44 protein-coding genes, 2 tRNA genes and 2 pseudogenes (1 of these 48 running past the window's edge) are annotated in these 57,671 nt (G+C 60.3%); 33 read left to right on the forward strand and 15 right to left on the reverse strand.

Translation table 11 applies throughout. The features are described from left to right. Positions 1-174: 174 nt before the first annotated feature. On the forward strand, positions 175-786 hold the full coding sequence (locus BZ163_RS32070; protein ID WP_128874287.1) for a trimeric intracellular cation channel family protein: 612 nt from the start codon (positions 175-177) through the stop codon (positions 784-786). A 105-nt stretch (positions 787-891) separates the two neighbouring features. On the opposite strand, the gene queG is transcribed toward BZ163_RS32070, so the two are convergent. Beyond that, a complete protein-coding gene (gene queG, locus BZ163_RS32080; RefSeq protein ID WP_128874289.1) occupies positions 892-1,956 on the reverse strand; it encodes a tRNA epoxyqueuosine(34) reductase QueG in 1,065 nt (354 codons plus the stop codon). Between the two features lie 63 nt (positions 1,957-2,019). Here queG and BZ163_RS32085 point away from each other — a divergent pair, with 63 nt between their 5' ends. The 12 genes from BZ163_RS32085 (at position 2,020) to BZ163_RS32140 (ending at position 17,023) form a co-directional block, all read left to right on the forward strand. Continuing rightward, positions 2,020-3,519 (forward strand): NAD(P)H-hydrate dehydratase, encoded by a 1,500-nt coding sequence (locus BZ163_RS32085; RefSeq protein ID WP_128874290.1) that lies wholly within the window; start codon positions 2,020-2,022, stop codon positions 3,517-3,519. Further along, on the forward strand, positions 3,507-3,977 hold the full coding sequence (gene tsaE / locus BZ163_RS32090; protein WP_128874291.1) for a tRNA (adenosine(37)-N6)-threonylcarbamoyltransferase complex ATPase subunit type 1 TsaE: 471 nt from the start codon (positions 3,507-3,509) through the stop codon (positions 3,975-3,977). The genes BZ163_RS32085 and tsaE overlap by 13 nt, the downstream gene beginning before the upstream one ends. Next, positions 3,978-5,405 (forward strand): N-acetylmuramoyl-L-alanine amidase, encoded by a 1,428-nt coding sequence (locus BZ163_RS32095; RefSeq protein WP_128874292.1) that lies wholly within the window; start codon positions 3,978-3,980, stop codon positions 5,403-5,405. Then, the gene (mutL, locus tag BZ163_RS32100; protein WP_128874293.1) at positions 5,402-7,306 is read left to right on the forward strand and encodes a DNA mismatch repair endonuclease MutL; all 1,905 of its coding nucleotides are present in this window, start codon (positions 5,402-5,404) and stop codon (positions 7,304-7,306) included. Before BZ163_RS32095 ends, mutL begins: the two co-directional genes overlap by 4 nt. Further along, complete coding sequence (gene miaA, locus BZ163_RS32105) at positions 7,306-8,277, forward strand: tRNA (adenosine(37)-N6)-dimethylallyltransferase MiaA (RefSeq protein WP_128874486.1); 972 nt, start codon at positions 7,306-7,308, stop codon at positions 8,275-8,277. Before mutL ends, miaA begins: the two co-directional genes overlap by 1 nt. A 95-nt stretch (positions 8,278-8,372) precedes the next feature. Beyond that, the gene (hfq, locus tag BZ163_RS32110) at positions 8,373-8,639 is read left to right on the forward strand and encodes an RNA chaperone Hfq (RefSeq protein ID WP_064675613.1); all 267 of its coding nucleotides are present in this window, start codon (positions 8,373-8,375) and stop codon (positions 8,637-8,639) included. A gap of 12 nt (positions 8,640-8,651) precedes the next feature. Then, the gene (gene hflX / locus BZ163_RS32115) at positions 8,652-9,953 is read left to right on the forward strand and encodes a ribosome rescue GTPase HflX (protein WP_128874294.1); all 1,302 of its coding nucleotides are present in this window, start codon (positions 8,652-8,654) and stop codon (positions 9,951-9,953) included. A 95-nt stretch (positions 9,954-10,048) separates the two neighbouring features. Next, positions 10,049-11,221, forward strand: a complete 1,173-nt coding sequence (gene hflK, locus BZ163_RS32120) for an FtsH protease activity modulator HflK (RefSeq protein ID WP_128874295.1) — start codon at positions 10,049-10,051, stop codon at positions 11,219-11,221. Next, complete coding sequence (gene hflC, locus BZ163_RS32125) at positions 11,221-12,090, forward strand: protease modulator HflC (RefSeq protein WP_128874296.1); 870 nt, start codon at positions 11,221-11,223, stop codon at positions 12,088-12,090. The genes hflK and hflC overlap by 1 nt, the downstream gene beginning before the upstream one ends. A 316-nt stretch (positions 12,091-12,406) precedes the next feature. Continuing rightward, entirely contained in the window at positions 12,407-13,594 is a 1,188-nt protein-coding gene (locus BZ163_RS32130) for an ATP phosphoribosyltransferase regulatory subunit (protein WP_128874297.1), read from the forward strand. 54 nt (positions 13,595-13,648) lie between these two features. Further along, entirely contained in the window at positions 13,649-14,938 is a 1,290-nt protein-coding gene (locus BZ163_RS32135) for an adenylosuccinate synthase (RefSeq protein WP_128874298.1), read from the forward strand. 150 nt (positions 14,939-15,088) lie between these two features. Further along, positions 15,089-17,023, forward strand: coding sequence for a methyl-accepting chemotaxis protein (locus tag BZ163_RS32140; RefSeq protein WP_128874299.1), 1,935 nt, complete (start codon positions 15,089-15,091; stop codon positions 17,021-17,023). Positions 17,024-17,118: 95 nt separating this feature from the next. On the opposite strand, the gene BZ163_RS32145 is transcribed toward BZ163_RS32140, so the two are convergent. From BZ163_RS32145 to BZ163_RS32160, 4 genes are all read right to left on the reverse strand, one after another. Then, positions 17,119-18,684, reverse strand: a complete 1,566-nt coding sequence (locus tag BZ163_RS32145) for an iron ABC transporter permease (protein ID WP_128874300.1) — start codon at positions 18,682-18,684, stop codon at positions 17,119-17,121. Next, positions 18,684-19,694 (reverse strand): extracellular solute-binding protein, encoded by a 1,011-nt coding sequence (locus tag BZ163_RS32150; RefSeq protein WP_128874301.1) that lies wholly within the window; start codon positions 19,692-19,694, stop codon positions 18,684-18,686. The genes BZ163_RS32145 and BZ163_RS32150 overlap by 1 nt, the downstream gene beginning before the upstream one ends. A gap of 283 nt (positions 19,695-19,977) precedes the next feature. Continuing rightward, positions 19,978-20,064: transfer RNA gene (locus BZ163_RS32155), tRNA-Leu, on the reverse strand. A gap of 167 nt (positions 20,065-20,231) precedes the next feature. Continuing rightward, positions 20,232-20,318: transfer RNA gene (locus BZ163_RS32160), tRNA-Leu, on the reverse strand. A gap of 226 nt (positions 20,319-20,544) precedes the next feature. Here BZ163_RS32160 and rnr point away from each other — a divergent pair. The 7 genes from rnr to dnaB all read left to right on the forward strand — a co-directional run bounded on the left by rnr (position 20,545) and on the right by dnaB (position 27,862). Beyond that, a complete protein-coding gene (gene rnr, locus BZ163_RS32165; protein ID WP_128874302.1) occupies positions 20,545-23,187 on the forward strand; it encodes a ribonuclease R in 2,643 nt (880 codons plus the stop codon). Beyond that, a complete protein-coding gene (gene rlmB / locus BZ163_RS32170) occupies positions 23,184-23,951 on the forward strand; it encodes a 23S rRNA (guanosine(2251)-2'-O)-methyltransferase RlmB (protein WP_128874303.1) in 768 nt (255 codons plus the stop codon). Before rnr ends, rlmB begins: the two co-directional genes overlap by 4 nt. A gap of 317 nt (positions 23,952-24,268) precedes the next feature. Then, positions 24,269-24,691: a 30S ribosomal protein S6 gene (rpsF, locus tag BZ163_RS32175; protein WP_003217491.1), complete on the forward strand. Its 423-nt coding sequence runs from the start codon at positions 24,269-24,271 to the stop codon at positions 24,689-24,691. Between the two features lie 28 nt (positions 24,692-24,719). Beyond that, positions 24,720-24,950 (forward strand): 30S ribosomal protein S18, encoded by a 231-nt coding sequence (gene rpsR, locus BZ163_RS32180; RefSeq protein WP_002551829.1) that lies wholly within the window; start codon positions 24,720-24,722, stop codon positions 24,948-24,950. A 36-nt stretch (positions 24,951-24,986) separates the two neighbouring features. Further along, positions 24,987-25,880 (forward strand): hypothetical protein, encoded by an 894-nt coding sequence (locus BZ163_RS32185; protein WP_128874304.1) that lies wholly within the window; start codon positions 24,987-24,989, stop codon positions 25,878-25,880. Between the two features lie 19 nt (positions 25,881-25,899). Beyond that, on the forward strand, positions 25,900-26,346 hold the full coding sequence (gene rplI / locus BZ163_RS32190; protein ID WP_003197251.1) for a 50S ribosomal protein L9: 447 nt from the start codon (positions 25,900-25,902) through the stop codon (positions 26,344-26,346). Positions 26,347-26,467: 121 nt separating this feature from the next. Then, complete coding sequence (dnaB, locus tag BZ163_RS32195; protein WP_128874305.1) at positions 26,468-27,862, forward strand: replicative DNA helicase; 1,395 nt, start codon at positions 26,468-26,470, stop codon at positions 27,860-27,862. A 105-nt stretch (positions 27,863-27,967) separates the two neighbouring features. On the opposite strand, the gene BZ163_RS32200 is transcribed toward dnaB, so the two are convergent. Further along, on the reverse strand, positions 27,968-30,562 hold the full coding sequence (locus BZ163_RS32200; RefSeq protein WP_128874306.1) for a hypothetical protein: 2,595 nt from the start codon (positions 30,560-30,562) through the stop codon (positions 27,968-27,970). Between the two features lie 232 nt (positions 30,563-30,794). On the opposite strand from BZ163_RS32200, the pseudogene BZ163_RS32205 reads away from it, so the two are divergent. The 4 genes and pseudogenes from BZ163_RS32205 to BZ163_RS32220 all read left to right on the forward strand — a co-directional run bounded on the left by BZ163_RS32205 (position 30,795) and on the right by BZ163_RS32220 (position 40,104). Continuing rightward, a pseudogene (locus BZ163_RS32205) lies at positions 30,795-33,097 on the forward strand (YgiQ family radical SAM protein). 266 nt (positions 33,098-33,363) lie between these two features. Further along, the gene (locus tag BZ163_RS32210) at positions 33,364-36,639 is read left to right on the forward strand and encodes a DUF2126 domain-containing protein (protein WP_128874307.1); all 3,276 of its coding nucleotides are present in this window, start codon (positions 33,364-33,366) and stop codon (positions 36,637-36,639) included. 88 nt (positions 36,640-36,727) lie between these two features. After that, a complete protein-coding gene (locus BZ163_RS32215; RefSeq protein ID WP_128874308.1) occupies positions 36,728-39,214 on the forward strand; it encodes a circularly permuted type 2 ATP-grasp protein in 2,487 nt (828 codons plus the stop codon). Beyond that, complete coding sequence (locus tag BZ163_RS32220; protein ID WP_128874309.1) at positions 39,214-40,104, forward strand: transglutaminase family protein; 891 nt, start codon at positions 39,214-39,216, stop codon at positions 40,102-40,104. Before BZ163_RS32215 ends, BZ163_RS32220 begins: the two co-directional genes overlap by 1 nt. Before the next feature lie 8 nt (positions 40,105-40,112). On the opposite strand, the pseudogene BZ163_RS36190 reads toward BZ163_RS32220, so the two are convergent. The 3 genes and pseudogenes from BZ163_RS36190 to BZ163_RS32230 all read right to left on the reverse strand — a co-directional run. Then, positions 40,113-40,193, reverse strand: a pseudogene (locus BZ163_RS36190) (outer membrane lipoprotein carrier protein LolA); the annotation flags it as partial. A gap of 128 nt (positions 40,194-40,321) precedes the next feature. Beyond that, positions 40,322-40,510 (reverse strand): hypothetical protein, encoded by a 189-nt coding sequence (locus BZ163_RS32225; RefSeq protein WP_128874310.1) that lies wholly within the window; start codon positions 40,508-40,510, stop codon positions 40,322-40,324. Positions 40,511-40,578: 68 nt separating this feature from the next. Beyond that, positions 40,579-41,166, reverse strand: a complete 588-nt coding sequence (locus BZ163_RS32230) for a TIGR00730 family Rossman fold protein (RefSeq protein ID WP_128874311.1) — start codon at positions 41,164-41,166, stop codon at positions 40,579-40,581. Between the two features lie 338 nt (positions 41,167-41,504). Between BZ163_RS32230 and azu the strand changes: the two genes are divergently transcribed. Further along, positions 41,505-41,951, forward strand: coding sequence for an azurin (azu, locus tag BZ163_RS32235; protein WP_128874312.1), 447 nt, complete (start codon positions 41,505-41,507; stop codon positions 41,949-41,951). A gap of 108 nt (positions 41,952-42,059) precedes the next feature. On the opposite strand, the gene nadE is transcribed toward azu, so the two are convergent. From nadE to BZ163_RS32250, 3 genes are all read right to left on the reverse strand, one after another. Further along, complete coding sequence (nadE, locus tag BZ163_RS32240; RefSeq protein WP_128874313.1) at positions 42,060-42,887, reverse strand: ammonia-dependent NAD(+) synthetase; 828 nt, start codon at positions 42,885-42,887, stop codon at positions 42,060-42,062. Positions 42,888-42,891: 4 nt separating this feature from the next. Next, on the reverse strand, positions 42,892-44,127 hold the full coding sequence (gene pncB, locus BZ163_RS32245; protein WP_128874314.1) for a nicotinate phosphoribosyltransferase: 1,236 nt from the start codon (positions 44,125-44,127) through the stop codon (positions 42,892-42,894). Positions 44,128-44,357: 230 nt separating this feature from the next. Continuing rightward, complete coding sequence (locus tag BZ163_RS32250) at positions 44,358-45,269, reverse strand: LysR family transcriptional regulator (RefSeq protein ID WP_128874315.1); 912 nt, start codon at positions 45,267-45,269, stop codon at positions 44,358-44,360. A gap of 174 nt (positions 45,270-45,443) precedes the next feature. Here BZ163_RS32250 and BZ163_RS32255 point away from each other — a divergent pair, with 174 nt between their 5' ends. The 8 genes from BZ163_RS32255 to BZ163_RS32295 all read left to right on the forward strand — a co-directional run bounded on the left by BZ163_RS32255 (position 45,444) and on the right by BZ163_RS32295 (position 55,353). Continuing rightward, positions 45,444-46,934 (forward strand): aldehyde dehydrogenase family protein, encoded by a 1,491-nt coding sequence (locus BZ163_RS32255; RefSeq protein ID WP_128874316.1) that lies wholly within the window; start codon positions 45,444-45,446, stop codon positions 46,932-46,934. A gap of 125 nt (positions 46,935-47,059) precedes the next feature. Further along, positions 47,060-48,343 carry an FAD-binding oxidoreductase gene (locus tag BZ163_RS32260; RefSeq protein ID WP_128874317.1) on the forward strand — a complete coding sequence of 428 codons (1,284 nt, stop codon included), beginning with the start codon at positions 47,060-47,062 and terminating at the stop codon, positions 48,341-48,343. 364 nt (positions 48,344-48,707) lie between these two features. After that, complete coding sequence (locus BZ163_RS32265) at positions 48,708-49,841, forward strand: branched-chain amino acid ABC transporter substrate-binding protein (RefSeq protein ID WP_128874318.1); 1,134 nt, start codon at positions 48,708-48,710, stop codon at positions 49,839-49,841. Positions 49,842-50,011: 170 nt separating this feature from the next. Continuing rightward, a complete protein-coding gene (locus BZ163_RS32270; protein WP_064675641.1) occupies positions 50,012-50,926 on the forward strand; it encodes a branched-chain amino acid ABC transporter permease LivH in 915 nt (304 codons plus the stop codon). Positions 50,927-50,929: 3 nt separating this feature from the next. Then, on the forward strand, positions 50,930-52,213 hold the full coding sequence (livM, locus tag BZ163_RS32275) for a high-affinity branched-chain amino acid ABC transporter permease LivM (RefSeq protein ID WP_064675642.1): 1,284 nt from the start codon (positions 50,930-50,932) through the stop codon (positions 52,211-52,213). Beyond that, positions 52,210-53,082: an ABC transporter ATP-binding protein gene (locus BZ163_RS32280; RefSeq protein WP_128874319.1), complete on the forward strand. Its 873-nt coding sequence runs from the start codon at positions 52,210-52,212 to the stop codon at positions 53,080-53,082. Before livM ends, BZ163_RS32280 begins: the two co-directional genes overlap by 4 nt. Then, complete coding sequence (locus BZ163_RS32285) at positions 53,079-53,795, forward strand: ABC transporter ATP-binding protein (protein ID WP_128874320.1); 717 nt, start codon at positions 53,079-53,081, stop codon at positions 53,793-53,795. The genes BZ163_RS32280 and BZ163_RS32285 overlap by 4 nt, the downstream gene beginning before the upstream one ends. A gap of 787 nt (positions 53,796-54,582) precedes the next feature. Then, positions 54,583-55,353: an SDR family oxidoreductase gene (locus tag BZ163_RS32295; RefSeq protein ID WP_128874321.1), complete on the forward strand. Its 771-nt coding sequence runs from the start codon at positions 54,583-54,585 to the stop codon at positions 55,351-55,353. 121 nt (positions 55,354-55,474) lie between these two features. On the opposite strand, the gene BZ163_RS32300 is transcribed toward BZ163_RS32295, so the two are convergent. The 3 genes from BZ163_RS32300 to ureG all read right to left on the reverse strand — a co-directional run. Beyond that, a complete protein-coding gene (locus BZ163_RS32300; protein ID WP_128874322.1) occupies positions 55,475-56,602 on the reverse strand; it encodes an AGE family epimerase/isomerase in 1,128 nt (375 codons plus the stop codon). 124 nt (positions 56,603-56,726) lie between these two features. Next, a complete protein-coding gene (locus tag BZ163_RS32305; RefSeq protein WP_128874323.1) occupies positions 56,727-57,299 on the reverse strand; it encodes a HupE/UreJ family protein in 573 nt (190 codons plus the stop codon). A 35-nt stretch (positions 57,300-57,334) separates the two neighbouring features. Further along, a protein-coding gene (gene ureG, locus BZ163_RS32310) for an urease accessory protein UreG (protein ID WP_128874324.1) crosses the window boundary here: on the reverse strand, positions 57,335-57,671 show its 3' portion. It continues 278 nt past the right edge of the window; 337 of the gene's 615 nt are visible here — the last part of the coding sequence; the start codon falls outside the window, past its right edge; its stop codon occupies positions 57,335-57,337.

The raw sequence follows: 57,671 nt of genomic DNA on the forward strand, positions 1-57,671 counted from the left end.
CTGGCAAGCCAGCTCCTACAAGGGATGCGACATACCTGTAGGAGCTGGCTTGCCAGCGAAGAGGCCCTTGAAGACACCATCGCCACCAAGCCGGCTCCTACATTTGCTAATTGCCCCCTTTTGGTGCCCGGACGATCTGGCTAGACTGCGCGCCTTTCTGCAAGGACCGCCCCCATGTTGCTGATGCTCTACCTGATCGCCATTACCGCCGAAGCCATGACCGGTGCCCTGTCTGCCGGTCGTCGCGGCATGGATTGGTTTGGTGTGGTGCTGATCGCGTGCGTGACTGCCCTGGGTGGTGGGTCGGTGCGCGACGTGCTGCTTGGCCATTACCCGCTGACCTGGGTCAAACACCCGGAATACCTGGTGTTAACCTCGATCGCAGCGATGTTCACCGTGTTCGCCGCACGCTGGATGCGCCACCTGCGTTCGCTGTTTCTGGTACTCGACGCCATAGGACTGGTGGCCTTTACCCTGATTGGCTGCATGATCGCGCTGGAAATGGGCCATGGCATGCTGGTGGCTTCGGTCAGCGGGGTGATCACCGGGGTATTCGGCGGCATCCTGCGGGACATCTTCTGTAACGACATCCCGCTGATTTTCCGCCGTGAACTCTACGCCAGCGTCTCGTTCGCGGCGGCGTGGTGCTACATGCTGTGCATCTATCTGGAACTGCCCGGCGAACAGGCGATCCTGATTACTCTGTTCGGCGGCTTCCTGCTGCGTCTGCTGGCGATCCGTTTCCATTGGGAAATGCCGAAGTTCGTCTATAACGACGAGGCCTGACACGGTCCTGTGTAGGAGCGAGCTTGCTCGCGATGAGCTCGAGAGCGCCGCGGGGTATCAGGCTTTCAGCGTTATCGTTGACGACCATCGCGAGCAAGCTCGCTCCTACAAAAGGCCGTGTTGTTTCAGGGCCCATTCCACATGTTCGCGCACCAGTTCCGAGGGGTATTCGCGTCGCGCCTTCAAGGCTTCCAGCACCGGAATGCTCGACGGCGCATTACCCAGGCCCACCGCCAGGTTGCGCAGCCAGCGTTCGTAGCCGGCACGGCGTAGCGGCGAACCTTCGGTGCTGCTGAGGAATTTGTCTTCGTCCCACATGAACAATTCGGCCAGTTCGGCATTGTCCAGATTGTGCCGCGGCTTGAAGTCGCTTTCGCCGGACGGGCGGGCAAAGCGGTTCCACGGGCAGACGATCTGGCAGTCATCGCAACCGAACACCCGATTGCCGATCAACGGCCGCAAATCTTCCGGAATTGCACTTTTCAGCTCGATGGTCAGATAGGAAATGCAGCGTCGAGCGTCCAGTACATAAGGACCGACGAAGGCATTGGTCGGGCAGATGTCCAGGCACGCGGTGCAACGTCCGCAGTGTTCGGTAGCGTGGGGCGGGTCCACGGGCAGCGGCAGGTCGACAAACAGTTCGCTGAGAAAGAAGTAACTGCCGGCCTTGCGATTCAACACCAGGGTATTTTTGCCGATCCAGCCCAGGCCGGCTTTTTCGGCGATCGCCTTTTCCAGCACCGGTGCGCTGTCGACGAACGCGCGGTAGCCGAACGGGCCGATGACCGCCTGGATTTTTTCTGCCAGTTGTTGCACGCGTTTACGGATCAATTTGTGATAATCGCGGCCCAAGGCATAGCGCGAAACGTAGGCTTTCTCCGGTTGGGCCAGGCGTTGGGCCATTTCCGTGTCGCCGGGAAGGTAGTCCATGCGCAGGGAGACGACCCTTAACGTGCCCGGCACCAGCTCTTCCGGGTGCGAGCGTTTGCTGCCGTGGGCGCCCATGTACTCCATTTCGCCATGGTAGCCGGCTTCGAGCCAGCGCTGCAGGTGCTGCTCATGCTCGGCCAGGTCCAGGCCGCTGATGCCGACTTGCTGAAAGCCCAGCTCGCGGCCCCAATCCTTGATGGATTGGGCGAGGGCGGGCAGGTCTGTGGTAATTGCGGGCATGAGACGAGAGAAACCGGAGCTGAGGTGCGTATAATTCTGCCAGACATCGGAGCCCGAAGACGCATGCCGCACACTAAAGATGATTTACCCGACGCGCTGTACAGCGCCGCGCAAGTGCGAGCGCTCGATGCGAGCCTGATCGCGGCCGGCACATCGGGCTTCGAATTGATGCAGCGGGCGGCGCGCGCAACCTGGCGGGCGCTGGTCCGTCATTGGCCGACGGCGAACGAGTTGAGCGTGGTGACCGGTCATGGCAACAACGCCGGTGATGGCTATTTAATAGCTGTTTTGGCCAGGCGCGCAGGCTGGCACGTGCGCGTCCTGGCAGTCGGTGATCCTCAGCGTTTGCAAGGCGATGCAGGCTTGGCCCACGCCGAGGCCGTGGCTGAAGGCATTGCCGTCCAAGCCTGGAGCGCGCAGTCCGAGTTGCGCGGTGTCGTGGTCGACGCCTTGCTCGGCACCGGGTTGACGGGAGAAGTGCGAGAACCCTATGCCAGCGTTATCGCTGCGATCAATGCCAGTGGTTTGCCAGTGGCGGCAGTGGATCTCCCGTCGGGTCTTGGCGCCGATACTGGACGCATGCTCGGCGCGAGTGTCCGGGCGGACCTGACCGTGACCTTCATCGGCTTGAAGCTGGGGCTGTTCACTGGCGACGCGGCGGATGTGGTCGGCGAGTTGGTGTTCAATGATCTGCAAGCCTCTCCTGAGTCATTTAATGGCGTCGACATCAGTGCGCGTCGCCTGACGGCTGGCAATTTGCCGCGTCTGGCCAGCCGCGCGCCCACTGCCCACAAAGGCAAGTTCGGTCACGTGCTGTTGATCGGCGGCGATCGAGGTTTTGGCGGCGCGATCCTGCTGAGTGCGCAAGCTGCGCTGCGCAGTGGCGCGGGCATGGTGTCGGTATCGACGCGCAGTGAACACGTGCCCGCCGCACTGGCGAGAATTCCCGAAGCCATGGTGTTGGGCACTTCGTCGGCCAATCAACTGATGGGATTGCTTGAAAAAGTCTCCGTTCTGGTGGTCGGTCCAGGCCTGGGACAGGCCTCCTGGGGGCGCAGTCTGTTGTCGGCGGCCGCCAACGCACCGCTTGCGCAAGTCTGGGACGCCGATGCCTTGAATCTATTGGCCGAAGAACAGGCGAGCTTGCCCAGGGATTGTGTGATCACGCCCCATCCGGGCGAAGCGGCGCGGTTACTGGGCCTGTCGACTGCCGAAGTCCAGGCCGATCGTCCTGCCGCCGCTCATGCATTGAGCAAAAAATATTCAGCGGTTGTGGTCCTCAAAGGCGCCGGCAGCCTGATCGCCAGTCCCGATGGGCGTCTGGCGGTATGCGCTCAGGGGCATCCGGCGATGGCTACCGCCGGATTGGGCGATGTGCTGGCTGGATTGTTGGGCGCCTTGCTGGCCCAAGGCATGAACGCCTTTGACGCCGCTTGCCTCGCGGTCTGGCTGCACGCCAATGCCGGTGCGCAACAAGGTAAATCGGGCCGTGGGCTGGCGGCCAGTGATCTGATTCCAGCCATTCGTCAGTTGTTGGAGGAGCAAGCACCGTGTCTGAAGTAACCCTGTACCTGGCCGATGAACAGGCCATGACCGACTTTGGCGCGCGTATCGCCCGCACCACCAAGGGCCATGGCCTGATCTTTCTTGAAGGCGACCTCGGTGCGGGGAAAACCACGCTGTCCCGAGGCATCATCCGGGGCTTGGGGCATGTGGGCGCGGTAAAAAGTCCGACCTTCACCCTGGTCGAACCTTACGAGATCGGCGACATCCGGGCCTTTCATTTCGACCTGTATCGGTTGGTCGATCCGGAAGAGCTGGAGTACCTCGGCATCCGTGATTACTTCGACGACGATGCGCTGTGCCTGATCGAATGGCCCCGCAAGGGTGCAGGCTTTTTGCCAAAGCCCGACCTGACCATTACCATTAGCCCGCAAGACAGCGGGCGTTCGCTGAAAATTTTGTCCCAGGGCTCGCGTGGCGAGTCGTGGTGTGCCGCTTTGGCATTGGAATCCAATTAAATGATGGGGTCAGGTATGCGCTTTCGCGCGATGGTAGCTGCCGTAGGGTTGTTGTTTTTGGCGGTGACCGTCGACGCTGTGGCCGAGACGAAGGTCAACAGCGTTCGCCTGTGGCGGGCTCCCGATAACACACGATTGGTGTTCGACCTGACGGGGCCTGTCCAGCACAGTGTCTTTACCCTGACCGCGCCGGACCGCCTGGTGATCGACATCAATGGTGCGAGTCTTGGGGCGCCATTGAACGTCAATAGCTCGAACACCCCGATCACCGCAATGCGCTCGGCCCAACGCACGCCGACCGACCTGCGGGTGGTCATCGACCTGAAAAAAGCCGTCACGCCGAAAAGCTTTACCCTGGCGCCAAACGCCCAGTACGGTAACCGACTGGTGGTCGATCTGTTCGATAACCCTGCCGACGCCGCGCCGATTCCGGCGCCAACCAACGTCGCGACAGTGGCTCCGGTGCCGGTCACCCCGATCGATCCGCCGGTCAAATTGCCGCCAGCCCCGGCCGGCAAGCGTGACATCGTCGTGGTCATCGATGCCGGTCACGGTGGCGAAGACCCGGGCGCTTCAGGGTCTCGCGGTCAGCGCGAGAAAGACGTGGTGTTGGCCATCGCTCGGGAACTGCAGCGCCAGGTCAACGGCATGAAAGGCTTCCGTGCCGAACTGACCCGCACCGGCGACTACTTCATTCCCTTGCGCGGCCGCACCGAGATCGCCCGCAAGAAGGGCGCCGACCTGTTCGTCTCGATCCACGCCGATGCCGCACCTTCGGCGGCGGCCTTCGGTGCATCGGTGTTCGCCCTGTCCGATCGCGGCGCCACCTCCGAGACAGCGCGCTGGCTGGCCGACAGTGAAAACCGTTCCGACCTGATCGGCGGTGCCGGCAACGTCAGCCTCGACGACAAGGACCGCATGTTGGCGGGCGTACTGCTCGACCTGTCGATGACCGCCTCCCTGACCTCCAGCCTGAACGTCGGCCAGAAGGTCCTGAGCAACATCGGCCGGGTCACCCCACTGCACAAACAACGGGTGGAACAGGCCGGGTTCATGGTGCTGAAGTCGCCGGACATCCCGTCGATCCTGGTGGAAACCGGGTTTATCTCCAACGCCAACGAAGCCTCCAAGCTTGCCGCCGCGAACCACCAGCAGGCGTTGGCGCGTTCGATCAGCAGCGGCGTGCGCCAGTTCTTCCAGCAGAATCCACCGCCAGGCACCTACATCGCCTGGCTGCGTGACTCCGGCAAGATCGCCCAGGGCCCGCGTGACCACCGGGTGAATCCGGGCGAGACACTGGCGATGATCGCCGTTCGTTATCAGGTGTCTCCCGCCACGCTGCGCAGCGCCAACAACCTGAAAAGCGATGAGCTGAAAATCGGTCAGACCCTGACCATCCCCGGCGCTGAACTGGCGGCCAAGGAATGAACCAGGTGCTGGCCAACACCGCTCGGATCGAGCTGCTCAGCCCCCGGCTGGCGAACCAGATTGCCGCCGGCGAGGTGGTCGAGCGCCCGGCTTCGGTGATCAAGGAGTTGCTGGAAAACAGTCTCGACTCCGGTGCCCGGCGCATCGATGTCGATGTCGAGCAAGGGGGTGTCAAATTACTCCGGGTGCGCGACGATGGCAGCGGCATTTCTGCCGATGACCTGCCGCTGGCCCTGGCCCGTCACGCCACCAGCAAGATCCGCAACCTGGAAGACCTCGAGCAGGTCATGAGTCTCGGGTTTCGTGGCGAGGCCCTGGCGTCGATCAGTTCCGTGGCACGGCTGACGCTGACGTCCCGTACCAAAGAGGCCGATCAGGCCTGGCAAGTCGAAACCGAAGGCCGGGACATGGCGCCGCGGGTACAGCCGGCCGCTCATCCGGTCGGTACCTCGGTCGAAGTGCGCGACCTGTTCTTCAATACCCCGGCACGCCGCAAGTTTCTCAAGACTGAAAAAACCGAGTTCGATCACCTGCAAGAAGTGATCAAGCGCCTGGCATTGGCGCGTTTCGACGTGGCCTTCCATCTGCGCCATAACGGCAAGACCATCCTCAGCCTGCATGAGGCCCACGATGATGCGGCCCGTGCCCGGCGTGTAGCGGCCATCTGTGGCTCGGGTTTCCTGGAGCAGGCGCTGCCGATAGAAATCGAGCGCAATGGCCTGCATCTGTGGGGCTGGGTCGGCTTGCCAACGTTCAATCGCAGCCAGGCGGACTTGCAGTATTTCTTTGTGAATGGCCGTGCGGTGCGCGACAAACTGGTGGCCCATGCGGTCCGTCAGGCGTATCGCGATGTGCTGTTCAATGGCCGTCACCCGACCTTCGTGCTGTTTTTCGAAGTCGATCCGGCGGGCGTCGACGTCAACGTGCACCCGACCAAGCACGAAGTGCGCTTCCGTGACGGGCGCATGGTCCACGACTTTCTCTACGGCACCTTGCACCGCGCCCTGGGCGATGTGCGTCCGGAAGATCAACTGGCGGCGCCTGTGGCGACAGCCATCGTTCGACCGACCGGGATCGATGCCGGCGAGTTCGGTCCCCAGGGTGAAATGCGTCTGGCGGCCAATGCGTTGCTGGAGCAGCCCCAGGCTCAGCCGGCCTTCAATGCAGCGGCAGGCTCGGGTGCCGGCGCCGGTTATCAATACACGCCACGGCCGCAGTCCGGCGTTCCCGCCGCTGAAGCCCAGGCGGCCTACCGCGAGTTCTTCGCGCCGTTGCCCGAGGCCAACGCGGTCGCGCTACCGGCCGGGCAGGACGATATTCCGCCACTGGGTTACGCGTTGGCGCAGCTCAAGGGCATCTATATTCTGTCAGAGAACGCCCAGGGGCTGGTGTTGGTGGACATGCATGCCGCCCATGAGCGGATCATGTATGAACGCCTGAAAATCGCCATGGCCAGCGAAGGCCTCAGTGGCCAGCCGCTGTTGGTGCCCGAGTCCCTGGCGGTCAGCCAGCGTGAAGCCGATTGCGCCGAAGAGCATGTCGCCTGGTTTCAGCGCCTGGGCTTCGAGTTGCAGCGTCTGGGCCCGGAATCCCTGGCCATCCGGCAGATTCCGGCCTTGCTCAAGCAGGCTGAAGCCAATCGACTGGTCAGCGACGTATTGGCGGACCTGATGGAGTACGGCACCAGCGACCGGATCCAGGCGCACCTGAACGAGCTGCTCGGGACCATGGCCTGCCACGGCGCGATTCGAGCGAATCGGCGTCTGGTCCTGCCGGAAATGAACGGTCTGCTGCGCGACATGGAAAACACCGAGCGCAGCGGTCAATGCAACCATGGCCGACCGACCTGGACCCAATTGGGACTGGACGATCTGGACAAACTGTTCTTGCGCGGTCGCTGATGAGCCAGCTCCCTCCTGCAATTTTCCTGATGGGGCCGACCGCCGCCGGCAAGACCGACCTGGCCATCGAACTCACCAAAGTCTTGCCCTGCGAGTTGATCAGCGTTGATTCGGCGCTGGTCTACCGTGGCATGGACATCGGCACCGCCAAGCCTTCCAAAGAGATTCTGGCCGAATTTCCCCATCGCCTGATCGATATTCTCGACCCGGCAGAGAGCTATTCGGCCGCGGATTTCCGACGTGATGCCCTCGACGCCATGGCCGACATAACTGCACGCGGAAAAATTCCACTGCTGGTAGGCGGCACAATGCTCTACTACAAAGCGTTGGTCGAAGGCCTGGCGGACATGCCAGCCGCCGATCCCGACGTCCGCGCACAGATTGAAGAAGAAGCTGCACGCCTTGGCTGGCAAGCCCTGCACGATCAATTGGCAGTGATTGATCCACAATCTGCTGCGCGCATTCATCCGAACGATCCCCAGCGACTCAGTCGAGCACTGGAGGTTTATCGTGTCAGCGGTCAAAGCATGACTGAACTGCGCTTGCGACAATCTGCGCAAAGTACTGAAGCAGCCGCTTCGGGACAGCAACAATTGCCCTATACTGTCGCGAACTTGGCGATTGCTCCGGCAAATCGCCAGGTACTGCATGAGCGAATTAAACAAAGATTTACTTTAATGTTGGAACAGGGATTCATTGACGAGGTCGTAGCCCTGCGTAAGCGAAGTGACCTGCATGCCGGGTTGCCGTCTATACGTGCAGTTGGCTACCGACAAGTCTGGGACTACCTGGATGGCAAGCTGACGCAAGCCGAGATGCAGGAGCGTGGAATCATTGCCACGCGCCAGCTGGCGAAGCGCCAGTTCACCTGGTTGCGCAGTTGGGCTGAATTACACTGGCTGGACAGCCTGGATTGCGACAATCTGCCGCGCGCCTTGAAATACCTGGGGACCATCTCCATATTGAGCTGAGTCCTTGCAATTGCCGTCTATCCTTGGGGGTGTGACGGCCACAAGCCATTTGTTTACCTATTTTTTTATATTGAATCCTTAAAGGAGTGCGGCACATGTCAAAAGGGCATTCGCTACAAGACCCTTACTTGAATACTTTACGTAAAGAGAAAGTGGGGGTCTCCATCTACCTGGTCAACGGGATCAAGCTGCAAGGCACGATCGAGTCTTTCGACCAGTTCGTTATCCTGCTGAAAAACACCGTCAGCCAGATGGTTTACAAACACGCTATCTCTACAGTGGTGCCGGTTCGTCCGATTCGTCTGCCTAGTGCCGCCGAAAGTGAACAGGGCGACGCTGAGCCTGCTCCGGGTAACGCCTGATAGGAGTCTCCTTTGTTCTTTGAGCGCCACGGTGGTGGTGAACGGGCTATTCTCGTTCACTTGGATGGTCAGGACCCTGAGGCGCGCGAAGATCCGCAGGAGTTTCAGGAATTGGCAATGTCGGCTGGCGCCGAGACCGTCGCGTTTTTCAACGTGCCGCGTCATCGGCCAACCGCCAAATACCTGATTGGCAGCGGCAAGGTCGAGGAATTGCGCGACCTGGTCAACGCCGAGCAGGTAGATCTGGTGATTTTCAATCACATCCTCACGCCCAGTCAGGAACGTAACCTCGAACGTGTTTTCGAGTGTCGCGTGATCGACCGCACGGGTCTGATTCTGGATATTTTCGCCCAGCGCGCCCGCACCCATGAAGGCAAGCTCCAGGTCGAACTGGCCCAGCTTGAGCACATGAGTACGCGGCTGGTTCGTGGCTGGACTCACCTTGAGCGGCAAAAGGGTGGTATCGGTCTGCGCGGCCCGGGTGAAACCCAGCTGGAAACCGACCGGCGCCTGTTGCGGGTACGCCTGCGTCAGATCAAGGGGCGGCTGGAAAAGGTTCGCAGCCAGCGCGAGCAATCCCGTCGCGGGCGCAAACGTGCTGACATTCCGACGGTTTCACTGGTGGGTTATACCAACGCCGGCAAATCGACGCTGTTCAACTCGGTGACCGATTCCGATGTCTTCGCCGCCGACCAGCTCTTCGCCACCCTCGACCCGACCCTGCGCCGACTCGAACTCGACGACCTCGGGCCGATCGTGCTGGCCGATACCGTGGGCTTCATTCGTCATCTGCCGCACAAACTGGTCGAGGCATTTCGGGCTACGCTCGAAGAGTCGAGCAACTCCGACCTGCTGCTGCACGTGATCGACGCCCATGAACCCGAGCGCATGGCCCAGATTGAGCAGGTCATGGTGGTGCTCGGGGAGATCGGTGCACAAGACTTGCCGATCCTCGAGGTATACAACAAACTCGATTTGCTCGAAGGTGTGGAGCCGCAGATCCAGCGCGATGCCGATGGCAAGCCGCAGCGGGTCTGGTTGTCGGCCAAGGACGGTACAGGTCTGGATTTGCTCAAGCAGGCTGTGGCCGAACTGCTCGGCGACGATTTGTTTGTTGGCACCTTGCGCTTGCCGCAACGTTTTGCTCGACTGCGTGCGCAGTTTTTCGAAGTCGGTGCGGTACAGAAAGAAGAACACGACGAAGAAGGCATCTGCCTGCTGGCCGTTCGTTTGCCACGAATCGAGTTGAATCGACTGGTGAGCCGCGAAGGATTGCAGCCGATGGATTTCATCGAGCAACACACTTTGCAATAAAAGCCTGAAAAAGCGGTTGTGCCGCGGTCACAGGCATTCTGTAGCATTGGTCGCGCGCCGTGGGTGCGTCTTTGCTTTATCAGATGGAGAGCGCTATGGCTTGGAATGAGCCGGGTGGCAACTCGAATAATCAGGATCCTTGGGGTGGCAAGCGCCGCAATAACGGCGACCGCAAGGGACCACCGGATCTCGACGAGGCCTTCCGAAAGCTGCAGGAAAGCCTGAACGGGTTGTTCGGTGGTGGTAAGAAACGCGGTGATGACGGCGGTGGTCCGGGCAGGAGTAGCGGCTTCGGCGGCATTCTCGGCATCGGCCTGGTCGTGTTGGCGGCCGTGTGGCTGTACAGCGCGGTCTACGTAGTCGACGAGCAGGAGCAAGCTGTGGTGCTGCGCTTCGGCAAGTACTACGAGACCGTCGGCCCGGGCCTGAACATCTATTTCCCGCCGATCGATCAAAAGTACCTGGAAAACGTCACGCGTGAGCGGGCCTATACCAAGCAGGGTCAAATGCTGACTGAAGACGAAAACATCGTCGAAGTGCCGCTGACCGTGCAGTACAAGATCAGCAACCTGCAGGACTTCGTGTTGAGCGTCGACCAGCCGGAAATCAGCCTGCAGCACGCGACCGAAAGTGCATTGCGCCATGTGGTGGGTTCCACCGCGATGGACCAGGTGCTGACCGAAGGTCGTGAATTGATGGCCAGCGAAATCAAGGAGCGTCTGCAACGCTTCATGGATACCTATCGCACCGGTATCACCGTCACTCAGGTCAACGTACAGAACGCAGCGGCACCGCGTGAAGTGCAGGAAGCCTTTGATGACGTGATTCGTGCCCGTGAAGACGAGCAGCGTTCGCGTAACCAGGCGGAAACCTACGCCAACGGTGTCGTGCCGGAAGCCCGTGGTCAGGCCCAGCGCATCCTTGAAGATGCCAATGGTTACCGCGACGAAACCGTTTCGCGCGCCAAGGGTGAGGCCGATCGCTTCACCAAGCTGGTGAGCGAATATCGCAAGGCACCTGAAGTCACCCGCGAGCGTCTGTATCTGGACACCATGCAGGAAGTCTTCAGCAACACCAGCAAGGTTCTTGTAACCGGCAACAAGAATGGCCAGAGCAATCTCCTCTATTTGCCGTTGGACAAAATGGTCGAAAGTGGTCGCAACATCAGCACTCCGGTGACCGGCGCCGCAGCCACCAGCAATGAAGCGAATGCACGTGCCGCAGCCGATCTGCAGCAACAGCAGACACGTACCAGGGAGAGTCGCTGATGAGCAATAAATCGCTGATCGCCCTAATTGTCGTGGTCGTCGTGGCGATCGCCGCCTGGAACTGCTTCTACATCGTGTCTCAAACCGAGCGTGCGGTGTTGCTGCAGTTCGGACGTGTGGTCCAGGCCGACGTTCAGCCAGGCTTGCATGTGAAAGTGCCCTACGTGAACAAGGTGCGTAAATTCGACGCACGCCTGATGACGCTGGATGCACCGACACAACGCTTCCTGACGCTGGAAAAGAAAGCCGTCATGGTCGACGCCTACGCCAAGTGGCGCGTGAAAGATGCCGAGCGCTTCTACACCGCGACTTCCGGCCTCAAGCAGATTGCCGACGAGCGTCTTTCCCGTCGTCTGGAATCGGGCCTGCGTGACCAGTTCGGTAAGCGCACGCTGCACGAAGTGGTGTCCGGTGAGCGCGATGCGCTGATGAGCGATATCACCGCTTCGCTGAACACGATGGCGGAAAAAGAGCTGGGCATCGAAGTGGTCGATGTTCGGGTCAAGGCCATCGATCTGCCGAAAGAAGTGAACCGCAGTGTGTTCGAGCGCATGAGCTCCGAGCGTGAGCGTGAAGCTCGCGAACACCGCGCCAAGGGTAACGAGCTGGCAGAAGGCATTCGTGCCGATGCCGATCGTCAACGCCGCGTGCTGCTGGCTGAAGCCTATCGTGAATCTGAAGAGGTTCGCGGTGACGGTGATGCCCAGGCGGCGGCAATCTACTCCAAGGCCTACGGCCAGGATCAGGAGTTCTACGGTTTCTACCGTAGTCTGCGCGCCTACCGTGAAAGCTTCGCGAACAAATCCGACGTCATGGTCCTGGACCCAAGCAGCGACTTCTTCCGTTACCTGGAAAAAGCCAAGCCTTGATACCTCGTTGACCTGAATCATCCCCCCGCCTGGCGGCTACAGCCTCGGGCGGGGTGATCCTTTGGGAAAACGAGTGTATGATGCGGCAGCCGGGAAATTCCCGGCTTTTTTGCGTCTGCACGTTTGATTGCTGAACGTGTGCAGTCGCCCGAGTTGAATGACTCGACAGGTTTTTCGAGGAAAGTGGTTGGCGAAGCCGATTCCAGGCTTTTCGCCCCGTTGCTCATGCGCGTGGTTTGCACATGAGCCGATCATTTTCTGCTTCACTCAAGGCTCGCCCAACGGCTGGCCGCCCGGACCATAGGGGAATGGCGTAATGGCAACGGTAGACCGCTGGCTGCTGCCAGATGGCATCGAAGAAGTACTGCCACCAGAAGCGGCGCGCATCGAAGTAGCGCGGCGCCAGGTGTTGGATCTGTTCCAGAGCTGGGGTTACGAGTTTGTCGTGACTCCCCATATCGAGTACCTCGAATCCCTGCTGACCGGCGCGGGCTCGGACCTCGATCTGCGTACCTTCAAGGTCATCGACCCGCAATCGGGCCGGCAGATGGGCTTCCGTGCCGACATCACGCCGCAAGTGGCGCGCATCGATGCGCACACCCTGCGCCGCGAAGGCCCGAGCCGTCTGTGCTATGCCGGTAGTGTGCTGCATGCTCAGCCGCGCGCATTGTCGTCTTCGCGCAGCCCGATTCAGCTGGGTGCCGAGTTGTATGGCGATGGCAGCCCGAGCAGCGACGTGGAAGTGATCAGCCTGATGCTGGCGATGCTGCAACTGGCCGACGTGCCGGATGTGCACATGGACCTCGGGCATGTCGGTATCTATCGTGGCCTGGCCCGCGCCGCCGGTTTGTCCGGTGAAGTCGAGCAACAGTTGTTCGATGCGCTGCAACGCAAGGCCATCGACGAGGTCATTACCTTGACCGAAGGCTTGCCTGCCGATCTGTCGGGCATGCTGCGGGCGCTGGTCGACCTGTGTGGCGGCCGTGAAGTATTGAGCGCTGCCCGCGAGCGTCTGGCGAATGCGCCGGCGCCGGTTTTGGCGGCGCTGGACGATTTGCTGGCAATTGCCGAGCGTCTGTCCATGCGTTTCCCGCAATTACCGCTCTACTTCGACCTGGGCGAGCTGCGCGGCTACCACTACCACACGGGTGTGGTGTTTGCGGTGTTTGTGCCGGGTGTTGGCCAGTCCATTGCCCAGGGCGGTCGTTACGACGACATCGGCGCCGATTTCGGTCGCGCCCGTCCGGCAACCGGTTTTTCTACCGATTTGAAAACCCTGGTGACCCTGGGGCGTGCTGATATCGAGTTACCGTCTGGCGGTATCTGGATGCCTGACAGTACGGATGCGGCACTCTGGCAGCAGGTTTGCCAGTTGCGCAGTGAGGGTCAGCGTGTCGTTCAGGCATTGCCTGGACAACCTTTGGCCGCCGCCCGTGAAGCGGACTGCGACCGGCAATTGATTCAGCAGAACGGGCTTTGGCAAGTATCGCCACTGGCTTCTTGAGTTTTCCCGCCGGCTGCCGCCGGCACCAAGTTTGCGCGAATGAGGACAAGTGTTATGGGTAAGAATGTCGTAGTCCTGGGCACCCAATGGGGTGATGAGGGCAAAGGCAAGATCGTTGATCTGCTGACCGAACATGCTGCCGCCGTAGTGCGCTACCAAGGTGGCCACAACGCGGGTCACACCCTGGTGATCGACGGCGAAAAAACCGTCTTGCACCTGATCCCGTCGGGCGTGCTGCGCGAAGGCGTGCAGTGCCTGATCGGCAACGGCGTGGTGGTTGCACCCGACGCCCTGCTGCGCGAGATCACCAAGCTGGAAGAGAAAGGCGTACCGGTGCGCGAACGCCTGTGTATCAGCCCGTCTTGCCCGCTGATCCTGTCCTTCCACGTTGCGCTGGACCAGGCGCGTGAAAAGGCCCGTGGCGAGCTGAAGATCGGTACGACCGGTCGCGGCATCGGCCCGGCGTACGAAGACAAGGTTGCGCGTCGTGGCCTGCGTGTTGGCGACCTGCTCAACATGCCGCGCTTTGAAGACAAGCTGCGTGAACTGGTGGATTACCACAACTTCATGCTGGTTGGTTACTACAAAGAGCCAGCCATCGACTTCGACAAGACCCTGGCCGAGTGCAAAGAATACGCTGAACTGCTCAAGCCGCTGATGCTCGACGTGACTGCCGAACTGCACGACCTGCGTCGCGCTGGCAAAGACATCATGTTCGAAGGTGCCCAAGGCTCGTTGCTGGACATCGACCACGGCACCTACCCGTACGTGACCAGCTCTAACACCACTGCTGGCGGCGTTGCTACCGGTTCGGGTGTTGGTCCTATGTTCCTGGACTACATTCTGGGCATTACCAAGGCTTACACAACGCGTGTAGGTTCGGGTCCATTCCCGACTGAACTGTTCGACGAAGTCGGTGCACACTTGGCTAAACAAGGTCACGAGTTCGGCGCGACGACCGGTCGTGCCCGTCGTTGTGGCTGGTTCGACGCCGTTATCCTGCGTCGCGCTATCGATGTGAACAGCATCTCCGGCATCTGCCTGACCAAGCTGGACGTACTCGACGGTCTGGAAACCATCAACATTTGCGTCGGCTACAAAGATGCCGAAGGTAACGATGTTGCCCCGACTGACGCTGACAGCTACGTGGGCCTGCAGCCTGTGTACGAAGAAGTGCCGGGCTGGACCGAGTCGACCGTGGGCGCCAAAACCCTGGAAGAGCTGCCAGCCAACGCACGTGCCTACATCAAACGCGTCGAAGCGCTGATCGGCGCGCCGATCGACATTATTTCGACGGGCCCGGACCGCAACGAAACCATCGTTCTGCGTCATCCGTTCGCTTAATAAACCGTTGATGTAAAACACAAAGGGTCCTTCATTGGGCCCTTTGTCGTTTGTGCCTGTCGGGCGGCATGACCTTTGCTGTGATCTTCATTAAATGCATCCTTTGCGGGGTGCCATCAATTTAATGGCGTCAAAGCAGAAGGATTTCCTGTGTCGGCCGTTCTCTCTCTGTTACAAAGCCGTTTATTGCGGCCCGTGTTCGTTACCTTGGGTATCGCTCTCCTGGTGCAAGTGCTTGTGGCTGTCGCGCTGACGCGGAGCACGGTGACTGCGCTGGAGGCCGATCTGGCCTTGCGCCTGGATGCCGACAGCCAGAAGCTCTCCAGCGAACTGGAACAGGCGGGGCGTGAAGTCACGTCGAGCCTCGATAGCCTGTCGACCAACACGCGTCAGCGCCTCACGGCTGGCTTGTCCTCGCGATTGAAGGACGAGCAGGCGCAGCTGCGGGCGACCCTGGAGAAGGATCTGAAGGACTCCGCCAATGATATGGCGCAGCTTCTGGCCTCGGTCGCACCTCGCGCCATGTGGGACAGCGACGTTCCAACCCTGTCCGAATTCGCCCGCCGGGCCCAGCGCAATCCCAACGTGCTGTTCGTGGTCTACGACGACGCCACGGGCCAGCACCTGACGCGCTACCTCAACAGGGAAAACCCGATCAACAAGGCCTTGCTGGAAAAAGGCCAGGGCGAGCGGGCGCTGGACAAGGTGCTGGATGCGGCGAAGAACGATCCATCGGTCTACTACCTCGAAGCGTCGATCAACCCCAATGGCGTGGAAATCGGCAAAGTCCTGATGGGTGTCTCGACGGCTTCGGTAGAGGCCGATGTGGCGGCGCTGGACAAGCGTTTCCTTGCGTTGATCGCCAGCAGCGATGAGCTGGTGGGCGACAGCCTGAAAGGCGCGGCGGCTGATAGCGCCACGGCAATGCGTGCGCGGCTGCAGTCGGCGCAGACCACCGCCTCCGAGATGAAAACCAACACCACTGACACGGTGCAGGAAGCGGCGACAACGTTGCGCTGGCGCATTGGCATGGGCCTGGCTGTCGTAGGCTTCGCTGTGCTGTTGCTGCTCGCGGTGGTGCTGGGGCGTCGAGTGGTCAATCGCTTGAAAATGCTCATCGCCGCCATGGATGACCTGGCGGCGGGTGAGGGCGACCTGACCAAGCGCGTACAGATCAACAGCAAGGACGAAATCGGCGACATGGCCTCGGCGGTCAATCGCTTTGTGGATAAGTTGCAGCCGATCGTGCGTGAGGCGGGTGATGTGGCCCAGCGCACCGGTGTGGAAATTGGCGCCATGACCTTGCGCAACGCCGGCGCCGATGCGGCGGCCGGCCTGCAGCGTGATGAAGTGGCGGAGAGCTTGCGTGCGCTGTCCCAGATGGCGGATGACGCTCAATCTGAAAGCGATGCCATGCAGGCGGCCCTGCAGCAGGTAGTGGACATTCGCTCCGCCACCGATGAAAACACCCGCACCTCGGCCAAGGTCGGCAGCCTGATCGAGGCGTTGGCCGGGCAGGTCGATACCGGTGCGACGGTCATCGAGCGGCTGGCGCGGCAGAGTGAACAGATTGAAGTGGTGCTGACAGTGATTCACGGGATCGCCGAGCAGACTAACTTGCTGGCGCTGAACGCGGCCATCGAAGCGGCACGAGCCGGCGAGACCGGTCGCGGTTTTGCAGTGGTGGCTGACGAAGTGCGGGCGTTGGCGAGCAAGACCCAAAGCTCCACGGGCGACATCCAGGCGCATATCGTCGCGTTGCAAGAGGGCGCGCGTGAGGCGGTTGCTGCGATCGGTCAGGCCGGGCGACAGGCCAGTGAAGGTTTGCTGGTGTTGCGTGACAGTGCGCGGCTGCAGCAATCGGTGCAGGCGTCGGTCGAGCAGGTGCATGCGGCGATAGGTCTGGCGACTCAGGCGGCGGCCCATCAGGCGCGGGGGGCGCAAGCGGTGCGTGGGCGAGTCCAGACCATCCATGTGCAGGCCGAGAAGGCGGCCCAGGCGGTGGTGGAGACCACGGCCAGCGGCAAGGTGCTGGATGGGTTGGCGGCGCAGTTGAAGGCGAGCCTGGGGCAGTTCAGGGCTTAAAATTTGTATTGGCGGGTCTCACGCCTTCGCGGGCAAGCCTCGCTCCTGCAGGGATCGCGCAATTCCTGTAGGAGCGAGGCTTGCCCGCGAAGCTTTCAACGGCTCAAATACATCCGCGTTGTTAACAGATAAACCGGCAACCCGGACACCACTATCAACAACGCCGCATAAGGCGCCGCCGCCGCAAATTCCACATTCGCGGTATGCGCCCAGACCTCCGTCGCCAAGGTGTTAAGCCCGGTCGGACTCAGCAGCAGCGTCGCCGTCAGCTCCTTCATCGCATCCAGAAACACCAGGGCAAACGCGGCGCCCAGCGCCGGGAAGATGATCGGCAGAGTCACCCGGCAAAACGCACTGAAGGACGACGCCCCCAGCGTGCGTGCGGCCTCTTCCAGTTGCGGCGCAGCCTTGTTCAGTGCCGTACGGATCGGCGCTTGAGCCAGCGGCAGAAACAGTAGCGCATAAGCGATCAGCAGCAACGTCGAAGTCTGGTACAGCACCGGCACATAGTGCAGCGCGAAATACACCAGTGTCAGGGCAATCACCAGCCCTGGCAGTGCGTGCAGCAGATACGGCAGGCGCTCGGCCCAGATCGCCAGTCGGCCCTTGTGACGCACCACCAGCAATCCCACTGGAACCGCCAGTACCAGGCACAGCGCTGCGCCGCCGAGGGACAGTGCCAGGGACGAGAGCAATGCCTCGCTGATCGCGGCTACCGGGAACGCCGCCGACGAACCCACCGCCAACCAGTACGCCAGCATTCCCAGCGGGATGCCGCTGCCGATGATCGCCAGCGTCAAGCAGTAGAGCTGTCCGACAGTCGCCCAGGGGCCGAGGCGAACCTGTTCTGCCCGGCGTGCCGCGCCCTGGCCGGTGCGCACGTGTCGGCCTTTGCCGCGCACTCGCAACTCCAGCCACAGCAGTACCAGGCACAGTCCCAGCAGCACCGCCGAAAGCATCGCCGCGTTGGCGTTGCTGAATTCCAGCTCGAACTGTTGGTAGATGGCGGTCGTGAAAGTCTGCAGGCCGATAATCGACAGCGCGCCGAACTCCACCAGCATGTGCAGCGCTATCAGGAGAGACCCGGCCAGCAGCGATGGCCAGAGCAGGGGCAGGGTGATTTTGAAGAAGACGCCCAGGCGATTCTGTCCCAGCGTGCGGGCGGACTCTTCCAGCGACGGGTCAAGATTGCGCAGCGTCGCCGCCACCGGCAGAAATATCAGCGGATACTTGGACAGGGTCATCACCAGAATGGCCCCGCCCAGGCCTTCGAAGTGAGCGCTCAGGGAGACCCAGGTAAAACTGCTGACGAACGCCGGCACCGCGAACGGCAAGCACAGGATGACACCCCACAAGCGTCGCCCCGGCAGATTGCTGCGTTCCAGCAGCCAGGCCAGTGACAGGCCGATCACACCGCAGGCCAGGGTGACGCCGATCATTAGTGCCAGGGTGTTGCGCAGCAGGCCGAACACATACGGTCGCCACAGCAGGTGCAGCGCTTCGGCCCAGCCCGCTTGCCAGGTCTTGAGCCCGACATAAGCCAGCGGCAGCAGGCTGAGCACCACCAGCAGCAGGACCGGCAGCAACAGCCAGATCGATGGCCGTTTGCGCCGTGGCACATAACCCCCGCGCGCGCGAGCGGTGGATAAAGTTGCGCTCATCAGTTCAAGCCAACGTCACGTTCCAGGTCCAGGGCTTCTTCGGCATTGCCGAGGTCGGCCGGAGTGACTTTCGGCGCTTGCAGTTCACTGAACGGCTTCAGGCCACGATCCGATTGCATGCCTTTGTGCAGCGGGTATTCGGCGGTGGTCTGGGTGATCACGCGTTGGCCCTCTTCACTGGCCATGTAGGCGAGCAATTGCTGGGCTTCTTTTGGATGCTGGCTGGATTTCAGCACGGCGGCGCTGGAAACGGTGATCAGCCCGCCGACGTCGCCGCCGGTGAAGTAATGCAGTTTCGAATCGAGCTGGCCTTTTTCACGCTGCAGGGCGAACCAGTAGTAATTGTTCACCAGCACGGTGGCGACTTCGCCATTTTCCACGGCCTTCAGGGCAACCATGTTATTGCTGTAAGTCTTGCCGAATGCACGCAGGCCGGTCAGCCATTCTTCGGCCGCGTCCATGCCGTGCACCTTGATGATCGCCACGGCCTGTTCCTGGAACGCGCCGCTGGTAGGCACGAAGCCGACCTTGCCTTGCCATTTCGGGTCGGAGAATTCCATCACCGACGTGGGCAGGTCTTTTTCGTCGATCAGTTTCGGGTTGTAAGCGACGACACGGACCCGCGCGGTGATGCCGATCCAGGTGCCATTACCGGCGACGTAGTCCTTCGGCAGAACGGCGAGGGTGGCGGCCTCGGTCGGCGCCAGCAAGCCCTGTTCGCCGAGCTTGTTCAGCGGTGGCGATTCTTCGGTGTAGATCACGTCGGCGGGGGAGCGATCGCCTTCTTCGACGACCTGGCTGGCGAGTTGGTTGCTGCTGCCTTTACGTACATTGACGTGAATCCCGGACTTGGCTTCAAAGGCTTTGGCGATGGCGTCGCCGACTTCCTTGTGTTGCCCGTTATAGAGCGTCAGGGAAACTGGATCGGCGGCCTGGGTGAGGGGGGTGGCGAGTGCCAGGCCGAGCAGGGTAATGGTCAGGCCGCGGCGCAGGGTATTTCGAAACATCATTCGCAGGGTTCCTCACTGTCGCATTGCAAAATCTTGCAACAATGATAAACGATATTGTTTCTCAAGTGCGCTTGCGGGGACAACACTGCTTCTGTAGGAGCAAGCTTGCTCGCGATGGGCGTGAACGATAACGCTGTAAATCTGGCACCCCGCGGCGCTCTCAGGTTTTTCGCGAGCAAGCTCGCTCCTACAGGGGGAGGAGGTAATTTATGGGGGCCAGAAACGCAAAAACCCGCTTTCGCGGGTTTCTGTGAAATTCAAGACCGTGGCCTTGAATTTGAATTGGTGCCCAGAAGAAGACTCGAACTTCCACGACCTTGCGGTCACCAGCACCTGAAGCTGGCGTGTCTACCAATTTCACCATCTGGGCATAATCTTCAGCGTTGCCGCTGTTGATGTGGCGCACTATACGGAGAGCTTTTTGATCTGTAAACCCCTGATTTGATTTTGATAAATCAAAAAGCCCCAAATGCAAAAAACCCGCTTTCGCGGGTTTTTGTGCAAGCCTTGAAATTGATCTAATCTCAAGCTCGAAATTGGTGCCCAGAAGAAGACTCGAACTTCCACGACCTTGCGGTCACCAGCACCTGAAGCTGGCGTGTCTACCAATTTCACCATCTGGGCAGTATCGGCAACGCTAGTGCGTCGTCGATGGCGCGCACTATACGGAGCGTCGTTTTAACTGTAAACCCCTGGCATCAAAAAAACCTGGAATTTTTTACCAGTGGCACTGAAATCAGTTTTGCGGTGTCGATTAAGGGCTTTAGATGGGCTGTCATAGCCTGAAATTTCCCGTTTCATTACGCCTATGCCAAACTAACCCGCATATAGACAAGGTGAAAACTCTCTAATGGCCGATTGGCAGTCCCTCGATCCCGAGGCCGCTCGTGAAGCGGAAAAATATGAAAACCCTATTCCTAGCCGCGAACTGATCCTTCAGCACCTTGCTGATCGGGGTTCGCCTGCTAACCGCGAGCAGTTGGTCGAAGAGTTTGGTCTGACCACAGAAGACCAGATCGAAGCCCTGCGCCGCCGCCTGCGCGCCATGGAGCGCGACGCTCAACTCATCTATACCCGGCGCGGGACCTATGCGCCGGTGGACAAGCTCGACCTGATCCTGGGCCGCATCAGCGGTCACCGTGACGGCTTCGGCTTCCTGGTCCCGGACGACGGCAGTGACGACCTGTTCATGAGCCCGGCGCAAATGCGCCTGGTCTTCGACGGCGACCGTGCCCTGGCCCGTGTCTCCGGTCTGGATCGCCGCGGTCGCCGCGAAGGCATGATCGTCGAAGTGGTCTCCCGCGCTCACGAAACCATCGTTGGTCGCTACTTCGAAGAGGGCGGTATCGGTTTCGTGGTGGCGGACAATCCGAAGATCCAGCAGGAAGTGCTGGTGACGCCGGGCCGCAATGCCAGCGCCAAGATCGGTCAATTCGTCGAAGTGAAGATCACTCACTGGCCGACGCCGCGCTTCCAGCCGCAAGGCGACGTGGTGGAAGTCGTGGGTAACTACATGGCGCCGGGCATGGAGATCGATGTCGCCCTGCGCACTTACGACATTCCTCACGTCTGGCCTGAGGCCGTGCTGAAAGAAGCCGCCAAGCTCAAGCCGGAAGTCGAAGAGAAAGACAAAGAGAAACGCATCGACCTGCGTCACCTGCCGTTCGTCACCATCGACGGTGAAGACGCTCGCGACTTCGACGACGCGGTCTTCTGCGAAGCCAAGCCCGGCAAGCTGCGCCTGTTCTCCGGTGGCTGGAAGTTGTACGTGGCGATTGCCGACGTTTCCAGCTACGTGAAAATCGGTTCGGCGCTGGATAACGAATCCCAGGTTCGCGGCAACTCGGTGTACTTCCCCGAGCGCGTGATTCCGATGCTGCCTGAGCAGCTGTCCAACGGCCTGTGTTCGCTGAACCCGCACGTCGATCGCCTGGCGATGGTTTGCGAGATGACCATCTCCAAATCCGGCGAGATGACCGATTACTGCTTCTACGAAGCGGTGATCCATTCCCATGCCCGCCTGACCTACAACAAGGTCAGCGCGATGCTGGAAACGCCGAAACTCACCGAGGCGCGTCAGCTGCGTGGCGAGTACAACGACGTCCTGCCGCACCTCAAGCAGCTTTACTCGCTGTACAAAGTGCTGCTGGCCGCTCGTCACGTGCGTGGCGCGATCGATTTCGAAACCCAGGAAACCCGGATCATCTTCGGCACCGAGCGCAAGATTGCCGAGATCCGCCCGACCGTGCGCAACGACGCCCACAAGCTGATCGAGGAATGCATGCTGGCGGCCAACGTGGCCACCGCCGAATTCCTGAAAAAGCACGAAATTCCTGCGCTGTACCGGGTCCACGATGGCCCGCCACCGGAGCGCCTGGAAAAATTGCGCGCGTTCCTCGGCGAGCTCGGCCTGTCCCTGCATAAAGGCAAGGACGGCCCGTCGCCAAAGGATTACCAGGCGTTGCTGGCCAGCATCAAGGACCGTCCGGATTTCCACCTGATCCAGACCGTCATGCTGCGCTCGTTGAGCCAGGCGGTTTATAGCGCCGATAACCAGGGCCACTTCGGCCTGAATTACGAAGCCTATACCCACTTCACCTCGCCGATCCGCCGCTACCCGGACTTGCTCACGCACCGGGCGATCCGCAGCGTCATCCATTCGAAAATGAACACCCCGCACGTTCGCCGTGCTGGCGCGATGACCATTCCGAAGGCGCGCATCTATCCGTACGACGAAGCGATCCTGGAGCAGCTCGGCGAGCAGTGCTCGATGAGCGAGCGCCGTGCCGACGAAGCCACCCGTGACGTGGTGAACTGGCTCAAGTGCGAGTTCATGAAAGATCGCGTGGGCGAGTCGTTCCCGGGTGTGATCACCGCCGTGACCGGTTTCGGCCTGTTCGTCGAGCTGACCGATATCTACGTCGAAGGCCTGGTGCACGTCACCGCGCTGCCGGGCGATTACTATCACTTCGACCCTGTGCATCACCGCCTCGCCGGTGAGCGTACCGGCCGCAGCTTCCGTCTGGGCGATACCGTTGAAGTGCGCGTGATGCGCGTCGACCTCGACGAGCGCAAGATCGACTTCGAGATGGCTGAAAAAACCATCAGCGCGCCGATCGGTCGCAAAAAACGCGGAACTGAAAAAACCGAGCCGGCTACCAAATCGGCTGCTAAAACCGCAGCAGAGCCGGTACCGGCGAAAACCGGTCGTCGCCCTGCCAAGGAAAAGGCTGTTGAAGCCTATCGCCCAAGCGATGCCGCGGCGAAAAATGCCGAATTGCGCAAGAGTCGTGAACTGAAGCAGGCATTGCTGTCTGAAGCGAAGAGCGGCGGTAAAGCGGCGTCTGGGGGAAAGACCGGACGGTCGGCGCCTGACCAGGCTCCCGGCGGCAAGCCAGCCAAACCAAGCAAACACCGTAAAGGCCCGCCCAAGGCGGGTTCCGCTCCAGCTGCCAAAAGCGGCGGGGTACGTAAACCTAAGGCCAAGTCATGAGTCAGTTGGAAAAGATCTACGGCGTGCATGCGGTAGAAGCGTTGTTGCGTCACCACCCAAAACGGGTCAAGCAGATCTGGCTGGCTGAAGGCCGCAGCGATCCGCGGGTTCAGACGCTGATCGAGCTGGCTGCGGAAAATCGCGTTGCCGTGGGCAATGCCGAGCGTCGTGAGCTGGATGCATGGGTTGAAGGCGTGCATCAGGGCGTGGTGGCGGAAGTGAGTCCGAGCCAGGTCTGGGGCGAGGCGATGCTCGATGAGCTGCTCGACCGCACAGAAGGCGCACCGCTGTTGCTGGTGCTCGACGGCGTGACCGATCCGCACAACCTTGGCGCTTGCCTGCGCTCGGCCGATGCGGCCGGTGCGCTGGCGGTGATCGTGCCCAAGGACAAGTCGGCGACCCTGACCCCGACGGTACGCAAGGTGGCTTGTGGTGCGGCGGAAGTGATTCCGTTGGTCGCCGTGACCAACCTGGCGCGCACGCTGGAAAAACTCAAGCAGCGGGGCCTGTGGGTCGTCGGTACCGCGGGCGAGGCCGAACAGAGTCTGTACCAGCAGGACATGACCGGCCCGACCATCCTGATCATGGGTGCGGAAGGCAGTGGCATGCGTCGCCTGACCCGTGATCTTTGCGACTACCTGGTACACCTGCCGATGGCTGGCAGCGTCAGCAGTCTCAACGTGTCAGTGGCGACTGGAGTGTGCCTGTTCGAGGCGAAGCGCCAGCGCAGCGTCAAGGCCGCCGGAACCGCCAAGAAGTCCTAAGCTGCATGCGATCCAAATGTGGGAGCGGGCTTGCTCGCGAAGAGGGAGTGTCAGTCGACATCAATGTTGACTGATGTACCGCATTCGCGAGCAAGCCCGCTCCCACAGTGGTTTGTGGTGAAGCGAAGATTGGTGGTGTGAACGAACTGTTCAAATAATCACCAATTGCCTTGCGCCTCTCCCGTCCCTTCTCTACAATTGCGCCCCTTGCTGTGACGGCAGGCACGCATGTGTCTATCGCGGGCAAGTCCATAAGTGTCATTCACTCCTTGTCTGACCGCTTTTGAGCGGCAGGCTACAACCCGTAAGGAGCATTCATGCGTCATTACGAAATCATCTTTTTGGTCCACCCGGATCAAAGCGAGCAAGTCGGCGGCATGGTAGAGCGTTACACCAAGCTGATCGAAGAAGACGGCGGCAAAATCCACCGTCTGGAAGATTGGGGCCGTCGTCAACTGGCCTACGCAATCAACAATGTTCACAAGGCTCACTACGTGATGCTGAACGTTGAGTGCACTGGCAAGGCCCTGGCCGAGCTGGAAGACAACTTCCGCTACAACGATGCAGTGATCCGTAACCTGGTCATCCGTCGCGAAGAAGCCGTTACCGGCCAATCCGAGATGCTCAAGGCTGAAGAAAACCGCAGTGAGCGCCGTGAGCGTCGCGACCGTCCTGAGCACGAAGGCGCTGAAAGCGCTGATAGTGATGACAGCGACAACAGCGATAACGCTGACGAGTAATCCACGGACCTTTTGAGGAGCCTATTACATGGCACGTTTCTTCCGTCGTCGTAAATTCTGCCGCTTCACCGCTGAAGACGTGAAAGAGATCGATTACAAAGATCTCAACACCCTGAAAGCCTATGTATCCGAGACCGGCAAAATCGTTCCAAGCCGTATCACCGGTACCAAAGCACGTTATCAGCGTCAGCTGGCCACCGCTATCAAGCGCGCCCGCTTCCTGGCCCTGCTGGCCTACACCGACAGCCACGGCCGCTGAGACCGGGCAGTCGACACGTAGCAAAGGATTGAAAGCATGCGTGCCTTAGCTGAGTTCATCATGCGCGGCCGTATGCAGGCCACTCTGGTAGTGGCTGGATGCGCAGCATTGCCGTTGTTGTATTGGTTGGGTGCTGCCGCTGGATGCTTCGTGCTCCTGCGGCGCGGATGGAAGGACGCCTCGAGCGTTCTTGCTCTGGGATTGCTGCCGGCATTGATCTGGTGGCTTTACGCCGATGACCCACGCTCACTTCTGGTGTTGCTGGGGTCTTGGAGCCTTGCGTTGGTTTTACGCGCAAGTGAGTCCTGGAACCGCGTGCTGCTGGTCAGCATAGCGATGGGAGTGGTGTTTTCAGTGGTGCTGGGGACGGCTTTTGGTCCGCAGATCGAGATGCTGGCGCAGGCTTTGATAAAAGTCATGCCGTCGCTACTCGGTGATGTCTACCAGAAGTTGTCGGTAGACGAGCAAGCGCATTTTGCGTCCCTGATTGCACCGGTCCTGACCGGCCTGATTGCGGCTTTGTTGCAAATCGTCAGTGTGCTGAGCCTGATATTCGGGCGCTACTGGCAGGCGTTGTTGTACAACCCGGGTGGTTTTGGTCGCGAGTTTCGCGCCATCCGATTCCCGCTTGGGCCGGCGATGTTGCTGCTGGCGTTCATGCTTCTGGGGCCGAACATCGGTCCGCAGATGGCCATGTTGACGCCGTTGTGCAGCGTACCGCTGGTATTCGCCGGGCTGGCCCTGATTCACGGGCTGGTGGCGCAAAAGCGACTGGCCAGGTTCTGGCTGGTGGGGTTGTACGTCACGCTGTTGCTGTTCATGCAGCTGATCTATCCGTTGCTGGTGGTCTTGGCCATCGTCGACAGCCTGATTGATTTTCGCGGTCGTTCGACGCCGAAAGACGTCGATAGCGCGAACGGTGAAGGTTAAAAGTTAAGAGGATTTTCACATGCAACTGATCCTTCTGGAAAAAGTCACCAACCTGGGCAACCTGGGTGACAAAGTGAACGTTAAGGCTGGTTACGGTCGTAACTACCTGCTGCCTTACGGCAAAGCTACCGCTGCGACCGCTGCCAACCTGGCTGCGTTCGAAGAGCGTCGTGCCGAGCTGGAAAAAGCTGCAGCAGACCGTAAAACTTCGGCTGAAAGCCGTGCTGCCCAACTGGCTGAGCTGGAAGTGACTATCACTGCCACCGCCGGTGACGAAGGCAAGCTGTTCGGTTCGATCGGCACCCACGACATCGCTGATGCACTGACCGCCTCTGGCGTTGAAGTTGCAAAAAGCGAAGTTCGTCTGCCGAACGGCACCATCCGCAACGTAGGCGAATTCGACGTAGCCGTGCACCTGCACGCCGAAGTTGAAGCCACCGTACGCGTTGTCGTGGTAGCAGCTTAAGCAGCACTTGTCGGCTGGCACCCTCGGGTGCTTGCCGGTAACATCGGGCACGATCCTGTTTACAGGTCGTGCCCTTTGTCTTTCTGCAGTTCCTGATTTTCACAAACCTATTCAAGTGGCCATGAACGATATCTCCGCTCCCGAGCAATATGACCTGCAAACCGCGTCCCTGAAGGTGCCTCCGCATTCCATCGAGGCCGAACAGGCCGTGCTCGGTGGTCTGATGCTGGACAACAACGCTTGGGAACGCGTGCTCGATCAAGTCTCGGACGGCGATTTCTATCGGCATGACCACCGTTTGATCTTCCGCGCAATCGCCAAACTGGCCGACCGGAACTCGCCGATCGACGTCGTGACCCTTGCCGAGCAATTGGACAAGGAAGGTCAGACCTCGCAAGTCGGTGGTCTTGGTTACCTTGGCGAACTGGCAAAAAACACGCCGTCCGTCGCCAATATCAAGGCCTATGCGCAGATCGTTCGCGCGCGGGCGACCCTGCGGCAACTGATCGGCATTGCTACCGAGATCGCCGATAGCGCCTTCAACCCTGAAGGCCGCACGGCGGAAGAGATTCTCGACGAAGCCGAGCGGCAGATCTTCCAGATCGCCGAGGCCCGGCCAAAAACCGGCGGCCCGGTGAGCGTGAATGACCTGCTGACCAAGGCCATCGACCGCATCGACACCTTGTTCAACACCGACAACGCCATTACCGGCCTGTCCACCGGTTATACCGATCTCGACGGGATGACCAGCGGCCTGCAGCCGTCCGACCTGATCATCGTCGCCGGCCGTCCGTCCATGGGTAAAACCACCTTTGCGATGAACCTGGTGGAAAACGCCGTGTTGCGCAGCGACAAGTGCGTTCTGGTCTACTCGCTGGAGATGCCAGGCGAATCGCTGATCATGCGTATGTTGTCGTCTCTGGGCCGCATCGACCAGACCAAGGTCCGGGCCGGTCGCCTGGACGACGACGATTGGCCGCGCCTGACCTCGGCGGTCAACCTGCTCAACGATCGCAAGCTGTTCATCGACGATACAGCCGGTATCAGCCCCTCGGAAATGCGTGCGCGGACCCGACGGCTGGTGCGTGAACACGGCGATGTCGCCCTGATCATGATCGACTACCTGCAATTGATGCAGATCCCCGGCTCCGGTGGCGACAACCGGACCAACGAAATTTCCGAAATCTCCCGTTCCTTGAAAGCCCTGGCCAAGGAATTCAACTGCCCGGTGGTGGCGCTCTCGCAGCTCAACCGCTCCCTGGAGCAACGGCCGAACAAGCGCCCGATCAACTCCGACCTCCGGGAATCCGGAGCGATCGAGCAGGATGCTGACGTGATCATGTTCGTGTACCGGGACGAGGTGTACCACCCGGAAACCGAGCATAAAGGCATCGCCGAGATCATCATCGGCAAGCAGCGGAACGGTCCGATCGGCACGTCACGACTGGCGTTCATCGGCAAGTACACCCGCTTCGAAAACCTCGCGCCGGGCAGTTACAATTTCGACGACGAATGACAGCTGGCCGAAATCATTCGGCCAGCCGTTCTTTTTACCCGGTCGAAGCATTATCGGTTTCGGCAGCGGCCTCTTCCCCGGCGTTCTTGCCGGCCCGCAATCGCTTTACGACGCCAGCTCGAAGATTTTCTGTGCCGTGCGGCCATCAATGGTTTCGCGCCAGATGGGAACGTGCTCCCGGCCGGCCTGTTCATCCTGGCGCTGAGAGGAAGCGCCCAGTCCGCTCTGCTCGAGAGTTTTGAGATGCCCCCCCTTTGCCGTGAAGTTCAACACAGGGCTGTCCTGCTTTTCATAGTGGAAATGGGCGTGCCACAAGGGCTCTGCGGTGCGTCTGTCGTTGAGTGAGTAGATGTCGAGAAAGTGCTTGCGCTTGCCCTTGCCGAGCGCCAATCGGCTATGGGTTTTCACGACGCCGATCTGTTCCTGGCTGATCAAATACGCCAGGCGTTCCGCACTCAGAAAGGCTTTGTCCTTGTAGAGCCGGATGCGGATGTCCTCGCCTTCGGCGCGCAGGCGCTGACTGTCTTGCCTCAGGCGCTGGACAAGGGGTGCGATGTTGTTGCCGGTCGGATTCGGCGCGAGTTCGAGCTGTCGGGCCAGGTCGTCGAGGGCTTCGGCTTTGCCACCGAGAAATTCGACGATATTGGTGGCGTTGCGTTTTCCCCGCTCATCCTGCCTGGCACTGTTCAGGTGCGAGTCGGATTGCTCCAGTCTCTGAGTGGCTTGCGCCATCAGTTCAGGCAGCGCTCGGTTTTGTGCGCGTTGCACCCGGCGCCATTCTCCCTCCCTTTGCTCGTAGGTCCGCAGGACCTGTGCCGAGTTGTTGGGATCGATCACATCGATCAGCTCTATACCGGATGCGGTGCGACGCGGTTGACCGACACTGATCTTGTAGACGCCGTGGTGTTTGGCACGAAAGACTCGCCTGGGCATCGGTGCCCGCCCGGTTCTGCCTTGCGCGGGAACGAAGTCGAAATCAATGGGCTGATCCTGTGCCGGTAGCGCCGAGGTGTTTTCCTGGTCTCGGTGATAACGCGCCATCTGACTCTCCAGCGCGGTTTCGAAGATCTGGACGGCCTCTGTGATTTCACGCCGGGAGTTGGCCTGGGGTGAGTCTGGCGGGAGGTCCAGATTCTCGTACGAGGACCTGATGGCCGCGCTTTGATCGAGCAGATCGGTCAGCGCCGCGATGCGAGCGACCTCAGGAATGCTCTCGATCCCCCGGAATGCGGAGGCTGCCTCAATGAAAGAGTGCGCCAGGTGCACCGCTTCAGCGTCGCTGTTGCCTGGGTCGTCCGTCAGCAGTCGGCTTCGGGCTTCGACCCAACCGGCGGTGACTTCATGAATCTCCTTCGCGTCATAACCCAGGTCAGCCAGCTCAAGCTCCGAGGAGCGCGAGCTGGCCTGGATTTCATGGGCAACTTGCTGGCACTTCTGCAAAATGTTGCGTTTCTTCATCAGGTGTTCGGCGATAGTTTGGTAGGCAGCCGTCGGGTCATTGATTGGCCGAACCTCCAGCAATTTGCGCATATCGCTGGCAGCAATGAGACGGTGGTAACCTGAAACTTTAAGTTCGCGAAGTTCATGCAGTTCATTTCTATAGACACCGTTTGCTTTAACGAGAATCAGCCAATCGTGTTCGTCCACGTACTTGGTGGTCATGTTTTCCAGCAAAGCGAGTTCTCGGTGAATTTGTACTTCCAAAAGTACCAGAGCCGTTCTTTCACCTGCTGCGCCGATTACTTCCTCCCAGCGAGTCGTTAGTTGAATTCTCCTCTGTCTGGCCGCCTCGAGCATGGCGGACTCTGTATGCAATAGTTCTATCTGCCCGGCGAACCGATCTTGCAAGGTTCTGTTTCCCGCCGCCCGCATACCGCCCGCGCCGACGACGGCAATTCCCACCCAGCCGTCCCGATCATCGAAAACAATCGGCTCCGACCTTCCCGGGCGAGTGGCGACATAAACGTTGTTGTCGTCCAGGGCGATGGGGTCCTCTGTCCGGACAATGCGCATCACGGGAGCCTGTGGCGAGGAGGCCTCAAGATCCTGCAGGACCTGATAGACGTGGTTCTGAATGACCACGTAGAGTTTGCCATCGAGCCGATGTAGCCCGTCGCTGCCCGGGTCGACGCCGGTCAAGTCCAGGGGCGTGCGAAAGGCCTCCAGGCGGGTGGAGGTCAAGGGGTAGGTCGCTGCCTCAACCTCATCCAGTGGATACCAGAGCTTGCTGTCAGGGTCCCGCGCGAGCGCCGGGCCTGAAGGTTGCAGTTCGCTCGGCAGTTTGGCCCGGTACAGGCCGGTTTCCGGATCTGCCCCGATCTGCACGATGCTGCCGCCCGCCACATCGACGTACTGGCGTCCCTTGAACGTCCTGTATCCCTGGGCGTCGGGAGCGGGAAGTTGAGCCACCGAAGCGACCCGGTAATGCTCCAGTGGACGCTGCGCAGCCGTGGGTGCAGGCAACAGGGCGACAGGTAGCTCGCTAGCCGTGACTGGCGGTGCTGGCGCGATGGCGTCAAGGTCGACGTCCCCCGGTGTTCCGGTTGCCCTGGGGGGATTTGGCGGATTCGTCGTGATTGACGGCCCGAAATCGACACGCGGCAGGGTGTCGGGTAGCGATGTGTGTCCGTCCGACGGCGGCTTGGGACGGGTGTGGATATCGACGGTGACGGTGCCTTTGGCAGGCAGTTTTGGTGACATTATTTTTCATCCTTGAACAGTTGCCGCATCAGCACCCACAAGCTGGATGATGACGGGGCATTCGGCGTCATTGCCGGTTATGCGCCTCACAGGTCTGTAAAGCGCGTATCGTTCGGGTCTGTTGTGCGGGGCGCGGTGGATCGAAGAGAAACCGACCACCGTTGTCGGAATTGGTTAAATTTTGTGCTATATTCCGCGCCCGCGATTTTTCATCTCAACACCGGTCATCGACATGCAAGCAGCCAAGCCGTTATTTGACTATCCAAAATATTGGGCCGAATGTTTCGGGCCAGCGCCATTCCTGCCCATGAGCAGGGAGGAGATGGATCAGCTTGGCTGGGATTCATGCGACATCATCATCGTCACCGGTGATGCTTACGTCGATCACCCGTCGTTCGGCATGGCGATCATCGGCCGGCTGCTGGAGTCCCAGGGCTTCCGCGTCGGGATCATCGCCCAGCCAGACTGGCAGTCCAAAGACGACTTCATGAAGCTCGGCGAGCCGAACCTGTTCTTCGGTGTCGCGGCCGGCAACATGGACTCGATGATCAACCGCTACACCGCCGACAAGAAAATTCGCTCCGATGACGCCTATACGCCCGGTGGCCTGGCGGGCAAGCGTCCGGACCGTGCGAGCCTGGTCTACAGCCAGCGCTGCAAGGAAGCCTACAAGAACGTGCCGATCGTGCTGGGTGGCATCGAAGCCTCCCTGCGCCGCATCGCTCACTACGATTACTGGCAGGACCGGGTGCGCAACTCGATCCTGATCGACGCCTGCGCCGACATCCTGCTTTACGGCAACGCCGAGCGGGCAATCGTCGAAGTCGCCCAGCGTCTGTCCTACGGTCACAAGATCGAAGACATCACCGACGTGCGCGGCACCGCGTTCATCCGTCGCGACACGCCGAAAGACTGGTACGAAGTCGACTCCACGCGCATCGACCGTCCGGGCAAGGTCGACAAGATCATCAACCCGTATGTGAACACCCAGGACACCCAGGCTTGCGCCATCGAGCAGGAAAAAGGCCCGGTTGAAGACCCGACTGAAGCCAAGGTTATACAGATCCTTGCCAGCCCGAAAATGACGCGCGACAAGACCGTTATTCGTCTGCCATCGGTCGAAAAAGTCCGCGGTGACGCGGTTCTTTATGCTCACGCCAACCGCGTGCTTCACCTGGAAACCAACCCGGGCAACGCCCGTGCGCTGGTGCAGAAGCATGGCGAAGTCGACGTCTGGTTCAACCCGCCGCCGATTCCGATGACCACCGAAGAAATGGACTACGTGTTCGGCATGCCCTATGCGCGCATTCCGCACCCGGCGTACGGCAAGGAAAAAATCCCTGCCTACGACATGATCCGTTTCTCGGTGAACATCATGCGTGGCTGCTTCGGTGGCTGCACCTTCTGCTCGATCACCGAGCACGAAGGCCGGATCATCCAGAACCGTTCCGAAGAGTCGATCATTCGCGAAATCGAAGAGATCCGCGACAAGGTCCCGGGCTTCACCGGCGTCATTTCCGACCTCGGCGGCCCGACCGCGAACATGTACCGCATCGCCTGCAAGAGCCCGGAAATCGAATCGGCGTGCCGTAAGCCGTCGTGCGTGTTCCCGGGCATCTGCCCGAATTTGAACACGGATCACTCTTCGCTGATCCAGCTGTATCGCAGCGCTCGTGCCTTGCCGGGTGTGAAGAAGATCCTGATCGCCTCCGGCCTGCGTTACGACCTCGCGGTCGAGTCGCCGGAGTACGTCAAGGAGCTGGTGACCCACCACGTCGGCGGTTACCTGAAGATCGCCCCGGAACACACCGAGGAAGGTCCGCTCAACCAGATGATGAAACCGGGCATCGGCAGCTATGACAAGTTCAAGCGCATGTTCGAGAAGTACTCCAAGGAAGCCGGGAAAGAGCAGTACCTGATTCCGTACTTCATCGCCGCCCACCCGGGCACCACCGATGAAGACATGATGAACCTGGCCCTGTGGCTCAAAGGCAACGGCTTCCGCGCCGACCAGGTGCAGGCGTTCTACCCGTCGCCGATGGCCACCGCTACCGCGATGTACCACTCGGGCAAGAACCCGCTGCGCAAGGTCACTTACAAGAGTGACGCCGTGACCATCGTCAAGAGCGAAGAACAGCGTCGCCTGCACAAGGCGTTCTTGCGTTACCACGACCCGAAAGGCTGGCCGATGCTGCGTGAAGCGCTGACCCGCATGGGCCGCGCCGACCTCATCGGGCCGGGCAAGACCCAGTTGATCCCGCTGCATCAGCCAGCGACCGACAGCTACCAGAGCGCCCGTCGCAAGAACTCGACGCCGGCCGCAGTCACAAGGTTGCGGGGGAGAAGACCACCAAGATCCTGACCCAGCACACCGGCCTGCCGCCACGTGCCAGCGATGGCGGCAACCCGTGGGACAAGCGTGAACAGGCCAAGGCTGCGGCGTTCGCCCGCAACCAGCAGGCAGCCAAGGAGCGCAAGGATGCGGCCAAAGGCAAGGGGCCGAAGCCTGCGCGCAAGCCGGTCGTACCGCGCTAAGCCACGTTTGAGCTGAACAGAACGCCAACCTTCGGGTTGGCGTTTTGCGTTTAAGGCTTGAAAGTTTTGCCCGGGCGACTGTCACTCTAAAACTTCCCTGACAGCACTCGCCGCCACATTAACGTGCAATCCCCCCAAACCAAATTCCCGCATCGCCCGATTTTGGTGCTGTACTGCCTCAAGCAAACGGAGAAAGCGCCAGCGCTGCGCGATGGCATAAGTCTTGCGCGCTCTCCAATACGCTCAAGGCTCGCAGGAGGCACGCCGTGTCGATTCATGTCGCATTGCACCATGTCACGCATTACCGCTACGACCGCGCCGTCGAGCTCGGACCGCAGATCGTTCGTCTGCGCCCGGCCGCCCACAGTCGTACGCGAATACTGTCCTACGCATTGAAGGTCTCGCCTGGGCAGCACTTCATCAACTGGCAGCAGGACCCTCAGGGCAATTACCTGGCGCGGTTGGTGTTTCCGGAGAAAACCGCAGAGCTGCGGATCGAAGTCGATCTGCTGGCCGAGATGGCAGTCTTCAATCCGTTCGACTTCTTCCTCGAGCCCTACGCGCAACAGATCCCGTTCACCTACGCCGCGGACGAACGCAAGGAACTGGCGCCGTACCTGGAAACCTTGCCCCTGACCCCGAAGTTCCAGGCTTATCTGCAGGGCATCGACCGCGCACCCCTGCCCAGCGTGGATTTCCTTGTTGCACTCAATCAGCGACTGAGCGAAGACATCGGCTACCTGATTCGCATGGAGCCGGGCGTGCAGACCCCGGAACACACCCTTGAACAGGCCTCCGGCTCCTGCCGCGACTCCGCGTGGCTGCTGGTGCAATTGCTGCGTAACCTCGGGCTGGCGGCGCGTTTCGTCTCCGGCTACCTGATCCAGCTGACCGCTGACGTCAAAAGCCTCGACGGCCCGTCGGGCACTGACGTGGACTTCACCGACCTGCACGCCTGGTGCGAGGTCTATCTGCCCGGTGCAGGCTGGATCGGCCTGGACGCGACCTCCGGGCTGTTCGCCGGCGAAGGCCATATTCCGTTGGCCTGCAGTCCCGATCCGGGCTCTGCGGCACCGATCAGCGGCCTGGTGGAGCCCTGCGAGTGTGAATTCACCCACGAAATGTCCGTGGAGCGGATCTGGGAAGCGCCGCGGGTGACAAAGCCTTACACCGAAGCGCAATGGTTGGCGATCCAGGCGCTGGGGCGGCAGATCGATGCCGACCTGCTCGAAGGTGACGTACGCCTGACGATGGGCGGCGAGCCGACCTTTGTGTCCATCGATGACCCTGACGGCGCCGAGTGGAATACCGCAGCGCTCGGGCCGGACAAGCGTCGCCTGTCCGCCGAGCTGTTCCAGCGCATGCGCAAGCATTACGCGCCCGAGGGCCTGGTGCATTTCGGCCAGGGCAAGTGGTACCCCGGCGAACAATTGCCGCGCTGGTCGCTGAACTGCTACTGGCGCCGCGACGGCGTGCCGATCTGGCATAACAGCGCGTTGATCGCCGATGAGCAGGCAGACTACGGCGCTGATGGCGAACTGGCCGGGCGTTTTCTCGCGAGTGTCGCCGAGCGCCTGAAAATTCCGACACGTTTTGTGTTCCCGGCCTACGAAGACAATTTCTATTACCTCTGGCGCGAGGGGACTTTGCCGCAGAACGTCAGTGCCGAAGACTCACGCCTGGAAGAACCCCTGGAACGTGCGCGCCTGCGCAAAGTCTTCAGCCAGGGCCTGGACAAGGTGATCGGTCAGGTCCTGCCACTGGCGCGCACCGCCAAGGGTGATCAGTGGCAAAGCGGTCGCTGGTACCTGCGTGACGAGCACTGCCGATTGGTGCCGGGGGATTCGCCCCTGGGTTATCGCCTGCCGCTCGGGTCGCAGCCTTGGGTGAAGGCGGCGGAATATCCGTTCATCCACCCCAAGGACCCGAACCAGGATTTCCCGCCATTGCCTGACACCGCACAGCTGCAGAGCCATGGTGAACCTGCCGTGGCTGACGAGCGGGCGCCCGGGATCGATGAATCCGCCGACTGGCTGACCCGTACGGCATTCTGTGCCGAGGCTCGGGAAGGCCGGCTGTACCTGTTCATGCCACCGCTGGAGCGGGTCGAGGACTACCTGGAACTGGTCAGCGCCATCGAAGCCACGGCTGAAGAATTGCAGTGCCCGGTGTTGCTGGAAGGCTATGAGCCACCGAGCGATCCACGCCTGAGCAATTACCGGATTACCCCGGACCCCGGCGTGATCGAGGTCAACGTGCAGCCGTCCGCCACCTGGGATGAGCTGGTCGAACGCACCGAATTTCTTTACGAAGAGGCGCGCCAGACGCGACTGACCACCGAGAAATTCATGATCGACGGCCGGCACACCGGCACCGGTGGCGGTAACCATTTCGTATTGGGTGGTGCGACACCGGCTGACTCGCCGTTTTTGCGTCGTCCCGATTTGTTGCGCAGCCTGATCAGCTACTGGCACAACCATCCGTCCTTGTCCTACCTGTTCTCCGGACTGTTCATCGGCCCGACGTCCCAGGCGCCACGTGTTGACGAGGCGCGCAACGATGCGTTGTACGAGCTGGAAATCGCCTTTGCCCAGATGCCCGAGCCAGGTGAAGCGTGTGCGCCCTGGCTGGTGGATCGGCTGTTGCGCAACCTGTTGATCGATGTCACCGGCAACACCCACCGCGCCGAATTCTGTATCGACAAACTCTATTCGCCGGATGGCGCTACCGGTCGCCTTGGCTTGCTTGAGCTGCGAGCATTCGAGATGCCACCCCATGCGCGCATGAGCCTGGCGCAGCAGTTGCTGCTGCGGGCGCTGGTCGCCCGGTTCTGGCGCGAGCCCTATGCGCCGCCGAAGCTGGCGCGCTGGGGCACCGAACTGCATGACCGATTTCTGTTGCCGCATTTCATCGAGCAGGATTTCGCCGACGTCATTTTCGACCTCAATGCCGCCGGTTATCCCGTACGTGCCGAGTGGTTTGCGGCGCATCTGGCGTTCCGTTTTCCCAAGGTCGGCGATTACGCGGTCAGCGGCATCGAGCTGGAAGTACGCCAGGCGCTTGAACCCTGGCATGTGCTGGGCGAGGAGGGCGCGGTGGGGGGGACGGTGCGTTATGTGGATTCGTCCCTGGAGCGCTTGCAGGTCAAACTCACCGGTTTGCCGCCCCAGCGTTATCTGTTGACCTGTAATGGCATTCCAGTGCCGTTGCAGCCTACCGGACGGGTCGGCGAATTCGTCGCCGGTGTACGGTTTCGCGCCTGGCAACCGGCGAACTGCCTGCAACCGACGATTGCTGTGCATGCGCCGCTGGTGTTCGACCTGCTCGACACCTGGATGCAACGCTCGCTGGGCGGCTGTCAGTACCACGTCGCCCATCCGGGCGGGCGCAACTACGACAGCCTGCCGGTAAATGCCAACGAGGCGGAAAGCCGGCGGATGGCGCGCTTCTTCCGCATCGGACATACGCCAGGGAAACTTCCTGTACCGAATGTGGACATTAACGACGAGCTACCGATGACGCTCGATTTGCGACGTTTCTAAACTGTACGCGACGCTCGGATTGTTCATATGTCCGGGCGTCATGTGCCTGCGTTAGTCTGACCGTTCCTTGCTGTCTGCCGAGCATTCCATGCCTGATCTGCTTGACCGCTACCCGCTGACGGCGGGCACCTACCACGAACTGCTTGATGACAGTGGCGCCGTGCGCCCGCACTGGCAGCGGCTGTTCGACCAATTGCAACGCAGCACGCCAGCGCAATTGGTGCAGCGTCAGGCGCTGCTGACCCGACAGATCCAGGAAAACGGCGTGACCTACAACGTCTACGCCGACCCCAAGGGGGCTGATCGGCCGTGGGAGCTGGACCTGCTGCCCCATGTCATTGCGGCCGATGAGTGGGAGCAGTTGGCGGCGGGCATCGCGCAGCGGGCTCGCTTGCTCAATGCCGTGCTGGCGGACCTCTATGGTCCGCAACGCTTGATCGCCGAGGGCCTGTTGCCCGCCGAGTTGGTATTTGGCCACAACAACTTCCTCTGGCCCTGTCAGGGCATTACGCCGCCCGACGGGGCCTTTCTGCATCTGTACGCCGTGGACCTGGCGCGTACCCCCGATGGTCGCTGGTGGGTGACGGCGGATCGGACCCAGGCGCCGTCCGGAGCCGGTTATGCCTTGGAAAACCGCACCATCGTCTCTCGAGCCTTTCCGGAGTTGTACCGCGATTTGAAGGTGCAGCATCTGGCCGGGTTCTTCCGCACGCTTCAGGAAACCCTGGCCCGTCAGGCGCCGAGCGATGATGAAGCGCCGCTGGTGGTGTTGCTGACGCCGGGCCGCTTTAACGAAAGCTATTTCGAGCACCTGTATCTGGCGCGCCAGCTGGGTTATCCACTGGTAGAGGGCGGCGACCTCACGGTGCGCGATGCCACGGTCTATCTGAAAACCTTGAACGGCCTGCGCCGGGTCCACGCGATCATGCGGCGTCTCGATGATGATTTCTGCGATCCGCTGGAATTGCGTACCGATTCCGCGCTCGGCGTACCGGGCCTGCTCGAAGCCGTGCGGCAAGGCCGGGTGCTGGTGGCCAACGCCCTTGGCAGTGGCGTGCTGGAGTCGCCGGGACTGCTGGGTTTCTTACCGAAAATCAATCAATTCCTGTTCGGCGAAGCACTGATCCTGCCCTCCATCGCCACCTGGTGGTGCGGCGAAGCGCCCGTGCTGGCCGAAGCACTGGAGAAATTGCCGCAATTGCTGATCAAACCGGCATTTCCGTCCCAGAGCTTCGCTGCGGTGTTTGGCCGTGACTTGAGTGAAAAACAGCGCAAGGCCCTGGCCGAGCGCATGCAGGCTCGGCCTTATGCCTATGTGGCGCAAGAACTGGCGCAGCTTTCTCAGGCTCCGGTGTGGCAGGCTGAAGGCGGACATCTGCAGCCACGGGCCATCGGCATGCGTGCGTATGCCGTAGCCAGCCGCAATGGGTATCGGGTGCTGCCCGGTGGCCTGACCCGGGTGGCCGCCGAAGCCGACGCCGAAGTGGTATCGATGCAACGCGGCGGTGCGAGCAAGGACACGTGGGTATTGGGGGATCGTCCGCCGAGCGGCGAACAATGGAAAACCCGACGCAACATTGGGATGCGCGATCTGGTGCGACGCGATCCGTACCTGCCGTCACGGGTGGTGGAAAACCTGTACTGGTTCGGCCGTTACTGCGAGCGTTGCGATGACAGTGCACGGTTGCTGCGGATCATGTTGGCGCGCTATGTCGACGGTGACGATCCGCAGGCCTTGCAGGCGGCCGTCGATCTGGGCGAGCGCCTGAATCTGTTGCCGGACGAAGGCGAGTTGCCGGAGCGCTTGTTGGCCGCGCTGCTCGGCGATGACTGGCCGTTCAGCCTGCGCTCCAACCTGCAGCGTTTGCAGTGGGCGGCCTCCCAGGTGCGAGGCAAGCTGTCGCGGGAGAATTGGCAGGCGCTGGTAGAGTTGCAGCGCGAAGCCATGGCGCTGGAAACCGATGAAGCGGATTTTGGCGAACTGCTGGATTTTCTCAACCGTCTGGTGATGTCCCTGGCGGCGTTGTCCGGTTTCGCCCTGGACGACATGACCCGGGACGAAGGCTGGCGCTTCCTGATGATTGGCCGACGGATCGAGCGCCTGCAATTTCTCAGCAGCAGCCTCGCCGCATTTCTGCGGGGGGCCGATGCCTTCGATCAGGCCGGGCTGGAATGGCTGCTGGAACTGGGGAACAGCAGCATCACTTACCGTTCGCGGTATCTGGCGGTGGCGCAATTGATACCGGTTCTGGACCTGTTGCTGCTCGATGAACAGAACCCTCATGCGGTGCTGTTCCAGTTGAAGCTGGTGACCCGCACACTCAAGCGCTTGAACGACGACTTTGGCGCGCCGCGCGAAGCAGGCCTGCCGTTGTTGGTGGCGCAACTGGCGCGTTTCGATCTGGGCTGCCTGGAAAATCCGCTGTTCGGTGAGGCCAGTGTTAGCGCCGCGGTCGAGGGTCTGGCCGATCTGTTGCAACAGATCGCCGATGCCAGCGGACAAGTGTCGGATCGCCTGGCCTTGCGCCATTTTGCCCATGTCGATGATGTCAGCCAGCGCACGGTGTCCGTCTGATGAGCGCCCATTATCAGATTCTCCACGACACCCATTACCACTACGACAGCCCGGTGTCCCTGGCCCAGCAACTGGCGCACCTGTGGCCGCGGGCCTGTGCCTGGCAGCGTTGCACCGAGCAGCAATTGCAGATCAGCCCGGACCCGACTTCACGCCGGGACGAGCTGGATGTATTCGGCAATCCCCTGACCCGGCTGGCGTTCGAGCGGCCCCATGATGAATTGCTGGTCAATGCCCGGCTCACCGTTGAAGTGCTGGCCCGGCCTGCGTTCGACTTCAGTCAATCTCCCCCATGGGAGCAAACGCGCAATGCGCTGACCTACAGCAGTCAGCCGCTATCCCCAGAATTGCTGGATGCTTGCCGTTTCCGTTTTGAATCACCCTATGTGCATTTGAAACGCAACTTCGTCGAGTTTTCGCAGAGTTGTTTTCCCCAAGGGCGACCGCTGTTACTCGGCGTACAGGCGTTGATGGAAAAAATCTTCAGCGAATTCACCTTTGACGCCGAAGCAACCCAAGTGGCAACGCCACTGGTGGAGGTACTGGAGCGTCGTCGCGGTGTTTGTCAGGATTTCGCGCACTTGATGCTCGCTTGCGTACGCTCCCGCGGGCTGGCGGCGCGATACGTCAGCGGCTATTTGCTGACCCAACCACCACCGGGGCAGCCGCGATTGATCGGCGCCGATGCGTCCCATGCCTGGATCTCGGTGTTTTGCCCGGTGCTGGGCTGGGTCGATTTCGATCCGACCAACAACGTGCAACCGGCGCTGGAGCACATCACCCTGGCCTGGGGCCGGGATTTCTCCGATGTCTCGCCGTTGCGCGGGGTGATTCTGGGGGGCGGCAACCATGACCCTGAGGTCCGCGTCACCGTGATGCCACTGGATTAACCAGAAACTACTGTAGGAGCGAGCTTGCTCGCGAAAAACCTGAGACCACCGCGGGGCGTCAGGCGTATGGCGTTATCGTTGACGACCATCGCGAGCAAGCTCGCTCCTACAGGGGAATGTGGGGTATTTCAGATTGAGCTGTGAGGGTCAGCAGCGGCGCTGCCAACCCTGGACACAGATCCGGTGGGCCTGATCAGATCATCGGGCCCTGAGGGTCTCAGGCGTCGGGCGCCTGATCTTTCGGTGTTTCAGTTTCGTCTGTAGCCACTTCGCCTTCGGCATCCGGGTTCAGTGCTGCTGCTTCTTCTTCAGCGGTAGCTTTCTTGCGCTGAAGCTTTTCCTCTTTCTTCTGCTCCTTGGCCAAGTCTCTCTGACGTTTGGCGAAGGAATAATTGGGTTTAGCCATGGGCGATCCTCTGGGGTCGAAGGTGAGGTTGAGCGGCGCGTATTCTGCCTTGTATCGATGCCGAGCCGTTAGCTGGGTTTTTGCTCTGTCCACTTTGGCACCACTGTCGGCTGCCAGGCATCCAGGGCATCGAGCAGGGTTTGCGGCGATTCGCTCACTTGCAGCATGTCACGGTGCGCCTCGCGAACGAAGCCTTCGCCGACGATATGATCAAGAAAACCGGTCAATTTGCTGTAGAAACCGTTCACTTCCAGCAGCCCCAGCGGTTTGCCGTGGTAGCCGAGTTGGCCCCAGGTCCAGACTTCGAACAATTCCTCAAGCGTGCCCAGGCCGCCGGGCAGGGCGATAAAAGCGTCGCTGAGCTCGGCCATCCGCGCCTTGCGCGCATGCATGCCGTCGACCACTTCCAGGCGAGTCAGGCCGCTGTGGCCGATTTCCTTGTCCTTGAGGCTTTGCGGGATGATCCCGATCACTTCACCACCGGCCGCCAGCGCAGCATCGGCGACGATGCCCATCAGCCCGACGGCGCCACCGCCATAGACCAGGGTCAGCTTGCGCTCGGCCAATGCCCGCCCCAGGGCGACAGCCGCTTCACGATAAGCCGGGTTGGTGCCGGTACTGGCACCGCAAAATACACAAACAGACGCTAAAGACATGCCTTGCTCCATGGTCAGATGGCCACAGAGTAAAGGCAGGCAAGCGCCAGTCCAAGGTCTAAACGTCGCGTTTGGGTGTTTCACAGGTGCCGCTGGCGCCACAGGCATAGGCGGCAAGCAAACTGCACAACAGGCTATTGAGGGACATGTCAGGCGCTCCAGAATGATGACGACCTGATGATAGGACCGTCCTTGACCGCTGGCTGGTAGATTGTCTCGATAGGTGTCATAGCCCGAAAGTTGTATACAATTTTTGATTCAGGTCATAGGAACTTGCGAAGTTTTCAGGCAGTCTTCTGTCCATTCGCACTTTGTTAACCCTGCCTTGGAGATTCACCATGTTTGCCAAACTTGTTGCGGTATCCCTGTTGACACTGGCCAGCAGCCAATTGATGGCTGCCGAGTGCAAGGTCACTGTCGACTCGACTGACCAGATGTCCTTCGATACCAAGGACATCAGCATCGACAAGAGCTGCAAGACGTTCACCGTGGAGCTGAAACACTCCGGCAACCTGCCGAAAAACGTCATGGGTCATAACTGGGTGCTGAGCAAAGAGGCTGATATGCAGCCGATCGCCACCGCGGGCCTGGCCGCAGGCATCGAGAAGAACTACCTGCCGGAAGGTGACGCGCGCATCATCGCTCACACCAAAATCATCGGCGCCAAGGAAACCGACTCGGTGACCTTCGATGTGTCCAAGCTGGCTGCTGGTGAGAAGTACGGGTTCTTCTGCTCATTCCCGGGCCATATCTCGATGATGAAAGGGACTGTTACCCTGAAATAAGCGTATCGAGTCATAAAAAAAGCGTCCGCTCGGGACGCTTTTTTGTGCCTGACGATAGACCGAGTCATCGTTCTTCGGCGCCGGAACAGACGCCAACTTATTTACGGCTTACGGTGCGAACGGCATCACGCGCTTGTGATGGGTCTTTTTAAACGTATCGCAGATGATCTTGAACGCTTCCTCACGCACCGGCTCGCCGTGCAGGAATGCATCGATCTCGGCATAGGTCACGCCGTGGGACGCTTCATCCGGTTTGCCCGGCGACAAGTCCTCAAGGTCGGCGGTCGGGATTTTTTCCACCAACGACTCCGGCGCGCCGAAGCTGCGGGCGATGTCCCGGACCTGATTCTTCACCAGGCCGCTCAGCGGTGCGAGGTCACACGCGCCGTCACCAAACTTGGTAAAAAAGCCCATCACCGCTTCCGCCGCGTGGTCGGTGCCGATCACCAGCCCATGCGCTGCGCCGGCAATGGTGTATTGGGCAACCATGCGCATCCGCGCCTTGGTATTGCCGAGCACGAAATCCACCGATACCGCCTGCTTGCCTTCGAACGCTGCCACTTCACTGGCCAGGGCTTTGACCGCCGGACCGATGTTGACCGTGTGACGCTCGTCCGGGGCAATGAAGTCCACCGAGGCCTTGGCGTCGTGCTCGTCGAACTGGGTTTCGTAGGGCAAGCGCACGGCGATGAACTTGTAGCTATCGTCACCTGTGCGTGTGCGCAACTCGCGCATGGCGTGTTGGGCCAGCAGGCCGGCAGTCAGGGAGTCGACGCCACCACTGATGCCGAGCACCAGGGTCTTGAGCCCGGAATTGACCAGGCAATCCTGGATGAAGGTGATCCGTCGGGCGACTTCGGCCTCAAGGGCGGCCTGGTCGGCGAACGGCGGTTGAACCTTGAGCTGCTCAGCAATCTCACGCTGTACGGCTTGCATGAATTCACTCCTTGCTAGGTAGACTTGATGTGCTGGAAAGGGCGGCAGGTACTTGGAAAACGTGTCGCAAATAGGCGACGAAATTCGGGTCTTTGCAATGCGTCTTGCCCGGCTCGTCGGAGATCTTTGCCACCGGCTGGCCGTTGCAGGCGGTCATTTTAAGCACGATGCTCATCGGTTCGACACCCGGAATATCGCACGTCAGGTTGGTGCCGATACCGAAGCTGACATTGATCCGACCCCGCAGCGCCCGGAAAATCTCCAGGGCCTTGGGCAGCGTCAGGCTGTCGGAGAACACCAGCGTCTTGCTCATCGGGTCGATGCCAAGCTGGTGATAGCGAGCGATGGCTTTTTCCGCCCAGAGCACCGGATCACCGGAATCGTGGCGCAAGCCGTCGAAGAGTTTGGCGAAATAGAGGTCGAAATCACTGAGGAAGGCATCGGTGGTGATGCAGTCGGTCAGGGCGATCCCGAGCAAGCCCCGATATTCGCGGACCCAGCAATCGAGGGCGGCGATCTGGCTGTCGATCAGGCGCGGGCCGAGTTGCTGATGGGCCATGATCCACTCGTGGGCCATGGTGCCCAGCGGCTTTATGTCCAGCTCACGCGCCAGGTGCACGTTACTGGTGCCGACGAAGCGCCCGGGGAAATCGTGCTTGAGCACGTTCACCACTTCTTCCTGTACGCGAAACGAGAAGCGCCGGCGAGTACCGAAATCGGCAACCTGCAATTCGGATAATTCATCGCTGCCGGCATTGGCGGTCAGCCAGTCGAACTTGCGATAGAGCTGCTCGCGCGCCTGCTCCAGGACGATTTCCCGGTAGCGATAGCGGTTGCGCACTTCGCTGACAATCGCCAGCAGCGGCACTTCGAACAGAATCACGTGCAGCCATGGCCCGCGCAGGCGAATGAACAGCTCGCCGTTTTCGATCCCGGTATGGACGTAGCGCAAGTTGAAGCGAAACAAGCCGAGAAAGCGCAGGAAATCCGGTTTCATGAAGCTGATGCGCTCCATGAAACCCAACTGGTCGGCACTCAGGCTCAGCTCGGCCAGTCGCTCGATCTGGAAGCGGATCTCCGCCAGGTACGGGCGCAGATCCTCACTGTTGCGGCAACGGAACTCCCATTCGACTTCCACGTTGGGGTAGTTGTGCAGCACCGCCTGCATCATCGTCAGTTTGTAGAAGTCGGTGTCGAGCAGGTTCTGCACGATACGATCGGCAAACACACTCTCGCTCATAACGGGGGTTCTCCAGGCTGGCCGCGGCCCGTGGCAGCGACGTTGCAGCTGTTTCAATGAATGGGGCTAGTGGCGCATATCGGTGGTGAAGATTGCCAGCGTTTTTTTAGACCGCAGCAGATCCCTGTAGGAGCGGGCTTGCCCGCGAAAGCGATCTACCCGTCAACATTTATGTTGGATGTGCCGGCCGATTCGCGGGCAAGCCCGCTCCTACAGGGATTGGGGCAGCCCTATATAGTCGGCACGACGGGACTATCAATCTGCTCCAGCATCCACTTCACAAAATCTCGCACTTTCGGCACTTCCGCCGCATGCTCCGGGTACGCCAGGTAATAGGCGTCGGTGCTGGGCATCGCATGCTGCCAGGGTATGACCAGTTTACCGTCGGCCAATTCCTCTTCCACCAGAAACTTCGGCAACAGCGCCACGCCGCAGCCGACCTGGGCGGCGCGGATGCACATGTAGAAGGTTTCGAACCGTGGGCCGTGGTAACTGTGCTCGGTGTGGTAGCCCTGGCTGTCGAACCAGTCATGCCAGGCCTGGGGGCGTGAAGCGTTTTGCAGCAGGACCAGGTCAGCGAGTTGCGTAGGATCGGTGAACGGCGTATCCGGCAGGCTGCCCGGTGCACACACAGGAACAAGCTCTTCGCTGAACAGCTTCAGGCATTCGGTGCCGGGGCGCGAACCCTGGCCAAAATAGAAGGCCAGGTCGCTGCGACCCTGCAACAGATCGTCGGCTTCCTGTTCGCTGCACAGGTCCAGGTGGATCGATGGGTGGCGCAGGCGCCAGCCTTTCAAGCGTGGCACCAGCCAACGTGCGCCGAAGGTCGGGGGCGTGGAGACGCGCAGGACTTCGGTTTCGCCACCGTAGGAACGCAGGTAATGGGTCGACATCTCGACCTGTGTGAGGATTTTTCGCACCTCTACCAGGTACAAATCTCCGGCCGGGGTCATTTGCAGACGGCGGCGCACTCGACGGAACAGCAGGTGCTGCAACAATTCTTCGAGTTGTGCGACTTGTTTGCTCACCGCGCTCTGGGTCAGGTTCAGCTCTTCGGCGGCCCGGGTGAAACTCAAATGCCGGGTCACAGCCTCGAAACACTGCAGGGCGGTGATCGACGGCAGATAGCGTTTGTTCAGCATGGGCGGTCCTTTCTTCTTGTCTCTTATTGCCAGCAATGCACAGCATGAATAAACGGAATGATATCTCTCTTAAAGGTCGTTTGTTGAGTAACCTCGGGGGCGCTAAAACTACAGGTCTGATCAGTCGTGATTTTCCGGCTGCCCACATTCTGTTTTTTGCTTGAGGAGTAACCCATGGTTGCCGCATTGCTTGATCGTCTTGGTGTGAACCCGGCCCTGTATCAGAACGGCAAAGTGCCGGTGCATTCGCCCATCGATGGCAGCCGGATCGCCGCCGTGAACTGGGAAGGCGCCGCCGAAGTCGAGCAGCACATCAGTCGCGCAGATCATGCGTTCGAACTGTGGCGCAAAGTCCCGGCGCCGCGCCGTGGCGAACTGGTGCGTCAGCTGGGCGATATCCTGCGTGAATACAAGGCCGACCTCGGCGAGCTGGTGTCCTGGGAAGCCGGGAAGATCACCCAGGAAGGCCTGGGTGAAGTTCAGGAAATGATCGACATTTGCGACTTCGCCGTGGGTCTTTCCCGTCAGCTGTACGGCTTGACCATCGCCTCCGAGCGCCCTGGCCACCATATGCGTGAAACCTGGCATCCGCTGGGCGTTGTCGGTGTGATCAGCGCGTTCAATTTCCCGGTCGCGGTCTGGGCCTGGAACACCACGCTGGCGCTGGTCTGTGGTAACCCGGTGATCTGGAAACCGTCGGAAAAAACCCCACTGACCGCCCTGGCCTGCCAGGCGCTGTTCGACCGGGTCCTGAAAAACTTCAGCGACGCGCCACCGCACCTGAGCCAAGTCATCATCGGCGGCCGTGATGCCGGTGAAGCCCTGGTCGATGACCCGCGTGTTGCGCTGGTCAGCGCCACCGGCAGCACCCGCATGGGTCGCGAAGTGGCACCGAAGATCGCCGCACGCTTTGCCCGCAGTATTCTCGAACTGGGCGGCAACAACGCGATGATCCTCGGCCCAAGCGCCGACCTGGACATGGCCGTGCGTGCGATCCTGTTCAGCGCTGTTGGCACCGCGGGCCAGCGTTGCACCACGCTGCGTCGCCTGATTGCCCATGAATCGGTGAAGGAAGAAATCGTCACCCGCCTCAAGGCCGCGTATTCCAAAGTGCGTATCGGTCATCCGCTGGAAGGCAACCTGGTCGGTCCACTGATCGACAAGCACAGTTTCGAAAACATGCAGGACGCACTGGAGCAAGCGTTGAGCGAAGGTGGCCGGGTATTCGGCGGCAAGCGTCAACTGGAAGATAAATTCCCTGATGCCTATTACGTCTCGCCAGCGATCGTTGAAATGCCGGAGCAGAGCGATGTGGTGTGCAGCGAAACCTTCGCACCGATCCTGTACGTGGTTGGTTACAACGATTTCGACGAAGCACTGCGCCTGAACAACGCCGTGCCACAGGGCCTGTCGTCATGCATCTTCACCACTGACGTGCGTGAAGCCGAACAGTTCATGTCGGCCGTGGGCAGCGACTGCGGCATCGCCAACGTCAATATCGGCCCGAGCGGCGCGGAAATCGGCGGCGCGTTCGGTGGCGAAAAAGAAACCGGCGGTGGTCGTGAATCGGGCTCCGATGCATGGCGCGGGTACATGCGCCGTCAGACCAACACCGTGAACTATTCGCTGGAGTTGCCGTTGGCTCAGGGCATTACGTTCGACTGACGGGCCCTTTCGCTGGCAAGCCAGCTCCTACATGGTTTGTGTCACGGCATATAACCTGTAGGCGCTGGCTTGCCAGCGAAGGTTGTTTGTTTGTTTGTTTGTTAGGTTTCTGTTGGAGTCTGGCAATGCCGTTACGCGAAGAGTGTCTGTGGGAAAAACTGACGCCGCAAAGGCCGGACAATACGGCGCTCAAGGGCGAAGTGAAAGTGGATGTCTGCGTCATCGGCGCCGGTTTCACCGGTCTGTCGGCGGCGGTGCATTTGCTGGAACAAGGTAAAAGTGTCTGCGTGCTGGAAGCCCATCGTGCCGGTCATGGTGGTTCCGGGCGCAATGTCGGTCTGGTCAACGCCGGGATGTGGATTCCACCGGACGAGATCGAAGAAGGGTTTGGCGAAGCAGTGGGCAGTCAGCTCAATCGCATGCTCGGTGCGGCGCCGTCCCTGGTGTTCAGCCTGGTCGACAAATACCACATCGATTGCCAACTGCGCCGCGAAGGCACGCTGCACATGGCGCACAACGCCCGTGGCGAAGAGGATCTGCGCAGTCGTGAGCAACAATGGAAACGTCGCGGAGCGCCGGTCGAACTGCTGACCGGGCAGGCGTGCGAACAAGCAACGGGCACCAAAAAGATTGCCGCTGCGCTGCTTGATCGACGTGCGGGCACGATCAACCCGATGGCTTATACGACAGGTCTGGCCAAAGCGGCTATCAGCCTGGGCGGTCAGCTGTTCGATCATTCCCCGGTGACCCGACTCGAACGTCAGGGCCAACGCTGGTCGGTGCAAACGGCGCAGGGTTCGGTGCTGGCCGAGCAAGTGGTCATCGCCTCCAACGCTTACACCGAAGGCGACTGGACGGAGTTGCGGCGCAATTTCTTCCCCGGTTATTACTATCAAGTGGCCTCGGTCCCGCTCACCGAAGAGGCTGCGCAGCAAATCCTGCCCGGCGGCCAGGGTTCCTGGGATACCCGCCAGGTCCTCAGCAGCATTCGTCGGGATAAAGACGGACGCTTGCTGCTTGGCAGTCTGGGGAACGGCAACAAGAAGCCGACCTGGTTCCTCAAGGCCTGGGCCGACCGGGTTCAGCAGCACTACTTCCCTTACTTGAAACCGGTGGAGTGGGAGTGCACCTGGACCGGTTGCATCGCGTTCACGCCTGACCATCTAATGCGATTGTTCGAACCCGCGCCCGGTCTAGTGGCAGTCACCGGTTACAACGGCCGGGGCGTGACGACCGGCACCGTGGTCGGCAAAGCCTTTGCCGACTATTTGTGTAACGGAAATCCTCAAGCTTTGCCGATTCCCTTCGCCCCCATGCAGCCATTGGCAGCGGCCGGATTGCGCAGCTGTTTATACGAAGCCGGTTTTTCGCTGTATCACGCAGGCCAGTGCCTGCGGATCGTTATTTGATTGTTGAAATATGTTGCTGAAAGCGGCGCTTTTACGGGTAACGACTAGCCTGTAGTGGTGCGGGTTTGTAGCAGTCCCGCACCAGCAGTGTGCACTTCGGTGACGCACGTTGTTACAGGCAGGTTGCACGTCGTTTGGCACCGCGGTTGCAATGATGGCGCATGCGGGTTGCGCCTTAAAAAATAAATGGTTTCACCTTCCGCGGTTTAGATGGTTGCACGCCCAATGAAAATGGGCTCGAAACAGTCGTAAGAACAATAAGGTAGCGACTTTTCCCAGAATAAAAAACCGATGGCACGGCCCTTGCTCTGAGCATTCAGAGAAGTCGCAGTGCCAACTAAAAAAAACCATGGAGCACCACCTCATGTCCCAGACGTTTTACAAGAAAGGCTTTCTGGCCCTCGCAGTGGCAGCTGCGTTGGGTGTTTCTGCGTTTGCACAGGCTGACGTAAAAATTGGTGTGGCGGGTCCAATGACAGGTGCCAACGCGGCATTTGGCGAGCAGTACATGAAGGGTGCACAAGCGGCGGCCGATGCGGTCAACGCGGCGGGCGGCGTCAACGGGGAAAAAATCGTCCTGGTCAAGGGCGATGACGCCTGCGAACCGAAACAGGCTGTGACGGTCGCCAAGGACCTGACCAACCAGAAAGTCGTTGGCGTGGTCGGTCACTTCTGCTCTTCGTCGACCATTCCGGCTTCCGAGATCTACGATGAAGCGGGCATTATTGCGATCACTCCCGGCTCCACCAACCCGGCGGTTACCGAGCGCGGCCTGAGTGCCATGTTCCGTATGTGCGGGCGTGACGACCAGCAAGGCATCGTGGCGGGCGACTACATCGTCGACGTGCTCAAGGGCAAGAAAGTCGTGGTCCTGCACGACAAGGATACCTACGGCCAAGGCCTGGCGGACGCTACCAAGGCCCAGCTGGAAAAACGCGGCGTGAAGCCGGTGTTGTACGAAGGCCTGACCCGTGGCGAAAAAGACTTCAGCACCATCGTCACCAAGATCCGCGGCGCTGGCGCCGACGTCGTCTACTTCGGTGGCCTGCACCCGGAAGCCGGTCCCCTGGTGCGCCAACTGCGTGAGCAAGGTCTCAAAGACGTCAAGTTCATGTCCGACGATGGCATCGTGACCGACGAACTGGTGACCACCGCTGGCGGTCCGCAATTCGTCGACGGCGTGCTGATGACCTTCGGCGCCGACCCGCGCCTGCTGCCAGAAAGCAAGACCGTAGTGGATGAGTTCCGCAAGAAGGGCACCGAGCCTGAAGGCTACACCTTGTACGCCTATGCTTCAGTCCAGACGCTGGCCGCGGCCTTCAATGGCGCCAAATCCAACAGTGGCGAGAAAGCCGCCGAGTGGCTGAAGAAAAACCCGGTCAAGACCGTGATGGGCGAGAAGACCTGGGACGCCAAGGGCGACCTGAAAGTCTCCGACTACGTGGTTTACCAGTGGGATAAGGACGGCAAATACCACCAGCTGGAAAAACAGAAGTGATATGACCTGCTGATTGCCCGGCGCCTGGTGCGCCTGGCAATCAAAGAACATGTCCGTGCAGTACCTGTCTTTTCTCGTAGAGCTGCACACAACCCTGTTGTACGGGTGGCTGAACCCCAGCCCGTCGCACCTGGCTTCTGTGCAGTCTCTCAAATGCGTGAGATTGCGTTATGGATGGTATTTTCCTGCAGCAACTGGTCAACGGCCTGACCCTCGGGTCGGTCTATGGCCTGATCGCCATCGGCTACACAATGGTCTATGGCATCATCGGCATGATCAACTTCGCCCACGGCGAGGTTTACATGATTTCCGCTTACCTCGCGGCAATCAGTCTGGCTCTGCTGGCATACTTCGGTATCGAATCCTTCCCCCTGCTGATGCTCGGCACACTGATCTTCACCATCATCGTCACGGCGGTGTATGGCTGGGTCATCGAGCGCGTCGCCTATAAACCGCTGCGCAACTCTACCCGACTGGCCCCGCTGATCAGCGCCATCGGTATTTCCCTGATCCTGCAGAACTATGCACAGATCGCCCAGGGCGCCCGTCAACAAGGCGTGCCGACACTGCTCACCGGTGCATGGCGAGTTGAAGTCGGGACCGGCTTCGTTCAGCTCACCTACACCAAGATCTTCATTCTGGTCGCAGCGTTTGCCGGGATGGCCCTGCTGACCTACATCATCAAGTACACCAAGCTCGGCCGCATGTGCCGCGCCACCCAGCAAGACCGCAAGATGGCCTCGATCCTGGGGATCAACACCGATCGCGTGATTTCCTACGTGTTCATCATCGGTGCCGCGATGGCGGCCCTGGCCGGCGTGCTGATCACTATGAACTACGGCACATTCGACTTCTACGCGGGCTTCATCATCGGCATCAAGGCGTTCACCGCCGCGGTGCTGGGCGGGATCGGCTCGTTGCCCGGGGCAATGCTCGGCGGGATCATTCTCGGGATCTCCGAGTCGCTGTTCTCCGGATTGGTCAACTCGGACTACAAAGACGTCTTCAGCTTCTCGCTGCTCGTTCTCGTTCTGGTCTTTCGGCCCCAAGGCCTGCTCGGCCGTCCTCTTGTGTCGAAGGTGTAAGCGATGTCTTCAACCACTAAAAAAACCATTGATCTCAAAAGAAGCCTGGTTGACGCGATTCTCGCCGGCCTGGTGGCCCTGATTGTGTTCGGCCCGATTGTCGGCGTGGTCCTGGACGGCTACGGCTTCAACCTGGAAACGACCCGGGTGGCATGGATTGTCGCCATCGTCATGGCGGGCCGCTTTGCCCTGAGCCTGTTCCTGCAAACCCCCAAGGGCTTGAAAATTCTCGAAGGTTTCGAAAGCACCGGCTCCGGGGTGCATGTACTGCCGCCGGACTACAAGACTCGGTTGCGCTGGATCATTCCGGTGGTGATCGTCGTCGCCGTGGTGTTCCCGTTTTTCTCCAACTCCTACCTGCTGGGCGTGGTCATCCTCGGGCTGATCTACGTGCTGTTGGGCTTGGGGCTGAACATCGTGGTCGGCCTCGCCGGCCTGCTCGACCTGGGTTATGTGGCGTTCTACGCCATCGGTGCCTATGGACTGGCGCTCGGTTATCAATACCTGGGGCTCGGTTTCTGGACGGTGCTGCCGCTGGCGGCGATCACGGCTGGCCTGGCCGGTTGCATCCTGGGTTTCCCGGTGCTGCGACTGCACGGTGACTACCTGGCAATCGTGACCCTGGGCTTTGGTGAAATCATCCGGCTGATCCTTAACAACTGGCTGTCCCTGACCGGTGGCCCGAACGGCATGGCGGCGCCGTTGCCGACCTTCTTCGGCCTCGAGTTCGGTAAGCGAGCGAAGGAGGGGGGCGTTCCGTTCCATGAGTTTTTCGGCATCGCCTATAACCCGGACGTGAAGTACTACTTCATTTATGCGGTGTTGTTCCTGGTGGTGCTGGCCGTGCTGTACGTCAAGCATCGCTTGACCCGCATGCCGGTCGGCCGCGCCTGGGAAGCCTTGCGCGAAGACGAAATCGCTTGCCGCTCCATGGGCCTGAACCACGTGCTGGTCAAGCTTTCGGCGTTCACCATCGGCGCATCGACGGCTGGTCTGGCTGGCGTGTTCTTCGCCACTTATCAAGGTTTCGTCAACCCGACCTCGTTCACCTTCTTTGAATCGGCACTGATCCTCGCCATCGTGGTACTTGGCGGCATGGGCTCGACCATCGGCGTGGTCATCGCCGCATTCGTGCTGACCGTGGCCCCGGAACTGTTGCGCGGCTTCGCCGAATACCGCGTATTGCTGTTCGGCATCCTGATGGTGTTGATGATGATATGGCGACCGCGCGGCCTGATTCGGATCAGTCGTACCGGTGTGACGCCACGTAAAGGAGTAGCGCCATGAGCGAAGTCGTACTCTCGGTCGAGAAGCTGATGATGCACTTCGGCGGCATCAAGGCGTTGAGCGATGTCAGCCTGAAGGTGCACCGCAACTCGATCTTTGCCCTGATCGGCCCCAATGGCGCCGGCAAGACCACCGTGTTCAACTGCCTGACCGGGTTCTACAAAGCCTCCGGCGGCAGGATCGAACTCAATACCCGTGGCAAGCGAACCAACGTGATCCAGCTGCTGGGCGAATCGTTCAAAGCCGTCGATTTCGTTTCCCCGAAAAACTTCATCAACCGGCTGCGCTACAAGATGTTCGGCGGCACCCACCTGGTTAACCGGGCGGGTCTGGCGCGCACGTTCCAGAACATTCGCCTGTTCAAGGAAATGTCGGTGCTGGAAAACCTGCTGGTCGCCCAGCACATGTGGGTCAATCGCAACCTGCTGGCCGGTATCCTCAACACCAAGGGCTATCGCAAGGCCGAAAGCGATGCACTGGACCACGCGTTCTACTGGCTGGAAGTGGTGGACCTGGTGGACTGCGCCAACCGTCTGGCCGGCGAGCTGTCCTACGGCCAGCAACGCCGCCTGGAAATCGCCCGGGCCATGTGCACCCGGCCGCAGATCATCTGCCTCGACGAACCGGCTGCCGGTCTCAACCCTCAGGAAACCGAAGCGCTGAGCGCGATGATCCGGCTGCTGCGCGACGAGCACGATCTGACCGTGGTGCTGATCGAACACGATATGGGCATGGTCATGAGCATTTCCGATCACATTGTGGTGCTGGACCACGGCATCGTCATTGCCGAGGGCGGGCCCGAGGCCATTCGCAACGATCCCAAGGTGATTGCCGCCTACCTGGGCGCCGACGAAGAGGAGGTGGTATGACCCAACCCATCCTCGAGCTCAAGGAACTGGACGTGTTCTACGGGCCGATCCAGGCCCTGAAGAAAGTCTCGCTGCACATCAACGAAGGGGAAACCGTCAGCCTGATTGGCTCCAACGGCGCCGGCAAATCGACGCTGCTGATGTCGATTTTCGGTCAGCCACGGGCGGCAAGCGGGGCGATCGTCTATCAAGGGGTGGACATCACCCACAAATCGTCCCACTACATCGCCTCCCACGGCATTGCCCAGTCGCCGGAAGGTCGGCGGGTATTCCCCGACATGACAGTCGAGGAAAACCTGCTGATGGGCACCATCCCGATCGGTGACAAGTACGCCACCGAAGACATGCAGCGCATGTTCGAGCTGTTTCCACGGCTCAAGGAGCGTCGTACCCAGCGGGCCATGACCATGTCTGGTGGCGAGCAGCAAATGCTGGCCATCGCCCGGGCGCTGATGAGCCGGCCGAAACTGCTGTTGCTCGATGAACCGAGCCTGGGGCTGGCGCCGATCGTGGTGAAGCAGATTTTCGCCACCCTGCGGGAGCTGGCGAAGACCGGCATGACCATCTTCCTGGTCGAGCAGAACGCCAACCACGCCCTCAAGCTGTCGGACCGGGCCTACGTGATGGTCAACGGCGAGATCCGCATCACAGGCACCGGCAAGGAGCTGCTGGTCAACGAGGAGGTGCGTAACGCTTATCTCGGCGGGCACTGAACCGTTGAGTAACCAAAAAACGCCCTGACGAACTCAGGGCGTTTTTTTTATGCCCCGGTAAATCTGTTCACCCTTTTAGGAGTGTCAACCCGTAGGAGAAAATCAAGGAAGTCACAAGGTAAAGCGAAATTGTGGAAAACAATATTCGCGACCTCTCAAAGCGCGACATAAAGCCGCTGCAAATAGTTGTTTTGTCACAGTTTTGACTTGTCCCCGTTTGCTGTGGAGCTGGCTGTGAATAACGTGGGAGTAGCTGGCTGAAAGCCTTTGAAAACGTGGCCTGCAGGGTTGTGGTTGTTTTTTGATCAAGCGTTTTTTTCGGACGGTGACCCGACTTTGTCAACCTTTTTGTTGGCTGCAAAAACAAGTTGAAATGTGCCCGGTCAGCCTGTGGATAAGTCTGTGGTTAAACTCTGGAAAGACTCCGCTGGAGGCCGTATTTACTGGCTTGGCGCCATCGTCGGTTTTACCCCGGATCGTGCAAAATGCCTTGGGGCTGCACGGCAGGACAGCCAGGGTCAAGCAAAAAAGTTTCAAAACTGCTCGCCAAGCCTTGTACACAGCGGCTTTCAGCTTTTCCACTTGCCCCCGGAATGTGTGGATGGGGCTGTGGATAAGGTGCGCGCACATGGCTGCAAGCCACAGTGGGTAAGGCGTTCGTCGTGTTGATCATTTTTTGCACAGAATCGCGATCGTGGAATGGTTGCCGGTGAGAGCGGGGCGGGGCATGCTGCCAGCTGATTTTCTATCCCAATGGCTGTCTGTCAGCCGAAGCAAGGAGAACACGATGTCCAACACCCTGTTTATTACCGGCGCGACCTCCGGTTTTGGTGAGGCCTGTGCCCGTCGTTTTGCCGACGCCGGCTGGAAACTGGTGCTGACAGGCCGTCGTGAAGAGCGCCTCAATGCCCTGTGCGCCGACTTGTCGAAACAGACCGAGGTCCATGGCCTGGTGCTCGACGTGCGTGATCGCAAGGCCATGGAAGAGGCGATAGCCAATCTGCCGCCTTCGTTCGCCAAACTGCGCGGGTTGATCAACAACGCGGGCCTGGCCCTGGGGGTTGACCCGGCGCCCAAATGCGATCTCGACGATTGGGACACCATGGTCGACACCAACATCAAAGGCCTGATGTACAGCACGCGCCTGCTGTTGCCGCGCCTGATCGCCCATGGTCGCGGTGCCAGCATCGTCAACCTCGGCTCCGTCGCCGGCAACTACCCGTATCCGGGCAGCCATGTGTATGGCGCGAGCAAGGCGTTCGTCAAACAGTTCTCCCTGAACCTGCGCTGCGACCTGCAAGGGACCGGCGTGCGCGTCAGCAACATAGAGCCGGGCATGTGCGAGAGCGAGTTTTCACTGGTGCGTTTCGCCGGTGACCAGGAGCGTTACAACGCGACCTACGCCGGTGCCGATCCGATCCAGCCACAAGACATCGCCGAAACAATTTTCTGGGTACTCAACGCCCCGGCGCACATCAACATCAACAGCCTGGAGCTGATGCCGGTGAGCCAGACCTGGAGCGGGTTTGCCATAGAGCGTAATAGCGACAGGGCATAAGACCGTGTAACCGCCAATCGCGGGCAAGCCACGCTCCCACAGGGTTTGTGCCGGTTCACTACAATGTGAACGGCGCAAAACCCTGTGGGAGCGTGGCTTGCCCGCGAAGGCGATTTCTCATTCAACGAAGATAATCGGCCAATCCGCCATAACAGGTCGCCAAGTGATAGGGCGTGGTCGAAGGCATATCCTGACGACTTACTTCACCCTGCTCATCCCGACACTCGTACCAGCCCTCTGCATGCAGATGGCGCTGCTGCAATGCCTGTAACTGCTGTAGCAGCGCATTCTCGCTGCCCGGGCGCAGGGTCAGGGCGCGCAGGTACTCGGCCTGAGCCCAGATTCGTTGGGTGGCATCCTTGGAAAGTCCCTCCAGAGTGAGCATCGCCCGCACTGCGCCGGTCTGTCGATCGACACCCAGTTGCTCGGTGAACGCGAAGGCGCGCTCCAGTGACGTGTGCAATGCCGAACCGTGCAGTAACGGCGAAGACTCCAGCAGGAAATACCATTCGAACTGATGCCCCGGTTCAAACCAGTTAGCCTCGGCCCCCAGCGGTTTTTCCATCAACACATCGTGGTGCGGATCGATAAAACGCTCGTGCATGGCAGTACATAAATCAACGAGCGCGTCTTGCACGGCGTTGTCTTCACGTACCGACAACGTGGCGAGGAAGGCTTCGGCCAGGTGCATCAGAGGATTCTGCAGCGGTCCGGTGTCGAGCGATGACCAGTCACGATCAAGGCTGGCTTCGTACAGGCCGTCACCCGTGGCGAAATGCTGCGCAATCGTTGCCAGTGCCGCGTTGAGCACCGACTCCACCTGCGGTTCGCGAACTTTGTCCCAGTAATGGGCGCAGGCGAAGAGGATGAATGCGTGGGTGTAGAGGTCTTTGCGCTGATCCAGCGGGGCTCCGTGCGGGTCGATGCTGTAGAACCAGCCGCCGTGCTCGGTGTCGTGAAAATGCGTTTGCAAGGAGTGGAACAACGCTGCGGCGCGCTCTTCGGCGGCCGGCACCTGGCCGATCAGGCTTGAAAACAGATACAACTGCCGCGCGCAGGCCATTGCCCGATAGCGTTGAGGAGGCAGCGGTAGATGACTGGCGTCCAGTGCTTCGTACGGCAACGCCATATCGGGGTTCCAGCCGGGTCCTTGCCAGAGCGGCACGATCACGTCCAGAAAGTGCTGTTGCACCCGGGCGAACAGTGCGGTCAATTCAGGCTGGGAGGCGGAGCGGGAAACTGGCGGCATTGGCTGGCGTCGTCACGGCAGGTTGATTGCGCGACATGTTAGCAGAGAGGTCGGCCCGAGCGATGTCTGTCAGGCCGCCTTCGCGAGCTTGCTCGCGAAGAGGCCATCACAGGCGATAAAAAAATCAGCCCGCCAGCAACCAGGCCCCAGTCGCCGCCGAACCCGCACCCACCAGCCGAACCAGCGGTGCCGCCGCCTGAGGCAACACCCGCACCACCGCATAACCCGCCGCATGCAATGCCGCAGTCGCCACTACAAACCCCGCCGCATACGCCCAAGGACTCGACATGTCCGGCAACTCCAACCCATGCGCCACGCCATGGAACAGCGCGAACACCGCGGTCGCGCCCACCGCCAGGCTCAACGGCGGACGCTCTCCCAGGGCTACCGCCAGACCCAACGCCAACACGGATCCCGCAATCGCGCTTTCCAGCGCTGGCAGCGCCAGCCCTTCGAAGCCCAAGAGCCCACCGATCAGCATGGTGCCGACGAATGTGCAGGGCAGAACCCACCGCGCGGCGCCTTTCTGCTGCGCAGCCCACAGCCCGACTGCAACCATCGCCAGCAAATGATCGAGGCCTGCGATCGGATGGCTGATACCAGCGATCAAACCGTTATCGCCATGACCCGGGTGGGCGAATGCGACGGCCGGAGTCAGCAGCAGGGCCATGGCGCCCAGAATGCGTTTAAGTGTCATGGATAAGCTTCCTTGTTGATAACAGTTGAGCGAGATCAGGCCCCGGTCAGCAGGCCCTGGCGTTCGATGAAGGCGATTATTTCCTCCAGTCCCAAGCCGGTTTTCTGGTTGCTGAACACAAACGGCTTGCCGTTACGCATGCGTTTGGTGTCGCTGTCCATCAGTTCCAGCGACGCGCCTACCAGCGGCGCAAGATCGATTTTATTGATCACCAGCAGATCGGATTTGCAGATCCCCGGCCCGCCCTTGCGCGGTAGCTTGTCGCCAGCCGACACATCGATCACGTAAATGGTCAGGTCGGACAGTTCCGGGCTGAACGTCGCCGAGAGGTTATCGCCTCCGGACTCAACCAGAATCAGGTCCAACCCGGGA

The organism is Pseudomonas sp. VI4.1 (assembly GCF_002029345.1).
In the GTDB taxonomy this organism is placed as follows: domain Bacteria; phylum Pseudomonadota; class Gammaproteobacteria; order Pseudomonadales; family Pseudomonadaceae; genus Aquipseudomonas.

What these genes read in the sequence shown, in the direction of transcription:
- BZ163_RS32070 (WP_128874287.1), top strand. Translation starts at nt 175, where the DNA reads ATGTTGCTGATGCTCTACCTGATCGCCATTACCGCCGAAGCCATGACC.
- queG (WP_128874289.1), bottom strand. Translation starts at nt 1,956, where the DNA reads ATGCCCGCAATTACCACAGACCTGCCCGCCCTCGCCCAATCCATCAAG.
- BZ163_RS32085 (WP_128874290.1), top strand. Translation starts at nt 2,020, where the DNA reads ATGCCGCACACTAAAGATGATTTACCCGACGCGCTGTACAGCGCCGCG.
- BZ163_RS32095 (WP_128874292.1), top strand. Translation starts at nt 3,978, where the DNA reads ATGATGGGGTCAGGTATGCGCTTTCGCGCGATGGTAGCTGCCGTAGGG.
- mutL (WP_128874293.1), top strand. Translation starts at nt 5,402, where the DNA reads ATGAACCAGGTGCTGGCCAACACCGCTCGGATCGAGCTGCTCAGCCCC.
- miaA (WP_128874486.1), top strand. Translation starts at nt 7,306, where the DNA reads ATGAGCCAGCTCCCTCCTGCAATTTTCCTGATGGGGCCGACCGCCGCC.
- hfq (WP_064675613.1), top strand. Translation starts at nt 8,373, where the DNA reads ATGTCAAAAGGGCATTCGCTACAAGACCCTTACTTGAATACTTTACGT.
- hflK (WP_128874295.1), top strand. Translation starts at nt 10,049, where the DNA reads ATGGCTTGGAATGAGCCGGGTGGCAACTCGAATAATCAGGATCCTTGG.
- hflC (WP_128874296.1), top strand. Translation starts at nt 11,221, where the DNA reads ATGAGCAATAAATCGCTGATCGCCCTAATTGTCGTGGTCGTCGTGGCG.
- BZ163_RS32130 (WP_128874297.1), top strand. Translation starts at nt 12,407, where the DNA reads ATGGCAACGGTAGACCGCTGGCTGCTGCCAGATGGCATCGAAGAAGTA.
- BZ163_RS32135 (WP_128874298.1), top strand. Translation starts at nt 13,649, where the DNA reads ATGGGTAAGAATGTCGTAGTCCTGGGCACCCAATGGGGTGATGAGGGC.
- BZ163_RS32145 (WP_128874300.1), bottom strand. Translation starts at nt 18,684, where the DNA reads ATGAGCGCAACTTTATCCACCGCTCGCGCGCGCGGGGGTTATGTGCCA.
- BZ163_RS32150 (WP_128874301.1), bottom strand. Translation starts at nt 19,694, where the DNA reads ATGATGTTTCGAAATACCCTGCGCCGCGGCCTGACCATTACCCTGCTC.
- rnr (WP_128874302.1), top strand. Translation starts at nt 20,545, where the DNA reads ATGGCCGATTGGCAGTCCCTCGATCCCGAGGCCGCTCGTGAAGCGGAA.
- rlmB (WP_128874303.1), top strand. Translation starts at nt 23,184, where the DNA reads ATGAGTCAGTTGGAAAAGATCTACGGCGTGCATGCGGTAGAAGCGTTG.
- rpsF (WP_003217491.1), top strand. Translation starts at nt 24,269, where the DNA reads ATGCGTCATTACGAAATCATCTTTTTGGTCCACCCGGATCAAAGCGAG.
- rpsR (WP_002551829.1), top strand. Translation starts at nt 24,720, where the DNA reads ATGGCACGTTTCTTCCGTCGTCGTAAATTCTGCCGCTTCACCGCTGAA.
- BZ163_RS32185 (WP_128874304.1), top strand. Translation starts at nt 24,987, where the DNA reads ATGCGTGCCTTAGCTGAGTTCATCATGCGCGGCCGTATGCAGGCCACT.
- rplI (WP_003197251.1), top strand. Translation starts at nt 25,900, where the DNA reads ATGCAACTGATCCTTCTGGAAAAAGTCACCAACCTGGGCAACCTGGGT.
- dnaB (WP_128874305.1), top strand. Translation starts at nt 26,468, where the DNA reads ATGAACGATATCTCCGCTCCCGAGCAATATGACCTGCAAACCGCGTCC.
- BZ163_RS32200 (WP_128874306.1), bottom strand. Translation starts at nt 30,562, where the DNA reads ATGTCACCAAAACTGCCTGCCAAAGGCACCGTCACCGTCGATATCCAC.
- BZ163_RS32215 (WP_128874308.1), top strand. Translation starts at nt 36,728, where the DNA reads ATGCCTGATCTGCTTGACCGCTACCCGCTGACGGCGGGCACCTACCAC.
- BZ163_RS32220 (WP_128874309.1), top strand. Translation starts at nt 39,214, where the DNA reads ATGAGCGCCCATTATCAGATTCTCCACGACACCCATTACCACTACGAC.
- BZ163_RS32225 (WP_128874310.1), bottom strand. Translation starts at nt 40,510, where the DNA reads ATGGCTAAACCCAATTATTCCTTCGCCAAACGTCAGAGAGACTTGGCC.
- BZ163_RS32230 (WP_128874311.1), bottom strand. Translation starts at nt 41,166, where the DNA reads ATGTCTTTAGCGTCTGTTTGTGTATTTTGCGGTGCCAGTACCGGCACC.
- azu (WP_128874312.1), top strand. Translation starts at nt 41,505, where the DNA reads ATGTTTGCCAAACTTGTTGCGGTATCCCTGTTGACACTGGCCAGCAGC.
- nadE (WP_128874313.1), bottom strand. Translation starts at nt 42,887, where the DNA reads ATGCAAGCCGTACAGCGTGAGATTGCTGAGCAGCTCAAGGTTCAACCG.
- pncB (WP_128874314.1), bottom strand. Translation starts at nt 44,127, where the DNA reads ATGAGCGAGAGTGTGTTTGCCGATCGTATCGTGCAGAACCTGCTCGAC.
- BZ163_RS32250 (WP_128874315.1), bottom strand. Translation starts at nt 45,269, where the DNA reads ATGCTGAACAAACGCTATCTGCCGTCGATCACCGCCCTGCAGTGTTTC.
- BZ163_RS32255 (WP_128874316.1), top strand. Translation starts at nt 45,444, where the DNA reads ATGGTTGCCGCATTGCTTGATCGTCTTGGTGTGAACCCGGCCCTGTAT.
- BZ163_RS32260 (WP_128874317.1), top strand. Translation starts at nt 47,060, where the DNA reads ATGCCGTTACGCGAAGAGTGTCTGTGGGAAAAACTGACGCCGCAAAGG.
- BZ163_RS32265 (WP_128874318.1), top strand. Translation starts at nt 48,708, where the DNA reads ATGTCCCAGACGTTTTACAAGAAAGGCTTTCTGGCCCTCGCAGTGGCA.
- BZ163_RS32270 (WP_064675641.1), top strand. Translation starts at nt 50,012, where the DNA reads ATGGATGGTATTTTCCTGCAGCAACTGGTCAACGGCCTGACCCTCGGG.
- livM (WP_064675642.1), top strand. Translation starts at nt 50,930, where the DNA reads ATGTCTTCAACCACTAAAAAAACCATTGATCTCAAAAGAAGCCTGGTT.
- BZ163_RS32280 (WP_128874319.1), top strand. Translation starts at nt 52,210, where the DNA reads ATGAGCGAAGTCGTACTCTCGGTCGAGAAGCTGATGATGCACTTCGGC.
- BZ163_RS32285 (WP_128874320.1), top strand. Translation starts at nt 53,079, where the DNA reads ATGACCCAACCCATCCTCGAGCTCAAGGAACTGGACGTGTTCTACGGG.
- BZ163_RS32295 (WP_128874321.1), top strand. Translation starts at nt 54,583, where the DNA reads ATGTCCAACACCCTGTTTATTACCGGCGCGACCTCCGGTTTTGGTGAG.
- BZ163_RS32300 (WP_128874322.1), bottom strand. Translation starts at nt 56,602, where the DNA reads ATGCCGCCAGTTTCCCGCTCCGCCTCCCAGCCTGAATTGACCGCACTG.
- BZ163_RS32305 (WP_128874323.1), bottom strand. Translation starts at nt 57,299, where the DNA reads ATGACACTTAAACGCATTCTGGGCGCCATGGCCCTGCTGCTGACTCCG.